54 protein-coding genes (2 of these 54 only partly in view) are annotated in these 57,671 nt (G+C 32.3%); 22 read left to right on the forward strand and 32 right to left on the reverse strand.

Annotated features, from left to right (window positions below):
• From C8C83_RS22735 to C8C83_RS22750, 4 genes are all read left to right on the forward strand, one after another.
• On the forward strand, nucleotides 1-656 hold the final stretch of the coding sequence (locus C8C83_RS22735; protein WP_121330830.1) for a DUF885 domain-containing protein. 1,087 nt of this gene lie to the left of the window's left edge; 656 of the gene's 1,743 nt are visible here — the last part of the coding sequence; its start codon lies beyond the left edge, outside the window; it ends in the stop codon at nucleotides 654-656.
• A gap of 544 nt (nucleotides 657-1,200) precedes the next feature.
• The gene (locus C8C83_RS22740; RefSeq protein WP_121330831.1) at nucleotides 1,201-1,845 is read left to right on the forward strand and encodes an NAD-dependent epimerase/dehydratase family protein; all 645 of its coding nucleotides are present in this window, start codon (nucleotides 1,201-1,203) and stop codon (nucleotides 1,843-1,845) included.
• Between the two features lie 6 nt (nucleotides 1,846-1,851).
• On the forward strand, nucleotides 1,852-2,982 hold the full coding sequence (locus tag C8C83_RS22745; RefSeq protein ID WP_121330832.1) for an MBL fold metallo-hydrolase: 1,131 nt from the start codon (nucleotides 1,852-1,854) through the stop codon (nucleotides 2,980-2,982).
• 14 nt (nucleotides 2,983-2,996) lie between these two features.
• Nucleotides 2,997-3,788: an AraC family transcriptional regulator gene (locus C8C83_RS22750; RefSeq protein ID WP_121330833.1), complete on the forward strand. Its 792-nt coding sequence runs from the start codon at nucleotides 2,997-2,999 to the stop codon at nucleotides 3,786-3,788.
• Between the two features lie 101 nt (nucleotides 3,789-3,889).
• Here C8C83_RS22750 and C8C83_RS22755 read toward each other — a convergent pair whose 3' ends face one another.
• The 5 genes from C8C83_RS22755 to C8C83_RS22775 all read right to left on the reverse strand — a co-directional run bounded on the left by C8C83_RS22755 (nucleotide 3,890) and on the right by C8C83_RS22775 (nucleotide 7,304).
• Nucleotides 3,890-4,861 (reverse strand): zinc-binding alcohol dehydrogenase family protein, encoded by a 972-nt coding sequence (locus C8C83_RS22755; RefSeq protein WP_121330834.1) that lies wholly within the window; start codon nucleotides 4,859-4,861, stop codon nucleotides 3,890-3,892.
• A 153-nt stretch (nucleotides 4,862-5,014) separates the two neighbouring features.
• Nucleotides 5,015-5,590 carry a Crp/Fnr family transcriptional regulator gene (locus tag C8C83_RS22760; protein ID WP_132011916.1) on the reverse strand — a complete coding sequence of 192 codons (576 nt, stop codon included), beginning with the start codon at nucleotides 5,588-5,590 and terminating at the stop codon, nucleotides 5,015-5,017.
• 16 nt (nucleotides 5,591-5,606) lie between these two features.
• Nucleotides 5,607-6,383, reverse strand: a complete 777-nt coding sequence (locus C8C83_RS22765; RefSeq protein ID WP_132011917.1) for a hypothetical protein — start codon at nucleotides 6,381-6,383, stop codon at nucleotides 5,607-5,609.
• A 35-nt stretch (nucleotides 6,384-6,418) separates the two neighbouring features.
• Nucleotides 6,419-6,886: a hypothetical protein gene (locus tag C8C83_RS22770; protein WP_121330836.1), complete on the reverse strand. Its 468-nt coding sequence runs from the start codon at nucleotides 6,884-6,886 to the stop codon at nucleotides 6,419-6,421.
• 10 nt (nucleotides 6,887-6,896) lie between these two features.
• Nucleotides 6,897-7,304, reverse strand: a complete 408-nt coding sequence (locus tag C8C83_RS22775; protein WP_121330837.1) for a glyoxalase — start codon at nucleotides 7,302-7,304, stop codon at nucleotides 6,897-6,899.
• A 59-nt stretch (nucleotides 7,305-7,363) separates the two neighbouring features.
• Here C8C83_RS22775 and C8C83_RS22780 point away from each other — a divergent pair, with 59 nt between their 5' ends.
• Entirely contained in the window at nucleotides 7,364-7,747 is a 384-nt protein-coding gene (locus tag C8C83_RS22780) for a hotdog domain-containing protein (protein WP_121330838.1), read from the forward strand.
• 88 nt (nucleotides 7,748-7,835) lie between these two features.
• Entirely contained in the window at nucleotides 7,836-8,264 is a 429-nt protein-coding gene (locus tag C8C83_RS22785) for a hypothetical protein (RefSeq protein ID WP_121330839.1), read from the forward strand.
• Between the two features lie 51 nt (nucleotides 8,265-8,315).
• Here the strand turns inward: C8C83_RS22785 and C8C83_RS22790 are convergent, their stop codons facing one another.
• Both C8C83_RS22790 and C8C83_RS22795 read right to left on the reverse strand, forming a co-directional pair.
• Entirely contained in the window at nucleotides 8,316-9,572 is a 1,257-nt protein-coding gene (locus C8C83_RS22790) for a mechanosensitive ion channel domain-containing protein (RefSeq protein ID WP_121330840.1), read from the reverse strand.
• Nucleotides 9,565-9,852, reverse strand: coding sequence for a DUF3817 domain-containing protein (locus C8C83_RS22795; RefSeq protein WP_132011918.1), 288 nt, complete (start codon nucleotides 9,850-9,852; stop codon nucleotides 9,565-9,567). Before C8C83_RS22795 ends, C8C83_RS22790 begins: the two co-directional genes overlap by 8 nt.
• Nucleotides 9,853-9,956: 104 nt before the next feature.
• On the opposite strand from C8C83_RS22795, the gene C8C83_RS22800 reads away from it, so the two are divergent.
• The 5 genes from C8C83_RS22800 to C8C83_RS22820 all read left to right on the forward strand — a co-directional run bounded on the left by C8C83_RS22800 (nucleotide 9,957) and on the right by C8C83_RS22820 (nucleotide 15,832).
• The gene (locus tag C8C83_RS22800) at nucleotides 9,957-10,487 is read left to right on the forward strand and encodes a DUF6155 family protein (protein WP_121330841.1); all 531 of its coding nucleotides are present in this window, start codon (nucleotides 9,957-9,959) and stop codon (nucleotides 10,485-10,487) included.
• Nucleotides 10,488-10,598: 111 nt separating this feature from the next.
• The gene (locus C8C83_RS22805) at nucleotides 10,599-12,140 is read left to right on the forward strand and encodes a DEAD/DEAH box helicase (protein WP_121330842.1); all 1,542 of its coding nucleotides are present in this window, start codon (nucleotides 10,599-10,601) and stop codon (nucleotides 12,138-12,140) included.
• 355 nt (nucleotides 12,141-12,495) lie between these two features.
• Nucleotides 12,496-13,830, forward strand: a complete 1,335-nt coding sequence (locus C8C83_RS22810) for a DEAD/DEAH box helicase (protein ID WP_121330843.1) — start codon at nucleotides 12,496-12,498, stop codon at nucleotides 13,828-13,830.
• Nucleotides 13,831-13,913: 83 nt separating this feature from the next.
• Nucleotides 13,914-14,438, forward strand: coding sequence for a GNAT family N-acetyltransferase (locus C8C83_RS22815; protein WP_121330844.1), 525 nt, complete (start codon nucleotides 13,914-13,916; stop codon nucleotides 14,436-14,438).
• A 122-nt stretch (nucleotides 14,439-14,560) separates the two neighbouring features.
• Nucleotides 14,561-15,832, forward strand: coding sequence for an NAD(P)/FAD-dependent oxidoreductase (locus C8C83_RS22820; RefSeq protein ID WP_121330845.1), 1,272 nt, complete (start codon nucleotides 14,561-14,563; stop codon nucleotides 15,830-15,832).
• Nucleotides 15,833-16,059: 227 nt separating this feature from the next.
• Here C8C83_RS22820 and C8C83_RS22825 read toward each other — a convergent pair whose 3' ends face one another.
• On the reverse strand, nucleotides 16,060-17,289 hold the full coding sequence (locus C8C83_RS22825) for a multidrug effflux MFS transporter (protein WP_121330846.1): 1,230 nt from the start codon (nucleotides 17,287-17,289) through the stop codon (nucleotides 16,060-16,062).
• Nucleotides 17,290-17,440: 151 nt separating this feature from the next.
• Here C8C83_RS22825 and C8C83_RS22830 point away from each other — a divergent pair, with 151 nt between their 5' ends.
• The 4 genes from C8C83_RS22830 to C8C83_RS22845 all read left to right on the forward strand — a co-directional run bounded on the left by C8C83_RS22830 (nucleotide 17,441) and on the right by C8C83_RS22845 (nucleotide 21,149).
• Complete coding sequence (locus C8C83_RS22830) at nucleotides 17,441-17,860, forward strand: hypothetical protein (protein WP_121330847.1); 420 nt, start codon at nucleotides 17,441-17,443, stop codon at nucleotides 17,858-17,860.
• Nucleotides 17,861-17,957: 97 nt separating this feature from the next.
• Nucleotides 17,958-18,338, forward strand: coding sequence for a hypothetical protein (locus C8C83_RS22835; RefSeq protein WP_121330848.1), 381 nt, complete (start codon nucleotides 17,958-17,960; stop codon nucleotides 18,336-18,338).
• A gap of 294 nt (nucleotides 18,339-18,632) precedes the next feature.
• The gene (locus C8C83_RS22840) at nucleotides 18,633-20,549 is read left to right on the forward strand and encodes a DUF294 nucleotidyltransferase-like domain-containing protein (protein WP_132011919.1); all 1,917 of its coding nucleotides are present in this window, start codon (nucleotides 18,633-18,635) and stop codon (nucleotides 20,547-20,549) included.
• Between the two features lie 3 nt (nucleotides 20,550-20,552).
• Nucleotides 20,553-21,149, forward strand: a complete 597-nt coding sequence (locus C8C83_RS22845; RefSeq protein ID WP_121330849.1) for a 3'-5' exonuclease — start codon at nucleotides 20,553-20,555, stop codon at nucleotides 21,147-21,149.
• Nucleotides 21,150-21,241: 92 nt separating this feature from the next.
• On the opposite strand, the gene C8C83_RS22850 is transcribed toward C8C83_RS22845, so the two are convergent.
• A complete protein-coding gene (locus tag C8C83_RS22850; protein WP_121330850.1) occupies nucleotides 21,242-22,237 on the reverse strand; it encodes a helix-turn-helix domain-containing protein in 996 nt (331 codons plus the stop codon).
• A gap of 149 nt (nucleotides 22,238-22,386) precedes the next feature.
• On the opposite strand from C8C83_RS22850, the gene C8C83_RS22855 reads away from it, so the two are divergent.
• Together C8C83_RS22855 and C8C83_RS22860 are read left to right on the forward strand one after the other, a co-directional pair.
• Entirely contained in the window at nucleotides 22,387-22,809 is a 423-nt protein-coding gene (locus C8C83_RS22855) for a glyoxalase/bleomycin resistance/extradiol dioxygenase family protein (protein ID WP_121330851.1), read from the forward strand.
• Nucleotides 22,810-22,849: 40 nt separating this feature from the next.
• A complete protein-coding gene (locus C8C83_RS22860) occupies nucleotides 22,850-23,068 on the forward strand; it encodes a DUF4287 domain-containing protein (RefSeq protein ID WP_121330852.1) in 219 nt (72 codons plus the stop codon).
• A gap of 86 nt (nucleotides 23,069-23,154) precedes the next feature.
• On the opposite strand, the gene acs is transcribed toward C8C83_RS22860, so the two are convergent.
• The 7 genes from acs to C8C83_RS22895 form a co-directional block, all read right to left on the reverse strand.
• Entirely contained in the window at nucleotides 23,155-25,062 is a 1,908-nt protein-coding gene (gene acs, locus C8C83_RS22865; RefSeq protein WP_121330853.1) for an acetate--CoA ligase, read from the reverse strand.
• 501 nt (nucleotides 25,063-25,563) lie between these two features.
• Nucleotides 25,564-27,033: a ketol-acid reductoisomerase gene (ilvC, locus tag C8C83_RS22870; protein ID WP_121330854.1), complete on the reverse strand. Its 1,470-nt coding sequence runs from the start codon at nucleotides 27,031-27,033 to the stop codon at nucleotides 25,564-25,566.
• 60 nt (nucleotides 27,034-27,093) lie between these two features.
• Nucleotides 27,094-27,615 (reverse strand): acetolactate synthase small subunit, encoded by a 522-nt coding sequence (gene ilvN, locus C8C83_RS22875; RefSeq protein WP_121330855.1) that lies wholly within the window; start codon nucleotides 27,613-27,615, stop codon nucleotides 27,094-27,096.
• Between the two features lie 67 nt (nucleotides 27,616-27,682).
• Complete coding sequence (ilvB, locus tag C8C83_RS22880) at nucleotides 27,683-29,371, reverse strand: biosynthetic-type acetolactate synthase large subunit (RefSeq protein WP_121330856.1); 1,689 nt, start codon at nucleotides 29,369-29,371, stop codon at nucleotides 27,683-27,685.
• Nucleotides 29,372-29,438: 67 nt separating this feature from the next.
• Nucleotides 29,439-31,112 (reverse strand): dihydroxy-acid dehydratase, encoded by a 1,674-nt coding sequence (ilvD, locus tag C8C83_RS22885; RefSeq protein ID WP_121330857.1) that lies wholly within the window; start codon nucleotides 31,110-31,112, stop codon nucleotides 29,439-29,441.
• A gap of 267 nt (nucleotides 31,113-31,379) precedes the next feature.
• On the reverse strand, nucleotides 31,380-32,498 hold the full coding sequence (gene leuB, locus C8C83_RS22890) for a 3-isopropylmalate dehydrogenase (protein ID WP_121330858.1): 1,119 nt from the start codon (nucleotides 32,496-32,498) through the stop codon (nucleotides 31,380-31,382).
• Between the two features lie 134 nt (nucleotides 32,499-32,632).
• On the reverse strand, nucleotides 32,633-33,808 hold the full coding sequence (locus C8C83_RS22895; protein WP_121331433.1) for a 2-isopropylmalate synthase: 1,176 nt from the start codon (nucleotides 33,806-33,808) through the stop codon (nucleotides 32,633-32,635).
• A 155-nt stretch (nucleotides 33,809-33,963) separates the two neighbouring features.
• Here C8C83_RS22895 and C8C83_RS22900 point away from each other — a divergent pair, with 155 nt between their 5' ends.
• Nucleotides 33,964-35,508, forward strand: a complete 1,545-nt coding sequence (locus C8C83_RS22900) for a hypothetical protein (protein ID WP_121330859.1) — start codon at nucleotides 33,964-33,966, stop codon at nucleotides 35,506-35,508.
• 351 nt (nucleotides 35,509-35,859) lie between these two features.
• Nucleotides 35,860-37,254, forward strand: a complete 1,395-nt coding sequence (locus tag C8C83_RS22905) for a DUF1399 domain-containing protein (protein ID WP_121330860.1) — start codon at nucleotides 35,860-35,862, stop codon at nucleotides 37,252-37,254.
• 146 nt (nucleotides 37,255-37,400) lie between these two features.
• Here the strand turns inward: C8C83_RS22905 and C8C83_RS22910 are convergent, their stop codons facing one another.
• Complete coding sequence (locus tag C8C83_RS22910; RefSeq protein ID WP_132011920.1) at nucleotides 37,401-37,607, reverse strand: hypothetical protein; 207 nt, start codon at nucleotides 37,605-37,607, stop codon at nucleotides 37,401-37,403.
• Nucleotides 37,608-37,908: 301 nt separating this feature from the next.
• Nucleotides 37,909-39,564 carry a M1 family metallopeptidase gene (locus C8C83_RS22915; protein WP_121330862.1) on the reverse strand — a complete coding sequence of 552 codons (1,656 nt, stop codon included), beginning with the start codon at nucleotides 39,562-39,564 and terminating at the stop codon, nucleotides 37,909-37,911.
• Between the two features lie 168 nt (nucleotides 39,565-39,732).
• Between C8C83_RS22915 and C8C83_RS22920 the strand changes: the two genes are divergently transcribed.
• Nucleotides 39,733-40,431, forward strand: coding sequence for a carbohydrate-binding family 9-like protein (locus C8C83_RS22920; protein WP_121330863.1), 699 nt, complete (start codon nucleotides 39,733-39,735; stop codon nucleotides 40,429-40,431).
• Nucleotides 40,432-40,609: 178 nt separating this feature from the next.
• On the opposite strand, the gene C8C83_RS22925 is transcribed toward C8C83_RS22920, so the two are convergent.
• From C8C83_RS22925 to C8C83_RS22980, 12 genes are all read right to left on the reverse strand, one after another.
• Entirely contained in the window at nucleotides 40,610-41,215 is a 606-nt protein-coding gene (locus C8C83_RS22925; protein WP_132011921.1) for a hypothetical protein, read from the reverse strand.
• Nucleotides 41,216-41,343: 128 nt separating this feature from the next.
• Nucleotides 41,344-41,940 carry a bifunctional phosphoribosyl-AMP cyclohydrolase/phosphoribosyl-ATP diphosphatase HisIE gene (gene hisIE, locus C8C83_RS22930; protein WP_121330865.1) on the reverse strand — a complete coding sequence of 199 codons (597 nt, stop codon included), beginning with the start codon at nucleotides 41,938-41,940 and terminating at the stop codon, nucleotides 41,344-41,346.
• A 179-nt stretch (nucleotides 41,941-42,119) separates the two neighbouring features.
• Nucleotides 42,120-42,875, reverse strand: a complete 756-nt coding sequence (gene hisF / locus C8C83_RS22935; protein WP_121330866.1) for an imidazole glycerol phosphate synthase subunit HisF — start codon at nucleotides 42,873-42,875, stop codon at nucleotides 42,120-42,122.
• 79 nt (nucleotides 42,876-42,954) lie between these two features.
• A complete protein-coding gene (hisA, locus tag C8C83_RS22940; RefSeq protein WP_121330867.1) occupies nucleotides 42,955-43,683 on the reverse strand; it encodes a 1-(5-phosphoribosyl)-5-[(5-phosphoribosylamino)methylideneamino]imidazole-4-carboxamide isomerase in 729 nt (242 codons plus the stop codon).
• A gap of 80 nt (nucleotides 43,684-43,763) precedes the next feature.
• Nucleotides 43,764-44,345 carry an imidazole glycerol phosphate synthase subunit HisH gene (gene hisH, locus C8C83_RS22945; RefSeq protein ID WP_121330868.1) on the reverse strand — a complete coding sequence of 194 codons (582 nt, stop codon included), beginning with the start codon at nucleotides 44,343-44,345 and terminating at the stop codon, nucleotides 43,764-43,766.
• 101 nt (nucleotides 44,346-44,446) lie between these two features.
• A complete protein-coding gene (hisB, locus tag C8C83_RS22950; RefSeq protein ID WP_121330869.1) occupies nucleotides 44,447-45,583 on the reverse strand; it encodes a bifunctional histidinol-phosphatase/imidazoleglycerol-phosphate dehydratase HisB in 1,137 nt (378 codons plus the stop codon).
• Nucleotides 45,584-45,740: 157 nt separating this feature from the next.
• Nucleotides 45,741-46,220, reverse strand: coding sequence for a hypothetical protein (locus tag C8C83_RS22955; protein WP_121330870.1), 480 nt, complete (start codon nucleotides 46,218-46,220; stop codon nucleotides 45,741-45,743).
• Nucleotides 46,221-46,294: 74 nt separating this feature from the next.
• Nucleotides 46,295-47,341 (reverse strand): histidinol-phosphate transaminase, encoded by a 1,047-nt coding sequence (hisC, locus tag C8C83_RS22960; protein WP_121330871.1) that lies wholly within the window; start codon nucleotides 47,339-47,341, stop codon nucleotides 46,295-46,297.
• Between the two features lie 121 nt (nucleotides 47,342-47,462).
• Entirely contained in the window at nucleotides 47,463-48,746 is a 1,284-nt protein-coding gene (gene hisD / locus C8C83_RS22965; protein ID WP_121330872.1) for a histidinol dehydrogenase, read from the reverse strand.
• A 106-nt stretch (nucleotides 48,747-48,852) separates the two neighbouring features.
• Nucleotides 48,853-49,710 (reverse strand): ATP phosphoribosyltransferase, encoded by an 858-nt coding sequence (gene hisG / locus C8C83_RS22970; RefSeq protein ID WP_099712396.1) that lies wholly within the window; start codon nucleotides 49,708-49,710, stop codon nucleotides 48,853-48,855.
• Nucleotides 49,711-50,020: 310 nt separating this feature from the next.
• Nucleotides 50,021-51,421, reverse strand: coding sequence for a HAMP domain-containing sensor histidine kinase (locus C8C83_RS22975; protein ID WP_121330873.1), 1,401 nt, complete (start codon nucleotides 51,419-51,421; stop codon nucleotides 50,021-50,023).
• Nucleotides 51,422-52,087 carry a response regulator transcription factor gene (locus tag C8C83_RS22980; protein ID WP_121330874.1) on the reverse strand — a complete coding sequence of 222 codons (666 nt, stop codon included), beginning with the start codon at nucleotides 52,085-52,087 and terminating at the stop codon, nucleotides 51,422-51,424.
• A 199-nt stretch (nucleotides 52,088-52,286) separates the two neighbouring features.
• Here C8C83_RS22980 and C8C83_RS22985 point away from each other — a divergent pair, with 199 nt between their 5' ends.
• The gene (locus C8C83_RS22985) at nucleotides 52,287-54,377 is read left to right on the forward strand and encodes an alkaline phosphatase family protein (protein WP_121330875.1); all 2,091 of its coding nucleotides are present in this window, start codon (nucleotides 52,287-52,289) and stop codon (nucleotides 54,375-54,377) included.
• Nucleotides 54,378-54,747: 370 nt separating this feature from the next.
• On the opposite strand, the gene C8C83_RS22990 is transcribed toward C8C83_RS22985, so the two are convergent.
• Both C8C83_RS22990 and C8C83_RS22995 read right to left on the reverse strand, forming a co-directional pair.
• Nucleotides 54,748-55,746 (reverse strand): zinc dependent phospholipase C family protein, encoded by a 999-nt coding sequence (locus C8C83_RS22990; protein WP_121330877.1) that lies wholly within the window; start codon nucleotides 55,744-55,746, stop codon nucleotides 54,748-54,750.
• Between the two features lie 160 nt (nucleotides 55,747-55,906).
• On the reverse strand, nucleotides 55,907-56,926 hold the full coding sequence (locus C8C83_RS22995) for a glycoside hydrolase (protein WP_121330878.1): 1,020 nt from the start codon (nucleotides 56,924-56,926) through the stop codon (nucleotides 55,907-55,909).
• A gap of 342 nt (nucleotides 56,927-57,268) precedes the next feature.
• Here C8C83_RS22995 and C8C83_RS23000 point away from each other — a divergent pair, with 342 nt between their 5' ends.
• Nucleotides 57,269-57,671, forward strand: the 5' portion of a protein-coding gene (locus C8C83_RS23000) for a hypothetical protein (protein WP_121330879.1). It continues 548 nt past the right edge of the window; the window shows 403 of its 951 coding nt (coding positions 1-403); its start codon is at nucleotides 57,269-57,271; its stop codon lies beyond the right edge, outside the window.

The raw sequence follows: 57,671 nt of genomic DNA on the forward strand, positions 1-57,671 counted from the left end.
CAGGAGTTGCCGGCGCGTCTATTTCGGCTCCGGGACCTTATGACAAAAATGCAAATACGTATTACAATGTAGGAAGTATGTCTGGTTGGACTCCGGAAAATGCAGAAAGTTATTTGCGTGAATACAACAATTACATCCTTCAGATTCTTAATATTCACGAAGCAATTCCCGGACATTATACACAGCTCGTTTATAGCAATCAATCTCCAAGTATCATCAAATCGATATTATCAAATGGCGCTATGGTTGAAGGTTGGGCGGTTTATGCAGAAAGAATGATGCTTGAAAGTGGTTATAAAAATTCTGACGAAATGTGGTTGATGTACTATAAATGGAATTTAAGAGCAACTTGCAATACGATTCTAGACATTAGTGTTCACACCAAAAATATGTCTAAAGAAGATGCATTGAAATTATTGACCAAAGAAGCTTTTCAGCAACAAGCTGAAGCCGATGGAAAATGGAAACGCGTCACTTTATCCCAAGTGCAATTATGTTCTTACTTTACAGGATATACTGAAATTTATAACCTTAGAGAAGAACTTAAAAAACAAGAAGGAGACAAATTTAATCTGAAAAAATTTCATGAAAAATTCCTGAGTTTTGGAAGCGCTCCAGTAAAATACATAAAAGAATTAATGCTTTCTAAAGAATAAATTCAAAAGCCTATCAAGTGATCAACTGATAGGCTTTTTTTTTGTTTTTTTTGTCATTTCGAGCGAAGGGAGAAATCACACAACAAACTCTACAATCTAAATCGCAAATCTTTGCCGAATCCCGCGTATGATTTACTTCGCTCGAAATGACAAAAATGCGAATAAAACCCGTGTGAATCCGCGTTTTCGCGATAGCGAATCAGTGTCATCCGCGTACCATATACGCGTGTGATTTACTTCGGTCGAAATGACAAAAAAGCAAATAAAACCCGTGTGAATCTGCGTTTTCGCGATAGCGAATCAGTGTCATCCGCGTGCCATATATGCGTACGATTTACTTCATCTGTTCGCTATCGCTCGGGTCTGCTCGCGTCGAAATAACAAATTCTAGAATTGAACTTTTAAACAAACTAAGTTTGGACTTCTAAACAAAGTTGGCAATTCTTTTTATAATGAAATTTGCATTACTAATTCTTGATAAATTGACAAATTCTAATAATGATAAATTTCAATTTGGAGGAATAAAAATTTAATTTAAAAAAATATGAAAGTTATTATAACTGGTGCCACAGGAATGGTTGGTGAAGGTGTTTTGTTTGAATGCCTTGAGAACGACACAGTAAAAAAGGTTTTAATGGTAAATAGAAAACCATCGCCTGTAAAACACCCAAAATTGACGGAGTTAATTGTTCCAAATTTTATGGATTTAACAGCTTTTGAAGCTCAACTTACAGGTTATGACGCTTGTTTTTATTGTGCCGGAATAAGTTCTGTTGGTATGGATGAAGCAAAATTTACGCAAATAACGTATGACACGACAATAAGTTTTGCGAGTAAACTAGCTTCTTTAAATCCGAATATGGTTTTTACTTATGTTTCCGGAAGTCATACTGATACTTCAGAAAAAGGCAGAGTAATGTGGGCGAGAGTAAAAGGAAAAACTGAAAATGATTTATTGAAATTACCATTTAAAAAAGCGTACAACTTTAGACCGGGTTTCATGAAACCATTCAAAGGGCAAAAAAATGTAAAAGCCTTTTTTAAACCGTTGATTTTCTTGTTTCCGATTTTACTTCCTACAAAGTCATTAACGTTAAAACAAGTAGGACAAGCAATGATAAACTGCGTAGTTCGTGGATATTCGAAAAATATACTCGAAATCGATGATATAAAAATCGCTGCAAAATAACTCTAAATGAAGAAATCCATCCAAAGATTTAAGAAAATTATGATCACTTTTTTTATTATTATATTTCTGCTTGCAACTATTACATTTTTGTATTTGCAACTGCCACAATTTGGCAAAAATCCCTCAGGAAAACGACTTGTTGAAATTGAAAAATCGGCTCATTTTAAAAATGACAGATTCAATAATTTAGTCGAAAGACCAACATTATCAGAAGGATATACGATGTTGGGAGAAATGTACAATGTCGTTTTTAAAGAATATCCAAGAAGAGAACCCAAAGATTCATTGCCATCTGTAAAAACAGATTTAAAAAATATTCCCCCTGATTCAAATGCACTGGTTTGGTTTGGACATTCGTCGGTTTTTATGCAGCTCGAAGGTAAAAAAATCCTGATTGATCCTGTTTTTAGTGGCAAAGCATCGCCATTGCCCTGGGGAGTTCGTGCCTACAATGGAAGCGATATTTATAGCGTTGCCGATATGCCTGAAATTGATTATTTATTCATTTCTCACGATCATTACGATCATTTAGATTATGAAACTATTATTGGATTAAAAGACAAAGTAAAACATGTTGTTTGCGGACTTGGAGTAGGAGCACATTTTGAACGTTGGGGCTATAAACCAGAGCAAATAATAGAGAAAGACTGGAATCAAAAAATCGAATTAGATCATAACTTTACTATTTTTACAGAATCATCTCATCATGAATCGGGTAGGGGATTTGTGCGTGGTAAAACCTTATGGATGTCTTATTTGATTCAAACTCCAAGCTTAAAAATTTACATTAGCGGAGACGGAGGTTTTGATGATCGATTTAAAAAAATAGGCGAGAAATTTGGACCAATTGACTGGGCGATTTTAGAATGTGGTCAATATGATAAAGCATGGCAATCTGTTCATAATTTACCAGAAGAAGTAGCGCAAGCAGCCGTTGATTTAGGTGCAAAAAACATGATTCCCGTTCATAATTCAAAATTCACTTTAGGAAAACACGCCTGGGATGAACCTTTGGAAAAAATTACACAATTGTCTCTAAATAAACCGTATCGATTAGTGACACCAATGATTGGTCAGGAAGTAGATTTAAACAATAATCAGCAGCAATTTAAGCGTTGGTGGGAAAATGTCAATTAATTTAATTGAGAATAATGAAAATTACAGAAATAAAATCATGTTATATCGGACCCGAGATTTCGCCTGAACAATTCATCGCTGAGCATTTCTTTTTGTATCTCGCAAAAGGCACTGTTCATGGTTATGATGGCAATAAAAATTATACGCTAAAATCAGGAGATTATTGCATTATATGCAAAAACTATCTCGCCAGATATAACAAAGAAAAAGAGAATGAAGAATTCGAAAAAGTAGTTGTAATTCTCGATGAACAATTTCTAAAAAAGATTAAAGACAGACATCAAATACAAGTTTCAAATTCTAAACCTACAGAAGCTTTTATAACTTTAGAAAAGAATGATTTAATTCCAAATTTCATTCAGTCGTTGTCACCTTATTACAATCAAACGGGCGATATAGACGATACATTTTCGGATATTAAGAGAGAAGAATTAGTCTTTATTCTACTAAAGCTAAAACCAGAACTGGCAACAATTTTCTTTGATTTTACTATTCCTGAGAAGATTAATCTGGAGAAATTCATGCTTCACAATTACAAATTCAACGTGACTCTGGAACGTTTTGCGTATTTAACCGGCAGAAGTCTATCTTCTTTTAAAAGGGATTTTGTAAAAATATTCAATACAACACCAAGCCATTGGCTAACGCAAAAACGATTGGAAGAAGCTTATTTTCTAATTGAGAAAAAAGACAAAAAACCTTCTGATATTTACCTTGATTTAGGTTTTGAGGATTTGTCGCATTTTTCGTTTGCTTTTAAAAAGTTATTTGGTTTTGCACCAAAAAAACTAATGGAACAGAAGTAATAAAATCAAATTTGAAATAGGTAAAAGTTCGCCACGAATTACACAAATTTTCCCGAATTTGATTTGTGCAAATTTGTGCAATTCGTGGCAAAAAAAATAACCTATATAATAACCACTAATCGTTGACCATCAAGGGCTTCTTTTGCCCACATTTCTTCTATATCAACTATTTTAACTTCCTGAATATTAACTTTTAGTTTGTTTTGAGCTGCTAAAAGAAACATTTCCGGAAGAATTTCTGAGAATAATAATTTCACTTCGGTTTTAGACCAACTTCCTAATCCGGAACCAGATAATTGCAAATCTACACTTCTCAAAATACCCGCTGACAATTGAATAGAATCTCCAGCCATTCCGCCAATATTTACATATCTTACTTTGTTTGTAAAAGAGCCATTTCCTTTTAGTGCTGTAAGAATCAGTTCAGCGGGATGTCCCCACAAATAATCCAGAATTATGTCTATTGGAGTAGTGGAGTGAATTTGTTTAAGTTGTGTGATAATAGCTTCATCATTTTGCTTAAGCGAAATAATCTCGTCAGCGCCTAATTCTAAAAGACTTTGAAGTGTTTTTTCGTTTCTTCCGGTTACGATTATTTTCTTTGCTCCATAATGTCTGGCAAGCTGAATTGCCATTTGCCCGGTAAAACCTGTAGCGCCATTAATTAAAACGGTTTCACCTTCTTTTATTCCGGCTCTAAATTTTAACGCCATTGCAGATCCTGCAACCGCATTGGGCAATGAAGCCGCAACGGCATCGCTAATTCCATCAGGCAAAGGAACCAATATGTTTTTATCAATAATCGCTTTTTCGGCAATTGTACCGTTAATTCCGCGAGCATAAACTCTGGTTCCGTTTTCAAGTAAACCAACGCCATCACTGCCAATTACAAAACCATTCTGATTTTGATTTTCTGACGAATAATGTTTACCGCTGGCTTTTCCTTTATCCAGATTTGTAATCGCTACGGCTTTTACCGAAATTAAAACTTGATTTTCGTTTTGCGGAATAGGTTCTGCAAAATCTACATATTTTGGCATTTCGCCTTTTGTATAAACTACTGCTGCTTTCATAATTATTAAATTTTATGATGCAAAGTTCGGTCGACAATTATGGACAGACGATAACATTTGTTATCAAATGGAATTTTAAACCATATAAGTTATATAAGAAATTATAAGCCAAACTTGAATGAACTTATATAACTTATATGGTTTAAAACCTTGCTATTTATTATGTAGTAATTTGCTTTTTATTCTGCTTAAATGAACCGTAGTGATTCCTAAATAAGACGCAATATAGTGTTGTGGAACTCGCTGAATGATTTGAGGCCTTTCTTCAAGTAGATTAAGATAACGCTGAGTAGGGGAGTCTTTTATAAACGAAACAAAGTATTTCATATAGTCGAATGTACGCTGAAAAAGCATATCAATAAATCGATCTCTAAGCGTTGGAATTTCTTTTATTTCTTCCAGAATTTTATCCAGATCATTTTTAGAAATCCACCAAAGAACAGACGCTTCAATAGTTTCGACAACGACTGGACTTGGCAATTTTTTCATAAAACTTTCGATTGAAGCCACGCTTTGATTTTCGAAAAAAAACTGAGTTGTCAAATCTTTTCCGTTATTATTAAACCAAACTCTGATGCAGCCTTTTTCGATAATAAAAAGTCTTTTTGAAATTTCGCCTTCTTCTAAAAGAACTGATTTAGCAGGAACTTCAAGACGCTTGAAATAGTTCGTGTATTCTATCCATTTTTCATCGGTTAATGGAAATTTATTTCGGAATTGGCTGAACATTTTTTTTATAATTAAGTTATTCCATTGTTACTGTGCGCCATTCTTTAACCATTTCTCCATTTCCTCGCATATCAGATATTTCTAGAAATTTAAATTTATTCTTTGAAATTTTCTTGTACAATTTGTCAAAATCTTTGAAGACTTCATACTTTCCATTATTATAAAAGAATCCAAATTGTTCTATAAACTTCCATTTATTATCTTTTAAGGTCCAAATTCTAAAAGATTTAAAATTGCTTGTACACGAAGAATAATATTCTGCTATTTCATTCCCGCCATCTTCATCTATATCGCCAATACTAAATATACTTTCCGGATGACAGCAATAAGATTCCGTCTGTATTCGCGGAATGTTATTGTCGGTAAAATAATAAGAATCACCCTCTTCACAGGAATTTAAATTTTGCAGCACAAAAACTGAATCCTCTTTTTTATCTCCATTCAGATCACCTAAGTTTTTAAATCCTTCATTATGAAACTCCAAAATAATCTTCTTGCTAAATCTAATTGGATAACATTTGTTTTTTTTATTGTCGTGCTGGTATTTAGAAATATCTAGTTTAAATTTTCCTCTTAAGATAGAATCATTAATGTATGAGATATCATTTGAAGTTATAGAATCTTCTGGAGTATTATTTTTTATACTTCTAACTTGTTCTTCAAATGACATGCTTTCCCAAACATTTCTTTTTTGAGTCTTATGGTTTTGTTTTATTTCTATTCCGGTTTCTTTTGAATCTTTTTTACAAGACAAAAAACTTAAAATTATGAGCAGAAGGACAAATTTCTTCATTAATTACATTAAACTTAATAGTTTTATATTCTTTATTACTCCGAATTATTTCCTGCTCTAATTGCCAAAATATGAAAGATTACCGGATTTAGAAACTCTAGATTTTCATCATTTATATTTAATGACATCTTCGGTTTAGAAACCCAAACTTTCTGCTTTAATTGAGCAATTTTAACTTCTTTCAAATAATAAGAAAAATTTCCCTGAAGCGAAATAAAATAATCTTCTTTAGTATATAATCTTTTATCGCAACCAAAGATTATTCTTGTCTCTGTTATTTCAGATATATTCTCTATAAGTAATTCACTATGGAATAAAATCTTATAAGAATTATTTAAAAAACTTATTTTATACTTCACTTCTAAAAGTAAAGTATCATTCTGATCATAAATTGATATAATTCTGTTATTCCAGTTGAATTTTACATTAGAATAAAATAAAAGCTCATCATTTTTATAAACATATAAACTTTGCTTTTTATCTTGAACAATTTCTATCTCCATTAAACAAAAACTAATTCGAATTCGATTCTAATTCAAACAATTGAACCTGACTTTTCAATCGTTCAATTAATAAATTCATCATTCTTTTGTTTAAGCTTGAAGAGTTTAGAATATAATTTTCATATTCTTCAATTGTAAAAAGCGCCATGACAATTCCTTTAAGGGAATTTCTGAACTTAATGTCTTTTTGTATGGAATTTTCGATAACCTGAAGTTTCTTTTCTACAGTATAAGAATAGAAATCGGCCTTGTTTTTATTTACATAATTAATAAAAACGGCAATAAACAAATCATTTTGAAGTTTTAAAATTGGTCTAATCGTCTGATTTTGAAACAACTCATCTGGTGAAGATTGAGCGCTTACAGTTCCTAAAGTTTCTCCTCTGAATTCTCTTAAAAAAGCATCTCTATCTTCCATGTTTTTTCTTTAAATTTAGAAAAAATTCCAATACAAAAACTTTTATTTAAACTAAAATTATGCGATTTCATACCAGAAAATGGGTTAAACCCGAAGATTTAAATCCAAACGGAACTTTATTTGGCGGAAAATTATTAGCGTGGATTGACGAAGAACTGGCACTGTACACGATTATTCAATTAGAAAACACCAGAATAGTTACCAAATACATGTCTGAAATTAATTTTAAGAGTTCTGCCAGACAAGGAGATATTGTCGAAATTGGAATTGATGTTGTAAAATTCGGGAATACTTCTTTGGTTTTAACTTGTGCCGTTCGAAATATGATGACTCGCGAAATCATTATTACAATCGATCAAACGACAATGGTAAATCTTGACGAAAACGGAAAACCAAAAGCGCACGGAAAAACCCAAATCGAATTCGTAAAAGATCGTTTATAATTTATTCACCATATAAGTCATTTAAGTTAATTTAAGCTAAACTTATAATTCCTTACATAACTTAAATGGTTAAAAATCCTTCTCACAAATGACTAAAAAAATCATACTGGTTTCTTTATCGATTATATTTCTGATTTCCTGCAATAATAAGGAAGATAAAAGTCAATATAATCAGGTTATGTATCGTGCTGTACATAATAAAGACACAGCCATTTTGAACCTAAACATAAACGACAAACGCTTTTACGGACGTTATGAAATTTCGTATTATAAAATTGGGAAAGATTCCGGCGATGTAAGGGGAGATATAAAAGGTGATACGTTACGAGGCGATTATCATTATATCTCGAATGGAGGAAGCTGGAAAAGGACTCCAATTGCGATTTTGAAAAAAGAAAACAAACTTTTTCTGGGAAAAGGAGTAATTGGAACTTATTTTAATCTTCCGCTTTTTATGCCGGACCAGCCTATAGAATATAATAAAGCTGAGTTTGTTTTTGAGGAAGTTAAAAAATAGTTTTCAGTCTCAGTTTTCATTTAAACCGAGACTGAAAACTGAGACCGAAAACTATTCAAAATGCCCAATTTTAGATGGTAATTCGAATATTTCAAGATCGAAATATTCTACAGAAGCCATTACGTGATCAAAAATATCGGCCATGATATATTCGTAGTTTGCCCAACGTTTATCGCTCGAAAAAGCATAGATCTCTAACGGAACTCCGTGCGCAGTCGATTGCAACTGACGACACATCATATGCATTTCTTTATTCAATCCCGGATGTGTGATTAAATATTGCATGATATATTTTCTAAACAATCCCAGATTAGTCATATTTCGGCCATTAAGCGCCAAAGTTTTGTCTACGCCACGAATATCATTGTATTTTATAATTTCGGATTGTCGTGTTTCGATGTAATTACTTAGAAGCTGCACTTTTTTCATCTGTTCGAGATCTTCATCCGTTAAGAAACGAATACTGCTGCTTTTGATCAAAACGTGTCTTTTAATACGTCTTCCGGCAGATTTTTGCATTCCGCGCCAGTTCTGGAACGAATCTGAACTCAAAGCATAAGTTGGAATTGTAGTAATTGTGTTGTCAAAATTTCGAACTTTAACCGTTGTCAGGTTAATTTCGATTACGTCACCATCAGCGCCAAATTTATCCATCGTAATCCAGTCACCAATACGAACCATATCGTTGATCGCAACCTGAACGCTGGATACAAATCCTAAAATAGTATCTCTGAATATCAAGATAATAATTGCCGAAAGTGTTCCTAAAATCGTCAATAATTCGCCTTGTTTAATTCCAAATAAAGTCGAAATAATCATGGCAACACCAAAAATCCAAAGCACGATCATAATAACCTGAACGAAACTATCAATAGGTTTATCGCTGTATTCCGGTTTTTGTTTTAGATAATCACGTAAGGCATTAAAAATCGTTCTAATAATCCATAAACTGATCAGAACGATATATATACCAACGATTTTTCCAAAAAGGGTTTCCCAATACTCATATTTGTCAAGAATAATTGGAACGGCTTTATAAATAAAGAAAAACGGAATTAAATACGCCGTGTATTTTGTGGTTTTATTATGAATTAAATAGTCGTCAAATTTTGTTTTGGTCTTTTGCGCAAAGACTGCTGTAAGCGTTACCAAAACAAATTTTGCCATATAATAAATGGCATACGCCAACACGACCATAATGGCAATATTAAAGACAAGGCTGACATAAGACGCAAAATTGCGGCTCATTCCCCAGTCTCTAAAAAGAGGGTATAAAAAGTTGAATATTTTATTCAAAAGATTAGGCATTATTTTCTAAATATTTTTTCTCGATATAAAAAGTTCCAAAAGGAATAAGAGAAGCTATTTGAATAATTCCGAAAGTTTTTAAATCCCAGTTTTGTGGTTTTTTAAGTAAAAATGCCAAAACTACATATCCTATAAATAATACACCATGTGTCATTCCTAACGGACGTAATAAGGTATGATAAAGTTCAGGATTGTTGGTTTTAATGAAAAGCATATTGGTAAATAACACTAAATAAGAGATTCCCTCTAAAATTGCAGTAACTTTGAAAATCTTGAGCATGTATATAATATTTTGAGTTTATTGAAGCAAAATTAAGTATTATGGTTGGTTTTTGCGACATGAATCAGGAAAGTAATTTATTTTTGTATTCTTAAACTTTGATAATGAGTAAACGCGATTTAAAAAAATATTTGACCGAATTGAGCAAAGAACAACTCGAAGAACAAATAATTGAGTTGTACGAAAAGTTTAGTCCTGTAAAAGTCTATTACGACTTTGTTTTCAATCCAAAAGAAGACAAATTGCTGCAGGAATGTAAAGTCAGAATATCACAGGAATACTTTCCTATTAAAAAGCCCACTTCAAAACGACGTCCAAAAGCAAAAATGCGTCGTTCTGTCGCGCAGAAATACATCAAACATTTTATTTTATTAGGCGTTGATCCTTTTGTAATTGCCGATATTATGCTTTACAACATCGAAATTGCGCAAACTTTTTCGTCGCAAAATTTCGTAAAGCAGGAATTATTCTACAAAAGTATGTTTAACTCATTTGAACAAGCAGTAAATTTTTCAATTTCAAACGGAATTTTATCTGATTTTAGGGAAAGAATTATCGCAATCGAACAAGAGACAATTCAACAAAAATGGAAAAATAAGTACGATTTTGAAGCAATTTTAGACAAAATCGACTAAAAAAAGCACTTCTCATAAAAAATCTTATTTAAAAAAAACATTTATTTTAAGTTAAAATAAGATGAATAACTGTTTTTTCGGTGTATTTTTGCAAAAATCCAAAAATAAACAATGTCTCAAAACACTTTAGAAATAGAAAGAGAAGAGAAAAAAGAACTTTATGCATACCAAAAAGGCGATATCGATGCCATTTTTGAACGTTTAGATAATGCTCCTTCGAAACATCACTTATTGTACCAATTGCCTACAGGTGGCGGAAAAACAGTAATTTTTTCCGAAATCGTGCGCCGTTATTTGGCTAATAATGATAAAAAAGTGGTTGTTCTAACGCACCGTATCGAACTTTGTAAACAAACCTCAAAAATGTTAAAAGGGTTTGGCGTTTCTAATAAAATTATCAATAGTAAAGTAAAAGAATTACCGGATCAGAACGATTTCTCTTGTTTTGTGGCGATGGTAGAAACTTTGAAAAACCGTATCAATGACGAGAAATTACATCTTGACAACATTGGTTTAGTTATTATTGATGAGGCACATTACAATTCATTCAGAAAATTATTAAACTCATTCAAAAACGCTTTTATTCTTGGAGTAACAGCAACACCATTGAGTTCGAATATAAAATTACCAATGCACCAGAGTTACGATGAACTTATTGTGGGAGACACTATTAGTTCATTGATCGACAAAGGTTTCCTTGCACGTGCTACAACTTATAGTTATGATGTGGGATTGACATCACTAAAAGTAGGTATCAACGGAGATTATACCGTAAAATCATCAGATGATTTGTATACCAATACGATCATGCAGGAAAAACTTTTGCATGCCTATACAGAACGTTCGTTAGGTAAGAAAACATTGATTTTCAACAACGGTATTCATACTTCATTATATGTATATGAAACGTTTAGAGAAGCCGGTTACGACATCAGACACCTTGACAATACAAGTAGTTCTGAAGAACGTAAAGACATTTTGCAATGGTTCAAAAAGACTCCGGATGCAATTTTGACATCTGTAGGAATCTTAACAACTGGTTTTGACGAACCTACAGTTGAAACAATTATCCTGAACAGAGCAACAAAATCATTAACTTTATACTACCAAATGATTGGTCGTGGATCTCGTAAATTACCTGGTAAAGACGAGTTTACAGTAATCGATTTAGGAAATAATGCAGCACGTTTTGGTCTTTGGAGCGAGCCTGTAAACTGGCAGCACATTTTTAAATCACCAGAGTTTTATTTGGAGAACTTACGTGATGATACCGAAATTGAGTTGTATTTCAAATACAGCATGCCACCTGAATTAAGAGCAAAATTCGCTAAAACTGCCGATGTGACTTTTGATGTTGATGAAGAACACAAACTAATCATCAAGCAAAATTTACGTTCTAAAGTTGTATTAGACAAATCATTAGAGCAACACGCAGCAATGTGTGTCGACAATACAGAAACATTACAAGAAGCAAAATCACTAGGAAAAGAGCTTGACGACGATATCGAATGCCGTATCAAACGTTATGCAAAATGTTTGAGCCAATGTAGTAAAAACTACCGCGAATGGCTGGTTGACGATTACAAACTAAAACTAGTTTTGTTAATTGGTAAAAAGTATCGTGAAAAAATCATGAACGAACCGGACGAATAGGAAAGATTTGTTTCAAGTTTTGTTGTTTCAGGTTTCAAGTTGTCACGCTGAGCGAAGTCGAAGCGTTTCAATTAAAAGATTACATAATCTTTGTCAAAGTTTAAAACTTTGACAAAGATATTTCAGTTGGAATTAAGAAATAATATTTATAAAGTTATATCATTTCAAAGAAGGAGAAATCACACTAGTATTACACAAAGTTTGTCAAATATTGGTTGTGATTTCTCCTTCTTTGAAATGACAAAAAAATAAAAGAACCAAAGGTTCTAAAAAAAATCATTTTAATCTGAGTAATCTGTGGCAGAAATCAGATCTCTAAATCATCCCGATAGCTATCGGGACTAAAATACAAAGTATGTCTAAACAATTCTCATCATTAGGAATTTCAGCACCAATTTTAAAAGCTTTAAGCGAATTGAATATTGTTGAACCAACAGAAATTCAGCAAAAAACAATTCCGTTACTTTTATCTGAAAGTCATGATGTTGTAGGTTTAGCAAAAACCGGAACCGGTAAAACAGCCGCTTTCGGATTGCCTTTATTGCAATTAATCAATACAGAATCTTCTGTTGTTCAAGCCGTTATTTTGGTTCCAACCAGAGAACTTGGACAACAAATATTCAGAAATTTAGAGGATTTTGGAAAACACATTCCAAATATCTCTATAGCTTCAACTTGTGGTGGAATCCCCATTAAGCCACAAATTGAACGTCTTGCACAACCAACACATATTGTTGTAGCAACACCTGGACGTTTAATCGATTTGATTCAGCGTAAAGCAATTGACTTAAAACAAGCTGAATATTTAGTTTTGGACGAGGCCGATGAAATGGTTTCAATTCTAAAAGAAAGCTTAGACGAAATCGTAGCTGAACTTCCTAAAAAACACCGCACTTTATTGTTCTCTGCAACTTTACCGGGAACAATCAAACAATTGATTCAGAATTACTTAAACAAAAATGTAGTTCAGGTTAGCGCTAACATGGAAACTATTGGTAACCAAGGAATTGATCACGAATATATTGTTGTAGATCCAATCGAGAAATTGGATGTTTTAATGCATTTTCTAAATTCAAAAGATGGCGAACGCGGAATCATTTTCTGTAAAACTAAAGCTGCAGTAAATAAATTAGCTAAAAATCTGGCTATAAATCGCTTTTCTTCCGGAGCGCTTCACGGAAGTTTATCACAAGGAATCAGAGACCGAATCATGGAACAATTTCGTGAAGGACATATTAATATTCTGGTTGCTACAGATTTAGCCGCGAGAGGAATCGACGTAAAAGAGATTTCATATGTGGTAAATTATCATTTGCCTGATACTTATGAAAACTACGTTCACAGAAGTGGAAGAACTGCAAGAGCAGGAGCAAAGGGACTTTCTTTAACTGTTTTGCAAGAGGAAGAAGTTGTTGAAATTCCGGAATTCGAAAAAGAATTAGGAATTAAATTTACTAAATTCCAGAAACCTTCTGTTGCAAGTTTAGAAGAAAATAATACGCTTTTATGGGCGAAACAAATCTTCAAAACAAAACCAAATCACGATATTTCAACAGATTTAAAAACAAAGGTAAAAACTGTTTTTCACCATCTTACTAAAGATGAATTAATTGAAAAATTGATGGCAAATTATGTTTTACAAAACAAAGTTGAAGTAGCCGAAAAACCTGTTAAAAAATTCAAAAAGTAACATTCTGAATTATTAATTTTCGTAGTTTCTGTTGTATTTTTATAGGGTATTCTAAACCTTAAAAAAACAACAGAAAGTTACCTATGGAAACTATTGAAATAAAAAGAATAACAATACAGGAAATTGATCAATTGAAAGAAATTGGCCGAAAAACTTTTCAGGAAACATTTTCAGAATCAAATGATGATGAAAATATGACAAAGTATCTTGACGAAAAATTCTCCAACGACAAATTAACCGAAGAACTTAACAATAAAGATTCTGAATTTTATTTTGCTACGCTTGAGAATAATGTTATTGGTTATTTAAAAGTAAATTTTGGCGAATCTCAAACCGAGTTACAAGATGATAAGGCATTGGAAATAGAGAGAATCTACGTTTCGAAAGATTTCCATGGTAAAAAAGTCGGACAATTGCTTTACGAAAAAGCGATTCAAATAGCCCAAAACAAAAATGTTGACTACGTTTGGTTAGGTGTCTGGGAAGAAAATCATCGAGCTTTAAGTTTTTATAAAAAGAATGGTTTTGTTGAATTTGACAAACACATTTTTAGACTTGGAAATGATGAACAGACCGATATTATGATGAAAATCAAACTAATAAATTAATTTTTCTAAGTATCAAAAGAAAATCTTAAATGGATTTTTTATTTGAAATTATAATGTTAAATTTATAGAACTGCAAAGTAAAAATAGTTTTACTCATAAATCCTACTTAATAAACAACATATATGAAAATAGTCATCATAGGAGGTGGTTTTGCAGGAATCAATCTCGCAAAAGAGCTTGTAAACCATCCTCAAATACAAGTAACGCTTGTAGACAAAAACAATTACAATTTTTTCCCACCATTAATATATCAGGTTGCAACCGCATTTTTAGAACCCTCAAGCATTAGTTATCCCTTTAGAAAATTCTTTGCCGGCAAAAAAAATCTACAATTTCGTTTAGGCGAATTACTTTCTGTAGTTCCTGCTGAGAATAAAATAATCCTCAGCAATGGAGAATTAACCTACGATTACTTGGTTTTTGCTACGGGAGCCGAAACAAGCTATTTTGGTATGGAAAACGTAATGAAAAACGCCATTCCGATGAAAACCTTAAATGATGCCATTGAAATGCGTAATGCATTGCTAAAAAACCTTGAAAAAGCTGCTATTACAAAAGATATGCGCAAACGCCGTAAACTATTGACGATCGTAGTTGCCGGAGGTGGACCAACAGGAGTAGAAGTTTCAGGAATGTTTGCCGAAATGCGAAAAAACATTCTATTGAAAGAATATCCAGAATTAGAAACTTCAGCCAGTAATGTTTATTTGGTCGATGGGGGAGACGCACTACTCTCTCCTATGAGTGAAGCTTCTCAAAAAGATACTCTGGAAGCATTAACAAAATTGGGAGTTGTAGTTAAGCTACATACCAGGGTAACTGATTATGTTGATGATACAGTATTTTTTGCAAACGGAGAAACGATCAAAACTAAAAATTTAATTTGGGCAGCTGGAGTTTCTGCCAAACTTTTTGACGGAATTCCACAAGAAAGTTATGGTCGCGGACGACGCATGGCAACAGATCAATATAATAAAGTAAATGGTTTTGAAAACATTTATGCAATTGGCGATACCGCAATTTTAGCCGGAGATAAAAATTTCCCGGACGGACATCCGCAAGTTGCTCAGGTCGCAATTCAACAAGGATTAAATTTAGCCAAAAACTTTAAAGCTTTAGCTCAAAACAAACCTCTTAAACCATTTGCATACAATGACAAAGGATCTATGGCAATTATTGGAAAAAATAAAGCCGTAGTTGATTTACCAAGTCCAAAATGGCATTTTAAAGGTTTCTTTGCGTGGGTTATTTGGTTATTCATTCACTTAATTTCTTTAATAACATACAGAAACAGATTAAATACTTTCTGGAATTGGATGGTTGCTTATTTTGCAAGAGATCAATCTCTGAGAATGATTATCAGACCAGAGAAAAGATCTTTAGAAGATAAATAAAATTTAAATCTTTGTAAATACCAGATTCCAATTGTATTGTGAATTTTATAAAAAAGCCAAAATCTAGTAAGATTTTGGCTTTTTTTATATCCAGTTTGTCATTTCGACGAAGGAGAAATCACACTAGAAATTCCATCTCTAAAGTCGCCAATCTTTGTCGAATTCCGCGTGTGATTTCTCCTCCGTCGAAATGACAAGATTGTGTGAAAATTTTTAATTTACTTTTTCTAATGCCCAACTACAACATCGTCAGTTTCAGAAATTTCTACTTTTTCTTTAATAAAACGTTTACCAATATTCAAAACTATAAAAGCTATAACTGTAGTAACTGTCATGATTAAAATCATCGGCACTACAGAATCTTTTACAAAAATCCCCACTGCAAACGAAGCCAATGCTCCTAAACCTAGTTGAATAGCTCCCATCAAAGCTGAAGCACTTCCTGCATTTTTAGCAAATGGAGCCATCGTAAGTCCGGCTGTATTTGGGTTTGAAATTCCCAAACAACCCAGGAATAAAAACAACATTGCGATAGTTTGATACAATCCCAACAAATTATTAAATGCTAATATTAAGAACACAATTGTAATAAAAGATTGTAAAATTAATGCGGCGAAAATCATTTGTTCACTTGAAAATTTCTTTAGTAAAATTGAATTTAACTGACTTGAACCTATAAAACTTACAGACATAAAGGCAAAAATCCATCCGTAAGTTTTAGCATCAACATGATAAATATCCATAAAAATGATCGGAGAGGCCGCTACGTATGTAAATAAGCCCGAAAAAGCAATTGAACCTGTAAATGCGTAAGTATAAAATTGCGGTTCTTTAAGTACTTTTAAAAAGTTAAGAATAATAGGTTTTGGTTTTAAAGAAATAGATGTATCCGGTTTATAACTATTTGGCAAACCAATTTGAGATGCGATTAAAATTGCGATTCCCATAAACATTAAGATCAAAAATACCGTATGCCAGCCATAATCTTCAGTTACATATCCACCAATTGTTGGTGCTAACATTGGCGAAAGCCCCAAAACAAGCATTAAAAGCGAAAATACTTTTGGAATATCCTTTACCGGAAATAAATCCCGAACCATTGCTACAGAAGCGACTGTTGCAGCACAACTACCAATTGCCTGAATGAAACGTAAAAAGATAAAACTATCAATATCTGCAATATAAACACAACCTAATGAGGCTAATATATAAACCATTAATCCAATAAAAAGAGGTTTTTTGCGTCCAAAACGATCTAATAAAGGTCCATAAAGCAATTGTCCAGCCGAAATTCCGATAAAATAACTGGATAAACTCATAGAAACTTTGGCAACAGTAGTATGTAAATCTTTGGCAATACCAGAGAATCCGGGTAAATACATATCAATTGAAAAAGGACCAAGTGCGGTTAAAGAACCTAAAATAAGGATTAGCTGAATGTATTTTTTTGTTGTCATTTTCTTAAAAAAGTGCTTATAATTTTTTACAAAGGTAAAGATTTCATACCTTGTAGTATAATCAAAAACTTTTTTAGTCAAAGTTTGATTTTATTACGCATTAGTTAGATTACTAAAAATCATTTAAACACTAATCTTAAATCTAAAAATTATGAAAAATTACATTTTACTATTCACACTTATTTTTACAACAATTTCATTCGCACAAACAATCGTATCTAAAAAAGAAGATGCAAATCCGGAGCAGTATGCGTTATTGCAAAAAGTTAATCAATATTATCCCGACATTACATTAAACAAAACGGTTACAAACTTTTATGCTGATGGTAATATTATTGATACACATCAGGAATTTGATTTAGCAACTTCAAAATTTTCAACTTACAAAATTGGACTTGAGCCGGATAATAAAAAATTATTATTCGAATATTCGTCTGATGAAACCGGAAAAGTTTACGGAGACGTTACAATTTTTAAAGGAAATGCTTTGAGAACAACTTTTTCAGAAAAAAACAATGAAATAAACGTTTCTTTAAATGGAAAATCAGTTTATACAAAAAAACTAAAATAAAACAATAAAAGTTACAGTTATAGAAAAAGCATACGCCACAACAGCGTGTGCTTTTTTTAATTTATATTTGACGCATATTTATTAGAAAATTTATTTAATGAAAAAGTTTATTCTATTATTGACATTGATTTCATTTACAGCGTATTCTCAAAATCGTTTTACAGGAACCTGGAGCACTGAAAATTGCAAGGATTGCAGCAAAAAATATATTTTAAAAATAAATATAGCACAATCTGTGAGTCAAATATATGGAACCGCCGAAATTGTAAGCGACGACAAAGAGCTAAATTCGGGAATTATGGAAATTACCGGATATGTTTATGTTTTAGGCGACAGAGCTCAGATTAGGATTAAAAGCAAAGATGGTTTATCAGCAAGTGCAGTTCTTGTTGCAAATGATGGCGCAATGCAATTCAATAAAAGAGGCGGATCTGATTTAATCCCAAAAGAAACGATTCTGACTAAGTTATACGATTAATAAGCGCTTTTAAAAGCGTATACATTTTGAACTATAATTTATATTATGTAAAATAGAATGTTTTAGAATTTGCCCTTGTTCAGTTTCCTTGCTGTATTCCTTAAACAAATTTTATTTCTTCCAAATATCTGCTCTTTTTAAGGCTTTCAAAATATTTAAATGAATTTTAAGCCTTAGAATTAAATATTTTTTTGTAATTTTTTAAAATATTTAGATTCTCACAAAGATGCTTTCGTTGTAAGAGTTTATTTTATTATTTTTACATTCGATACTTTAAAAAAATTATCAAAATATATGAATACAATAGCTGAGCATATTGCAGATTTTTTAAAAGAATACCCGCCATTTGATAATTTAACTTTTCAGGAATTATCTGATATTGCAACCAATATTCGTGTTATAAATTTAGAAAAACATGCGGTATTATTTCAAAACAATGATTTACTTCACGACAGTTTTTATGTTGTAGCTTCTGGTATCATAAATTTAACAACAATTGCCGACGCCGAAGAAACGATTATTAACAAATGTCATGAAGGTGATATTTTTGGATTACGTCCGTTTTTTGCTAAGAATAACTACATGATGACCGCGAAAGCTCGTGAAGAAAGTATTATTTACGCAATTCCTATCGCTGTTTTCAGGCCTTTTGTTGCTAATAATTCAGATGTTTTGAACTTTTTATTAGAAAGTTTCGCTACAAATTCAAGACATACAAAAGATAGCGTTAGTTCTAATGGAAAAATGATTTCTGATACCTCATTTTATGTAGATCAGCAATCAGAAATGCAATATATTCAGTCTCTTAACTATAATAATTCACCTTTAACAACTGACGCAAGCCATATTGTTAAAGATGTTGCTATATTAATGACCGATGCAATGATGGATAATGTCATTGTATGCGAAAAAAATCGCCCAATTGGTATTGTTACAGCTACAGATCTAGCGTCTAAGATAGCGACAGGACGTTACCCGATTACAGAAACAATTGACAAAATAATGTCGTCGCCTGTAGTTACCGTAATTGAAAATGTTTCTCTTGCCGAAGCACAATTACTAATGCTAAAACATAATGTAACGCACTTGTGTGTTACAAAAGACGGTACAAGTAAATCTGCTGTAAAAGGAATAATTTCTGAACACGATCTAATTGTGGCTCAAGCAAGTAACCCTGGTGTTTTAATCAAAGAGATTAAACGTTCGCAACTTCCAAAAGACTTAAAACAAATACGTGATCGTTTATCTGATTTGATTCAGAATTCGATTCAAAAGAATATTCCGATTTCGCATATTAGTAATATTGTAAGCGAAATTAATTTAGCGATAATCAAACGTGCTGTTGAGTTGTCTATATTAGATTTAGGCTCCCCTCCTGCTCGTTTTGCATGGTTAAGCATTGGTAGTCAAGGGCGTAAGGAACAACTTTTATTAACAGATCAGGATAGTATTTTGATTTTTGAAGATGTTGCTCCGGAAAAATACAGAGAAGTAAAAGATTATTTCCTTAGATTAGCAAAAAGAGCTACATCAATACTGGAAAAAGTTGGTTATGAATTTTGTCCAAATGGGCATATGGGAAGCAATATGCTTTGGTGTAAGTCATTGACTGACTGGACAAAACAATACAACAGTTGGATGAATACTCCAGGTGAAAACAGTAATGATTTAAGCAGTATTTTCTTTGATTATGAGATCGTTTTTGGAGAACCTAAAATTGAAGAAGTTATTGAAAATGTCATTTTTAAAAATGCCGTTAACAATACTTTATTCTTTGACTTTTTAGGAAATGATGCTTTGAAAAAGAATTCTCCTTTGAGTTTTTTCAAAAAATTCATTGTTGAGGAAGAAGGTCCGGAAAAAGGAAAATTTGATATCAAAACACGTGCATTAATGCCTTTGATTGATGGCGCGCGTTTATTAATTTTAAATTCGAATATTAAAGGAATCAAGAATACCTATTTAAGATTCAAACAATTAGCAATAACAGATTCTAAAAATGCTGAGATATACCTGAGCTGTGCCGAAGCTTTTTTAACTTTGTCAAAATTTAGAACTGTGGAAGGATTAAAAAATGACGATTCTGGTCAATATATAAATTTGAGAGAAATGTCTAAAACAGACAAAGAGAAGTTAAAAAATGCTTTGACTCCAATGAAAGATCTTGAGGAATTAATTAAAAGTAAATTTCAATTGACCCAATTCTCATAAAATATGCTAGACTGGATTAAAAATATCAATAAGGAGTATCCGGATTTCTGGAAAGATTACCTGACTAAATTCGAAACAAAACCTAATAGATTTGTGGTCTTATCGACTGAAACTTCGGGACTAAACCCAAATAAAGATGTTATTTTGTCTTTGGGTGCTTTTTCTGTAGTGGATGATAGTATTATAATAAAGGATAATTTTGAAGCTGTTTTGTTACAGTACAAATTTTTGCAGGATAATGGTCTTTCGAATGAGTTTATCATAGAAAGTAAAATGCTCAAAATGCCTGAACCTGATGCTATTGAATCTTTGGTGAATTTTATCGGTAATTCAATTCTGGTTGGTCATCATATTAATTTTGACATCGAAATGCTAAATGCTGCATTAGAGCGTCTTGATTGCGGAAGATTAAAAAACGAAGCCTTAGATGTTGATATGATGTACAGAAAATTAACTGATATCAATGACAAACAGTTTTCGCTTGACGATTTAACCGAAATATTTAAAATTCCGAAAAGTGATCGAAATTCATCTGCTGAAGATGCATATAAAATTGCTTTATTGTTTTTGAAACTTAAATCCAGATTAGGAATTAAATAGTTTTTTTTAACCATATAAGCGATATAAGAAAATATAATTTTTAACACAAAGAAAAGCCTCTTAAAGATATTAAGAGGCTTTTTTATTTTTCTTTAATAGTTTTCGGAAACCAACGCAACAGCCATTTTATTGTATTTATTGCGATATTCAATTGGAGTAAGACCGGTTATTTTTTTAAAAATTGTCCTAAATGCTTTTGTATCTGTATAACCTACATCGTACATCACTTCATTTATATTTTTTCGACTTGTTTCGAAACTACGTTTGGCAAATTCTACTTTAACCCGGTTTATATACACTAATACCGAATTATTAGTAGCAACTTTAAAACGTCTTTCAAAACTTCTTCTTCCCAACGACACTAAATCAGACAACTCTTCAATTGTTATTTTTTCCTGAACATTGTTTTCAATAAAATCTTGTGTCTTTTTTATAATATCATCATTATGATTTTTTTGACCCTGAAACATTGCAAATGCCAACTGGCTTTCTCGATCGATATCAATTGCAAAATATTTTGAAGCTAAAATTGCAGTTTCCCTATCTGTATATTTTTCTACCAAATGCAGTAATAAATTCCAATATGATTTTGCACCGCCACTTGAATAAATTCTATTTTCTTCGGTTATAATACTTCCGTCTACTACTTCAACATCTGGAAACATTTCGCGAAATTCATTTTGGAAACCCCAATGTGTTGAACATTTTTTACCATTAAGCAAACCTGTAGAAGCTAATAAAAATGCTCCAACACATAGTGAAGCAATTTCTGCACCTTTATTATATTGTTCATTTATCCAAGGTAATAATTCCTGATTTTGATCGATCGCACTTTTCATATCACCAAATAAAGCGGGTACTACAACCAAATCCGTTTTTTCAATGTCTTTTAAAAGTTGAGAAGTATTTACAGAATACAAACCATCATTGAGTTTTATCTCTTTTTTTAATCCTACTAATTGCACATCAAACAATGCTTTTCTACCTGATGCAACCATAAATTGATTAACTGCCGAAAATAAATACTGAGGATCAGCAATTGCTTGCAAAACAGAACTTTCTGGAACTAGAATACTTACTTTTTTCATCTTTAGCACTTTTAATTTTCAATAAAGATATAAAAAATGACGCAAACACCCTCTTAGTTGTCATTTACGTACAGTGTTTTTTCTTACAACTAATCGCAACTTTGTCTTGTTGGTTTAATTAAGAACCAACATAAAAAAAATAAGGCAAAATGACAACAATAAATTCTTATTTGACTTTCAACGGCAATTGTCGTGAAGCAATGACATTCTATAAAGAATGTTTAGGAGGTGAACTTGTTATACAAACAGTTGATGAATCGCCAGTATCAGAACAACTGCCTTCGCAAATGAAAAAATGCATTTTACATTCAATGCTTAAAAGTGACAATCTTATAATTATGGGTTCAGATATGTCACCTCAAAATTTAATTAAAGGAAATGCGGTTTCGTTAATGCTTAATTTTTCAAGCGAAGAAGAAACACGAAAAACTTATGCAAGTTTATCCAGATATGGCAACGCTTCGCAACCATTGGAGATAATGTTTTGGGGAGCTTTATTCGGACACTTAACAGACAAATTTGGAAATCAATGGATGTTTAATTACGATCCTAACCAAAATCAAAACAACTAATTATCAAAATATTTAATTAAACAATTAAATCTATAACATTATGTCATTTCAAGCATACTTAACAAATATTAAAGCAAAAACAGGAATGGAATCTGATGATTTTAAAAAACTTTCAGATGAAAAAGGATTTTCAGTCAATGGAGAATTAAAACCAGAAATAAAAGCAGGTGAAATTGTTACTTGGTTAAAATCTCATTTTGATTTAGGTCACGGACACGCAATGGCAATATACGCACTTCTAAAAGGGATTAGAAAGTAAACCTATTAAAAATAAAAACACAAACTCTCACTAAACAAAAAAGCTGCCTCGATTGGAGACAGCTTTTTATTTTTATTAAAAAAGTATTAGATTTTATCTTTCATAATCTCTTCTACAATTTCAGGATTCAATAATGTTGAAGTATCTCCAAAATTAGAAAAATCTCCTTCTGCTATTTTACGCAAAATTCTACGCATGATTTTTCCTGAGCGTGTTTTTGGTAAACCAGACACAAACTGAATTTTATCTAATTTTGCGATTGGTCCAATATGGTCAGAAATATATTGATTGATCTCTTTTGTTAAGTTAGTTCTATCTCTAACTTCCCCAGTTTCTTTCAGGATTACAAAACCGTATAATGCATTTCCTTTAATATCGTGTGGAAATCCAACAATTGCAGATTCTGCAACTGCTGGATGCTCGTTGATCGCATCTTCAATTGGAGCTGTTCCTAAATTATGTCCTGAAACAATTACAACATCATCTACTCTACCGGTGATTCTGTAATATCCAACTTCATCTCTCAATGCACCGTCTCCTGTGAAATATTTTCCAGGGAAAGCAGAGAAATAAGTGTCTTTGTAACGTTGGTGATCTCCCCAGATAGTTCTGGCGATTCCAGGCCACGGAAATTTAATACATAAACTTCCAACAACTTGGTTTCCTTCGATTTCATTGCGTTTTTCATCCATTAAAACAGGCTGAATTCCCGGTAATGGCAAAGTTGCGTATGTTGGTTTTGTTGGCGTTACAAAAGCAATTGGAGAAATCATGATTCCGCCAGTTTCTGTTTGCCACCAAGTATCAACCACCGGACATCTTTTATCTCCAACGTGGTCATTGAACCAGTGCCAAGCTTCTTCGTTGATTGGTTCTCCAACAGATCCAATAACTTTTAATGATTTAAGTGGGTATTTTTGAATGTAATCTAAACTTTCTTTTGCTAACGAACGAATTGCCGTTGGCGCTGTATAGAATTGTGTGATTTTATGTTTTTCGATAATATCCCAAAAACGGCTAAAATCAGGATAAGACGGAACTCCTTCGAAAATTACGGTTGTTCCTCCATTCAATAATGGTCCGTATAATATATAAGAGTGACCTGTAATCCAACCAATATCTGCTGTACACCAGAAAATATCATTTTCTTCGTGGCTGAAAACATTTTTAAAAGTATATGCTGTATAAACCATATATCCAGCTGTAGTATGCACCATTCCTTTTGGTTTTCCTGTAGAACCAGAAGTATACAAGATAAACAAAGGATCTTCGGCATCCATAATTTCAGCTACACTATTGTCTAAAGCTGTATCCAATAGAGGTTGTAACCATTGGTCACGTCCTTCTTTCATTTTTATATCAGTATTGGTTCTTTTTACAACCAAAACCTGAGAAACAGATGGGCAAGTTTCTAATGCTTCATCAACGATTCCTTTTAGATCAATTGTTTTGTTTCCTCTGTAACCTCCATCAGATGTAATAACCATTTTAGATTCACAGTCATTAATTCTGGCAGAAACTGCTGAAGCTGAGAAACCAGCAAAAACAACAGAGTGAATTGCTCCAATTCTCGCACATGCCAAAACTGAAACCGCCAATTCCGGAATCATTGGTAAATAAATACAAACTCTGTCTCCTTTACGAACACCTTGCTCACGCAAAACATTTGCCATTTTTGAAACGCGCTCGTATAATTCATTATATGTTATATGTAAAGCTTCTTCAGAAGGATCATTCGGTTCAAAAATAATTGCCGTTTTTTCGCCTCTTTTGCTTAAATGTCTATCGATACAGTTTTTAGTAATATTAACTTTAGCTTCAGTAAACCATTTTACTTCGGCATCAGCCATATTAAAATCAACTACTTTATCCCATTGTTGATACCAAGTGAAATTTTCCTCAGCTATTTTTCCCCAAAATTTCCTTGGTTCTCTTATTGACTTATTGTAATGTTTAAAATATTGTTCTAAATTTTCAATTTTATAATAACTCATATGTTTTTGGAATTTTTTTTATAAATGTATTAAATATCAACGTATTCTTAAAATTATTTAATTCATAAATTTCAGCAAAAAAAAACACATATTAAAAAAAATATCCTTTTTTTCTACCTATAATATAATTTTTCCGTTTTTGAAGTAAAATTACATATTGCAAAAAAGGCGCAATAAATAAATACTACGCCTTTTTAATTTTAACAATTTCAATAACAATTAATTTTGTAATTCTGCATTACAATGCTTTACACTATTTTGAAAATAGCAGCAGCTTTATTAATTAAAAATGAAACTTCAGCAAGTATATTTTTCTCAAAACATACTCCCTTATTTAGGGATTAGCTTCACTTAACTTACTTACTCACAGAAGTTAAGTGAATGCAGAATGCATCTATATCCAATTTTTCTTAATAAGTGCTTACTAATTCAAAATATTATATAAAAAGAGATACAGTGCAAAATCCCATCACACCCGAATGTGTGGTAATTCCTAATTTATTATCCAATTTTTTTCATTGCAGTCATAGATTCTCTCAACCATGCTCCTACTTCTTCGATAGGATGTTGACGAATTTCTTTGTTTACTGCTATTAAAACAGCATTATCTACACCGTTTGAAGTCGAAAATGGTTTTCCTATAATATTAGTTTCAACTGTTTTCATAAACTCAGTCAATAATGGTTTACAAGCATGGTCAAATAAATAACAACCATATTCTGCAGTATCCGAAATAACACGGTTCATTTCAAATAATTTCTTTCTTGCAATTGTGTTAGCAATCAAAGGCAATTCGTGTAATGATTCATAATAAGCTGATTCTTCGATAATTCCAGCTTCTGTCATAGTTTCAAAAGCCAGTTCTACACCCGCTTTAACCATAGCAATCATTAAAACTCCATTGTCAAAATATTCCTGCTCAGAAATTGGAGCTTCTTGTGGTGCTGTTTTCTCGAAATTCGTTTCTCCTGTTGCAGCTCTCCATTTTAATAAATTTACATCGTCATTAGCCCAGTCGATCATCATTGTTCTTGAGAATTCTCCAGAAATAATATCATCTTGGTGTTTTTGAAATAACGGACGCATAATGTCTTTTAATTCTTCTGCAATTTCATAAGCTTCGATTTTTGCAGGATTAGAAAGACGATCTAACATATTGGTGATTCCACCATGTTTCAAAGCTTCTGTGATAGTTTCCCATCCGTATTGAATTAATTTTGAAGCATATGCAGGATCGATTCCTTTTTCTACCATTTTATCAAAACATAAAATAGAACCCGTTTGCAATAATCCGCAAAGGATAGTTTGCTCACCCATTAAATCTGATTTTACTTCAGCAACAAATGATGATTTTAAAACTCCTGCTTTATGTCCTCCAGTTGCTACAGCATAAGCTTTTGCCTGATCTAAACCAAAAGCGTTTGGATCATTTTCAGGGTGAACTGCAATTAAAGTTGGTACACCAAATCCTCTTTTGTATTCTTCACGAACCTCAGAACCAGGGCATTTAGGAGCACACATAATAACTGTGATATCTTTACGAATCTGCATTCCTTCTTCAACAATATTAAAACCGTGAGAATATGATAATGTCGATCCTTGTTTCATTAATGGCATAATGGCAGTAACTACAGCAGTGTGTTGTTTATCCGGAGTTAAGTTACAAACTACGTCAGCAGTTGGAATTAATTCTTCATAAGTACCTACTTTAAAACCGTTTTCAGTAGCATTTTTATAAGAAGCTCTTTTTTCAGCGATTGCATCTGCACGCAATGCATACGAAATATCCAAACCAGAATCTCTCATGTTCAAACCTTGATTTAAACCTTGTGCACCACAACCTACGATGACAACTTTTTTTCCTGCAAGTGCAGCAATTCCGTCTGAAAATTCAGATTGCTCCATAAATTCGCAAACTCCTAATTGTTCTAATTGTAATCTAAGTGGTAATGTGTTGAAATAATTTGCCATTCTTTTTTAATATTTAATGATGTTGTAATTTAATAATTGATTAATATGTATAAAATGATACTATTTGAATGTTTCTAATAAAGTCGAAATTTCCATTTTTTCTTTAGAAACTGATATTCTTCCTGAACGTACAAATTGCATAATCCCGTAAGGTTTAAACTTTTCATATAATTCTTCTATTTCAGAACGTCTTCCTGATTTTGAAATCACAAAGAAATCACGAGAAACAGTTACAATTGTTGATTGGCTGTCTTTGATGATATTCTGAATTTGTTTCTCATCGAATAACAAACTTGAAGCAATTTTGAACAATGCATTTTCCAAATAAATCGTCTCTTCATCTGTGTGATAAAAAGCTTTAATCACTTCGATTTGTTTTTCAATTTGTCCTACGATATTCTGAACCCATTTCTCTGTTGTATTTACTACAATGATAAATCTTGAAACATTCTCAATTTCTGATTCTGAAACGTTTAAACTTAATATATTAATGTGACGCTTTAAGAATATTCCTGATATTCTATTCAATAAGCCCACGTTATTTTCTGAATATACCGATATGGTAAATGTTTTATCTTCCATTTTTGTTTTTTAGTTTTATTTGTTTCAATCCCGATAGCTATCGGGATTGAAACATGAAACTTTTTCTTTAGCTTAATCTAATTTCAGAAACACAAGCTCCTGTTGGAATCATTGGAAAAACGTTGTTTTCCTTTTCTACCATAACTTCTAAGAAATAAGAATCTTTTGAAGCCATCATTTCTGCGACAGCTGCATCAAGATCTTCTCTTTGTGTTACTTTTTTAGATTTAATATGATATCCTTCGGCAATAGCGACAAAATTTGGATTAATCATTTTTGTTGAAGCATATCTGTTATCAAAAAATAATTCTTGCCATTGACGCACCATTCCTAAAAACTCATTGTTTAGCACAACAATTTTTACCGGAACTTGCGTTTGGAAAATAGTCCCTAATTCCTGAATTGTCATCTGGAAACCTCCATCACCAATAATCGCAACAACTTCGCGCTCTGGTTTTCCCATTTTGGCTCCAATTGCAGCTGGTAAAGCAAATCCCATTGTTCCTAAACCTCCTGAAGTAATATTACTTTTGGTTGAATTAAATTTAGCATAACGACAAGCAAACATTTGGTGTTGACCAACATCTGAAACAATTATTGCATCACCTTTTGAGTGTTTATTAATCATTTCAAGTGTTTCTCCCATCGAAATTCCTTTACCATTCGTTGGGTTTAATTCTTCATTAATAACCGTTTCAACTTCGATTTTGTATAATTCTTTAAATTCATTATGCCACAAATCATGTGATTTTGCATCAATTAATGGCAATATTGCGTTCAAAGCTTCCTTTACATCCCCTAAAACGGCAACTTCTGTTTTTACGTTTTTATCAACTTCGGCAGGATCAATTTCAAAGTGAATTACTTTTGCCTGTTTGGCATATGTACTTAATTTACCTGTAACGCGGTCGTCAAAACGCATTCCCAACGCAATTAAAACATCACATTCATTGGTTAATAAATTTGGACCGTAATTCCCATGCATTCCAAGCATACCAACGTTTAACGGATGATCTGTTGGCAAAGCCGAAAGTCCTAAAATAGTCCAACCCGCAGGTACTCCTGATTTTTCGATAAAAGCTTTTAATTGTTCTTCGGCCTGACCGAGAATAATTCCCTGACCAAAAACAATAAAAGGTTTTTTAGCACTGTTAATTAAAGCAGCAGCTTCGGCCACTTTATCTAAATTTAGCTTTGGAACCGGAACATAACTTCTAATTCCTGTACATTTTTCATAGCTAAAATCAAACTCATCAAATTGAGCATTTTTTGTAATATCAATCAAAACCGGACCCGGACGTCCAGAACGCGCAATATAGAAGGCTTTTGCAATAATTTCCGGAATTTGAGAAGCTTCAGTAATCTGAAAATTCCATTTGGTTACCGGAGTCGAAATTCCGATAATATCCGTTTCCTGAAAAGCATCAGAACCTAATAAATGTCTGCCTACTTGTCCTGTAATACAAACTAGCGGGGTTGAATCTATCTGAGCATCAGCGATTCCTGTAACTAAATTTGTTGCTCCCGGTCCAGAAGTTGCAATCGCAACTCCTACTTTTCCTGTAGCTCTTGCATAACCTTGAGCTGCATGTGTTGCACCTTGTTCGTGACGTACTAAAACGTGGTGTAACTGATCTTGAAATTTATATAATTCGTCGTAAACCGGCATGATTGCTCCACCTGGATAACCATAAACCAAGTCTACTCCTTCTTCTAACAAACATCTTATAACGGCTTCTGCCCCTGATATTCTCATAGTATATTTTTTTTATCAATTGCAAATTCAATTAAAATTGCAATTGATTTTTGATATGTTTTGTAAATTAATTATCGGTAACGCAACCTGTAGAAGCGCTTGAAACCGATCTCGCATATTTAAGTAAAACTCCTTTTGTAACTTTTAACGGTGGCTGAACCCAAGCCGCTTTTCTTGCTGCAAATTCTTCGTCAGATATTTTCAGGTTGATTGTATTATTTACAGCATCGATTGCGATTAAATCTCCATCTTTTACTAAAGCAATACCACCACCATCATAAGCCTCTGGTGTGATGTGTCCTACGACAAAGCCATGTGAACCTCCAGAGAATCTACCGTCTGTGATAAGAGCACAAGTGCTACCTAATCCGGCTCCGATAATTGCAGATGTAGGCTTCAACATTTCAGGCATCCCCGGACCACCTTTTGGTCCACAATACCTGATGACGACTACATTACCTGGTTTTATTTTTCCGGCCTCAAGACCTGGAATTACTTCAAATTCTCCTTCAAAAACTACAGCAGGTCCTTCAAAATATTCTCCTTCTTTTCCGCTGATTTTTGCTACTGCTCCTTCCGAAGCAAGGTTTCCGTATAAAACCTGAATATTTCCTGTTGGTTTCAACGCTTTTTGAATTTCATGAATTACTTCTTGTCCGTCTTGTAAATCCGGAGTCGAAGCTAGATTTTCAGCAACTGTTTTTCCTGTTACAGTCAAACAATCTCCGTGAATCAATCCTACTTTTAGTAAATATTTCATTACTGAAGGAATTCCTCCTACTTCATGAATATCTTCCATCATATATTTACCACTTGGTTTCATGTCGGCAAGAACCGGAGTTCTGTCATTAATAGCCTGAAAATCATCCAGCGTAATTGTAATACCAACAGAATGTGCCATTGCAATTAAGTGCATAACTGCATTTGTAGAACCTCCTAAAACTGCTACAATTGTAATAGCATTTTCAAAAGCTTTACGAGTCATGATATCTTTTGGCTTAATATCTTTTTCTAATAAAATTTTAATTGCAGCTCCTGCAGCAAGACATTCGTCTCTTTTTGCCTGGCTTAAAGCAGGGTTTGAAGAACTGTATGGCAAACTCATTCCTAATGCTTCAATTGCCGAAGACATTGTATTTGCAGTATACATTCCTCCACAAGCACCAGCTCCGGGACATGCATTTTGGATAACTCCTTTAAAATCTTCCGGAGTAATTTCTCCTTTTACTTTTTTTCCTAAAGCTTCAAAAGCAGAAACAATATTTAGCGTTTCTCCTTTCCATTTTCCAGAGTGAATTGAACCTCCGTAAACCATAAGAGACGGGCGATTTAATCTTCCCATAGCGATTAAAGCTCCGGGCATATTTTTATCACAACCAGGAATCGCAATAATACTATCATACCATTGTGCTCCTGCAACTGTCTCGATAGAATCTGCAATTACATCACGAGAAACTAATGAATAACGCATTCCTTCAGTTCCGTTTGAAATTCCGTCACTGACACCAATGGTATTAAAAATAAGTCCGACCAGATTTACATCCCAAACACCTTTTTTAACATCTTTTGCTAAATCGTTTAAGTGCATATTACAAGTGTTACCATCGTAACCCATGCTCACAATACCAACTTGTGCTTTTTTTAAATCTTCTTCAGTTAAACCAATACCATACAACATCGCTTGCGCCGCAGGTTGTGTTTGATCTTGAGTGATGGTTTTGCTGTACTTATTTAATTCCATTATTGTGTTATTTATTTTAATTTTTATTCAAAAAAAAACCTTCCAATATTTGGAAGGTTTGTAATATAGTTTTTCAATTATATTTATACCATTCCCGATGCAGATGTGCTAAACACATTGACAACAACGACAGAAGTAATAATAATTGAGATTTGCATCTTTATTTTTTTAGTGTCACAAAAGTATGAAAACTTATAGGACTAAAAAAATAAAATCTCAACATTTTACATACTTCTTGTTATTTAATTCATTATTTTAATAAAAAACCTAAACTATTGTAGATTGACCTATGCTTACATTGTCATTATTGAAATAAAGTAGATCATCTTTGCTAAAAATGAAATTAGAAACAAACTCCCCTACTTCATTTGTACCAAATTTTGAATCCGGTTTTAAATCAACCGTAACAACTTTATATTCAATTGCTTTTTCAACAGCTTTATAAATTATGTTTGCTTCTGTAAACAATCCAAAATGCTCTAACAACATTGCTGCTGATAAAATTGAAGCAATTGGATTAGCAATATTTTTTCCTTTTGCTTGTGGATAAGAACCGTGAATTGGCTCAAACAAAGCATTTTTTTCTCCCAAAGAAGCTGAAGCTAATAATCCGATAGAACCTGTAATTACACTTGCTTCATCTGATAAAATATCTCCAAATAAATTCTCTGTCAAAATCACATCAAATTGTTTTGGGTTTAAGATAATCTGCATTGCTGCATTATCTACAAACAAAAAGTCTAAAGCAACATCCGGATAACCTTCGCTTACTTTTTGAACAACTTTTCTCCACAATCTTGAAGTTTCCAAAACATTTGCTTTGTCAACCATTGTTAATTTTTTGCGTCGATTTTGTGCTGATTTAAAAGCTAAATGTGCAATTCTTGTAATTTCTTCTTCTGAATATTCACATAAATCTGAAGCGTGAGTTCCTTCTTCATTTAGAGTTTTTGCTCCAAAATAAGCTCCGCCTGTTAATTCTCTGAAAATAGTAAAATCAGCGCCTTCGATAATTTCTCTTTTTAAAGGAGAAGCATCAAGCAATGATTTATAAGGTTTTATAGGACGAATATTAGCAAACAAGCCCAATTCTTTACGAAGCTTCAATAATCCTTGCTCCGGACGAACTTTTGCATTTGGATTATTATCATATTTAGGATCTCCAATTGCGCCAAACAAAACTGCATCTGTATTCAAACACAAATTCAAAGTTTGCTCCGGCAACGGACTTCCTGTTTTATCGATAGCGATCGCTCCCATAAGCGCCTCTTCAAAAACAAATTCATGATTATACACTTCGCCTATGGCGTATAAAGCTTTCTTGGCTTGTAAAATTACCTCAGGTCCAATTCCGTCTCCAGGTAAAACTGCTATTTTCAAATTCATAACGTCTCGTTCTTTATGTATTTAAATCCTAATATTATCTATTATCTATTATCTATTTTCTTTACTCTTTATTCTTTACTCTTTACTCTTCCTTCTATTCTCTATCCTCTTTATTCTATCTTCTCTCCTCAAAACTAGCTTCTAATCAACTCATCCTGAATTTTAGCAGCCTCGATAATCTGATGAATATCAGCATCAACAACTTCTTTTTTAATATCAGCAAACTTCAAGAACTCAATATATACAATGTCTAATTGTACTTTTGTCAACTCGTAACCTACTTTTTTAGCACGGTAAGCTAATGCTGCTCTACCACTTCTTGCTGTTAGAATAATCGAGGATTCATTTACTCCAACATCCAGCGGATCAATTATTTCGTAAGTCGCTCTGTTTTTAATTATACCGTCCTGGTGAATTCCAGAACTATGTGCAAAAGCATTTGCTCCAACAATAGCTTTATTAGGCTGAACGAACATTCCCATACTTTCAGAAACTAATCGGCTCATTTCATTCAATTCTCTTGTATTAATGTTAGTATCAAGATTTAAGTAAGGATGTTGTTTAAAAACCATTACCACTTCTTCAAGTGCCGTATTTCCAGCTCTTTCACCAATACCATTAATAGTACATTCTATTTGTCTTGCTCCATTTATCGCACCTGCAATAGAGTTTGCAGTTGCCATTCCTAAATCATTATGACAGTGACAAGAAAGAATTACGTTTTCAATACCTTTTACATTTTCTCTTAAATATTTCATTTTTGCTCCGTATTCTTCCGGTAGACAATATCCTGTTGTATCAGGAATATTCAATACAGTAGCTCCGGATTTAATAACTTCTTCGCAAACTTTTGCAAGGAAAGCATTATCAGTTCTACCACCATCTTCTGCATAAAACTCAACGTCTTCTACATAAGATTTTGCGTGAGAAACAGCAAATTTTGCTCTTGCAATAATATCTTCTCTTGTGGTCTTTAATTTGTGGAGTATATGAGACTCAGATGTTCCGATTCCTGTGTGGATTCTAGGTCTTTTAGCATGTTTTAAAGCAGCTGCAGCAACATCAATGTCGTTTTTGACAGCTCTTGTTAGTCCGCAGACCGTCGCATTCTCTACAATTTTACAAATCTCAGAGACCGATAAAAAATCGCCTGGACTTGACACAGGAAAACCTGCTTCGATAACGTCAACTCCCATTTTATCAAGTCGTTCTGCTATAACTAATTTTTGTTTAGTATCTAACTTACATCCTGGAACTTGTTCGCCATCGCGCAAAGTGGTGTCAAAAATTTGAACTTTCTCTCTATTCATATTCATTTATTTAATGTAATTTCACATCTTGATAACAAATATATATTGTACTTCTTCAGTACGAAATTCATTTTAATGAAATTATACTGTTCATAACACAATTTATAACGATTTAATCAACTTAAAATCAATAATTTACATTATTATATTTTACAATGGCTAACCATCAAAAAGATTTCTTATTTGTATTAATAAAATCACTTTCTAAATCCGAAAAAAGACAGTTTAAAATTTTTGCAAGCCGATTAGAAACCAGTTCTAATACGAAATTCATCGAATTGTTTAATATTCTGGACAAGTCTGAAAACTATGATGAAAAGCTCATTTTAAAGAGCGGAATCATCAAAAAAGTTCAGCTATCTAATTTAAAATCATACTTATACAAGCAAATCCTGGTTAGTATTCGATTGAATATTCCTAGTCAAAACATTCGTTATCAATTACGGGAACAAATAGATTTTGCCGTTATTTTATATAATAAAGGACTATACAAACAGAGTTTAAAAATTCTGGACAAAACCAAAATCATCGCGCTTGAAAATGATGAAAAATATATGGCGTATGAAATTGTAGAATTCGAAAAACTTATAGAATCGCAATATATTACCCGAAGTATTCAAGGTCGCGCCGATGAATTGGTTATTCAGGCCAAAGAATTGAATTATAGAAATACGATTTCAAGTAAGTTATCGAATTTATCGCTTCAGCTATACGGAATAATGCTAAAAACCGGTTACGTAAAAAGCGATGAAGAATATAAATATATTGATGATTATTTCAACAAACACATTTCTAAATTAGACGAAAGCAAGTTTGGTTTCCGTGAGAAATACTGGTTTTACAATGCAAATCTATGGCGAAGCTTCCTTGTTCAGGACTTTCTTGCCAGTTATAAATATGCTTATAAATGGGTTCGTTTGTTTTATGATAATCCAAATATGATCATTCAGAATCCTGTATTTTTCTTAAAAGGAAATCATTACTTTTTGGAGTCCTTATATATGTTAAAGTATAAATCGAATTTCAAGAAGTATTTGACGCTTTTAGAAGAAACTATTGAAGATCCTAAATTTCCGGTAAACGATAACATTGCATCGCTATCATTTCTATACGTTTACAATAATAAGCTGAATTTACATATTCTCGAAGGTACTTTTGCCGAAAGCGAATATCTGATTCCTGAAATTCTCGAAAAGATAAAATTACACAGCGAACATCTTGACGAACATCACGAAATGTTATTCTACTATAAGATTGCTTCTATTTACTTTGGAAATGAGAAGTATAATGAATGTATTGCATACTTAGATAAAATCATAAACAACAAAAACCTAAGCATGCGCGAAGATTTAATGTGCTTTGCCAGACTTTTGTCATTGATTGCACATTATGAGTTAGGGAAAGATTATTATTTAGAAAATCACCTTAAAAATACCTATAAGTTTCTAATCAAAATGAACGACTTACACGAAGTTCAAAAGGAAATTATCAAGTTCTTAAGAAACCTAAACAATTTATATCCTGCAGATATTAAGAAAGAATTCATTAAAATGCGCGCTCGTTTTGTAGAACTTGAAAAAAACACTTACGAAAAAAGAGCTTTCTTATATCTAGACATTATTTCGTGGCTCGAAAGCAAAATCGAAAACCGCAAAATTGCTGATATTATAAGAGAAAAAGCGAAGCTTAATAGTCGTTAAATTTAAAATTCCAATAAAAAAAATCCAAATTCCAATAGTTTTCGCGTAGAGATCTTTGTCAAAGTTTAAAACTTTGACAAAGATTACGCATCGATTTGTTATTTCGACGTAAGGAGAAATCACACTAGAAGCTTCGGCTTTATAATCGTCAATCTTTGTCGAGTTTCTTGTGTGATTTCTGCCTTTGGTCGAAATGACAAGATTGCCTACAAACAATAAAACCGATAGGTTTGTTATTCTCGAAAAACCACTAATTTTTCACATAAACATAAAAATAAATTATTTCTTAAAATCAAAAATAAAACTATCTTCACTATAAATTAAAATTCCAACTTAACAAAAGAAATCTTAATGAATACAGTGCTTTGGTCAGAAATTTTAAGATTTGATTTAGATAATCCAAATGAGGAATATGGATTTTCAACAAGATTAGCATTTGAAAATAGTTGGACCATTCATTTTACAAAAACAGCCATTCTTGAGTACAAAAAATTCATGTATTTGGCAGCTACTTCTTTTGAAATGGTTTCGCCTTCCGAAATTGTAGATATCGTTTGGCATCAACACTTAATATTTACCAATTCTTATTCTGATTTATGTACGCTTTTAAAGAAAAGAATCGAACATATTCCGTCGACACATAACAGATCTGAGGCAGAAAAATTTCAAAAAGCAAAAGAAAGAACAAAAGAATTTTACGAGCAAAAATTCGGGAATCAGCCGAAAGAAATTTGGGAACATTACAATTATAGTAATGCATTAAATTTAAATAAAAATGATCTCGATATCACAAGGTTTAAAAACAGATATTTAGTATTGTTTATAGTGTCGCTATTTCCAATATATTATTTGCTGAAACCAATTCTGATTCAAATTAAAAACCCTGATTTTTTAATCTATTATATTTTATTGTTCGGCGTTGCAATTTATATGTTAATGCAATATATAACAAAGGCTTTTACTTCATTTTATGATAATTTAAAAACAAATTTAATTTTTTCGAATCTAAGTCCTTTTGAATTAATTTTTCTTAAAACAAATAAATTAGATTATGTTATTCATGGTGTTGTAAACAATTTAGTCAGGAGTAAAAAGATTAAAATTATAAGCAATAACAGATTGGATTTAATTGATGAAGAGCTAACTGATAATCGATATGAAAATTGTGTTATTGAAATTTTGAAAGAGTTTGATCCGCTTCAATATCACCAATTGAATAAAATAGTACAACAAAAACCAATATTTAAGCAACTGGAAAAAAGCGTTATTAGAATTAGAAAAACTATTAGTGATTCTAAAGAATATATAGCCATAGTAAGAATCGCAATGTTGGTTTTGGGTTTTCTGTTAAGTATTGGTATTACGAGATTTATCTTAGGGATAAACAGACACAAACCTGTCGTATACCTATTTTTTGTAATGATTATTTTGATTCCTGTTGCTAGTTTTTATCTCAGGAAGATTTTAAATTACTTATTTATCGATGCAATTCCATCATTAGTTAAAGACGAAAAACGTAATGAAGAAAGTGAAAAAGATTGGCAATGGAATTATTTTTTCTATGGTGAAGTAGTATTATTGGGCGCTTTTATTCCACTGACATCACATTCAAAAGGATATACCTTTATTTCTTCTGACAGCGGCGGATCAGGCTGTACGAGTTCTTCTGATAGCAGCGGATCGAGCTGTTCAAGTTCTTGTGGCAGCTCATGCGGAAGTTCTTGTGGTGGCTGCGGAGGAGATTAATTTATATAGGGAATTTTATACCAATGAAACTTAAAAGATTAAAGGTAAATCTTAAACCCGACAGGTTTTAATCCCGAGGCTTCGGAACTGTCGGGTTTACTTTTAGCAACGAAATTGTGAGTTTGATTTTCGTTTCTTAGAATATTTTATCTGCAATAACAACAAGTCGAAGTTCCCTCAAGACAAACATCTCCTCTTCCCGGAGTATTTGAAAGAATTCCTCCAGCCGGACCACATAATCTATCACACAAGCCAATTGTTGGGTTTACGTACGGAAGCACACCTCCAAAAATATTCTTTTGTTCGTTTTTACTTAGGATTTCAACATTTTTTAGGTTTTTTAAATTTTTCATAAATAGTTTGATTTTTGATTTGTTTCCTACTCTATTAGCTTTTCGGATTACGCTTTGTTTGTTCATTTTCAAATTAATAGAATCTAAAATAGAAAAATAAAACGTTAATATTCGTACAAAATATGTAATTAACATTCAGAAGAAATTTCAATGAAAAAAATCCAAATGACTTATATCCTAATCTTTGTCAAAGTTCAAAACTTTGACAAAGATCTTTAGACTAAGCTATCGAAATAAAAAAATCCCAAATTCCAAAGAAATTGGAATTTGGGATTTAAAAAAATTGAAATTTTAAAAAACGTTATTCTACAATATTAGAAGTCGTTACATAAAAATCTTTATCAACCTCTAGCTTTCTATCTTCATTTGTAGTTTTCTCAGATTGCCATTCAGTTGTTGGCTTTAACCAAGTTTCAACACCGTTAATTTTTACTCTAACCGGCATATCAAATTTAGCAACACAATTTGTCCAGTGATAACCGAAAGTGCCATTTTTAAACATATATTCAAAAACCGGAATTTGAGTTGTAGCTAAATATTGTGCATAAACTCTATTAAAGTTAATTCCTGATTTTTCATTTATATAATCCTGAATTTGTTTACCTGTAACCGTTTGATGGTAAAAAGTACTGTTTAAACCTCTTAGGATCGATTTCCATTTTGCATCATCATTAATAACCTGACGAATCATGTGCAGCATAGTCGCTCCTTTTGGATACATATCGCCTGATCCTTCGTTATTTACATCATAATGCCCAATAATAGGTTTATCGTTGCTAATTCCTTTTCTACAACCAATTACATATTCAGCTCCGGCATCTTTTCCATAATAATATTCCAAAAATAGACTTTCAGAATAATTGGTAAAACTCTCGTGAACCCACATATCTGCAATATCTTTATACGTAATATTATTAGCAAACCACTCGTGTCCAGACTCGTGAATAATGATAAAATCAAATTTTAATCCCCAGCCTGTTCCGCTTAAATCATGTCCTAAATAACCATTTTTAAAGTCGTTTCCGTACGTCACACTACTTTGGTGCTCCATTCCTAAATAAGGCGCTTCGACCAATTTGTAACTATCTTCATAAAAAGGATAAGGTCCAAACCAGTTTTCAAAAGCTTTCAACATTCTTGGAACGTCCTTAAATTGTTCTTTGGCTACAGCCAAATTATCTCTCAAAACATAATAATTACAATCTAAATCCCCTTTTTCTCCTTTGTATTTCTCAGAGAAATTAACGTAATCACCAATATTAATATTTACGCCATAATTATTAATAGGATTCGAAACAAACCAATTAAAGGTCTTTGTACCGTCTTTTTCTTTTTTAACGCTTTTCAATCTTCCGTTTGAAACATCTGTCAAATCACCCGGAACATTCACGCTGATTAACATATTCTCAACTTCGTCATACATATGATCTTTACAAGGCCACCAAACACTTGCGCCTAAACCTTGGCAAGATGAAGCAATAAAATCTTTTCCGTTTTTATCTTTTTTCCATGTAATTCCGCCATCCCAAGGTGGTTTGATAGCTTCTTTAGGTACTCCTCCAAAAGAGATGATTATTTCTTTTGTTTCACCAACTTTTTGAGCAGCCGTTAATTCAATAAAGAAAGCATTTCCGTCTCTTTCAAACTTCAATTCTTTTCTGTCTTGTGTTACTTTATAGATATTCATTGGCTGCTGCAAATCAATTTGCATTTTGTTATTCTGCGTCAAAACAGTATAACGAACAGTATTTGAACCTGTAATAGTCTTTTCTTGTGGATTTACTTTTACATCTAAATGATAGTATTTCAAATCCCACCAGGCTCTTTCTTTTGTGATGCTTCCGCGTAAAGTATCCTGATGTGTAAAAACCGTTTCAGACTTATTAAGAAGTCCTTGTGCATTGGCTGTAAAACCAACTAAAAAGGCGATAAAAGCGCCACAGAAGTATTTTTTCATTATTTATAAATTTGTAATAAATAAGGTAATTAAACCAGCTTAATCTTCAACAAATGTAAACAATCCTATGAAATTTTGAATGATTTTATAATTTCTATTCCGAAAATTTAATGTTAAAATTCACTTATTCTTTTTTACTTTAGCGAATCAAAATAATTTCTGTTCTATATGAAAATTACTAAAATTGCCGCTGTTGTAAGCTTTGTGTGCTCGATAACAACTTATTCACAGAATATTCATGTTTACAAAAGAAGCGAAAAAATAATCATTGATGGAGATTTATCCGATTGGAAAAAACCTTTTTTAGGTCCATTTGTAGTTCATAATTCAGGCAAAAAAGCAACACAAAATACAATGGTTTCACTTTCGTGGAATGACGAAAATTTATATATTGCTTATCGTTCAACAGATTCTAAAATAGTTGGAACAAACCAGAAAAAAGATTCTCAAATTTTTAATACTGATGATTTAGTCGAAATTTTTATCGATCCTGATGGCGACGGTCAAAATTATATTGAAATTGGAGTAAATGCTTTTTCATCCAATTACGATATGCTACTTAAATGTATTTCGCCTGTTTGTGGTGGCTGGAATACTTCTATGGCATTTAATATTACTGGAATGGAAACGCAAAGCAAAATAACCCGAGAAGGTTTTACTACAGAAATTAAGATTCCGTTTTCGAGTTTAAAAACTATTCCAAATGGCAATTTCAATAAACCAAAAATAGGTACTAAATGGAGAGGAAACACTTTTAGAATTGATTACGGTAACACAACTGAATATCTTACATTACAACCTTATAAGAGCGGAAAATTTGGTTTTCATCAGCCTCAAGAATTTGCTGTTTTTGAGTTTGTGGAATAGTATTGCGAAATGGCACGCGGATGACACGGATTCGCCTTGCGAAAACGCGGATTTATACTGATTTTTTTATATTGTTTTTTCTATATAACTGCATTTTTTGTCAGGCTGAGCGTAGTCGAAGCCCCGTAAAGTAACTATGCAAACCAGGCTTTGTTTTTTAGAGCAGTTTTTTTAATATTTAATTGATAAACTGTGGTGTCAAATTAAATTTAACTTCAGAATAAGGCACATCATTTCCAACTAAAAATTTAAAAACCTTATTATGTTCTTTCATCTTGTAGATTTCAAATATAGACTTATTGGATTGGATATGAATATTTTGCAAAAACCGATCATTTAAATCTCCATAAACTTTATAAGTTTGCAAAAACATTGTAATTCCTTCTTTTAAAACTTTAGGATTAGTAAACTCTTCTGGAAGAAATATATTTATAAAAGAATCATTATCTATATATATTTCTCCAGTGCTACCATTAATTGTGGTAAAATTACCGTAAGGTGATTTTTCTAGAAACAAAATTAATCTCTGACCTGTTTTTAGTTCTTTAATTCTTGGATCACAAATCCATTCCTTCCAGATTGAAACCTTAATTTTTGAAGGTGATTTTCCTTTTACAAATTCGTTAATTGTAAATTCATATTCATTTTTTGAAACTTTAGAAATTATTCCGTCAACAATTAAATCTGCTTTTGCAATAACAATTGAATACGGTAATTCATATTTCTTAAAAGCATAATTGCACCACGTATTAAACAACATCAACAAACAGATATACAATTTCATAAAAGAATATTTAGAGGTATTAAAAATACTTTTTTTTTAAATATTATATACAAAAATTGCATTGTGATTTAAAACTATAATAATTATAAATCGCAATGCAATTTTATTTTTTTCCTTTGAAAGTTATACTACTTCTGACGTTTCTTCAAAACATCAACAACATCATTCAATTGAAAACCTTTTGCCTGAAGCAATATTAAGTAATGAAATAATAAATCAGCGCTTTCGCTTAAGAACAAATCATCATTATCGTCTTTGGCTTCAATAACTACTTCTACTGCTTCTTCACCAACTTTTTGAGCAATTTTATTGATTCCTTTTTCGAATAAAGAAGCTACATAACTTTTCTCTGAATCGGCATTTTCTCTGCGCGTTTTGATTGTATTTTCCAATTGAGAAATAAAACCATAATTTTCTTTGTTTTCTTCCTGCCAGCAAGTATCGGCACCAGTATGACACGTTGGGCCAACAGGTTTTGCCTGAATTAAGAGTGTATCGCCATCGCAATCATTTTTAATACTAACCAGATTCAAAAAGTTACCACTCTCCTCGCCTTTTGTCCAAAGTCTTTGTTTAGATCGGCTAAAGAAAGTTACTTTTTGAGTTTCAATTGTTTTTTGCAGTGATTCTTCGTTCATATACCCAAGCATCAAAACATTTTTTGTTTCAGAATCCTGAATAATTGCCGGAATCAATCCGTGTGCGCTTTTTATATCTATATCCATAATTATTGTAGATTTTAGAGTTCAGATTTTAGATTGCTGAATTCTATATTTTTATTTCATCTTAAATCTTGTTTCTTTCTTCTTGCTTTTATTCCCTAAAGTCCAGATTCTATACTCTATTTTCTATATTCTATTTTCTAAAGTCTAGCTTCTTTCTTCTTGCTTCTATTCTCCATTTCTCAAAGCCTAACTTCAATACCATTATCCCTAAGTTCTTCCTTCAAAGTCTTAATCTCAATCTCTTTAAAGTGAAAAACACTCGCAGCCAAAGCAGCGTCTGCTTTTCCTACCTTAAATGAATCTACAAAATGCTGAATATTTCCCGCACCGCCAGAAGCAATAATCGGGATATTTATTAAAGTCGATAATTTGGCCAAAGCTTCGTTTGCAAAACCATTTTTGGTTCCGTCATTATCCATCGAAGTAAATAGAATTTCTCCTGCGCCGCGTTCAGCAACTTCTATTGCCCAATCGAATAAATTAAGTTCTGTAGGCACTTTTCCACCAACTAAATGTACAATCCATTGCCCGTTAATTTGCTTAGCATCAATTGCAACAACAACACATTGGCTTCCGAATTTCTGAGCCAAATCATTAATCAATTGCGGATTTTTTACTGCCGATGAATTGATCGAAACCTTATCAGCGCCATTATTTAATAGAATTTCAACATCTTCAACAGACGAAATTCCACCGCCAACTGTAAACGGAATATTGATTTTCTCTGCAACGCTTCGCACCATATTGACCAACGTTTTACGACGTTCTTCGGTAGCCGAAATATCCAAAAACACCAATTCATCCGCACCTTCAGCCGAATATATTTCAGCCAGTTCCACCGGATCACCAGCATCACGCAAGTCAACGAAGTTAACACCTTTTACGGTTCTTCCGTTTTTTATATCCAAACAAGGAATGATTCTTTTTGCTAACATTTTTCTTTTGTTAATTGTTGGATGTAAGATGTGAAATGTTATTTGTAAAACGTAAAACTGCCATTTTACAATTCACTTTTTACATTTTACCAATAATATAATTTTCAAGTTGTTTCAAACTAATTCTTCCTTCATAAATTGCTTTTCCAATAATGGTTCCTTCGCAACCTAATTCGGCTAATTTAGGAAGTTCGTCGAATGTCGAAATTCCACCCGAGGCAATCAGTTTTACGTCATTTGCTTCAGCTAAAATTTTCTTGTACAAATCAAAACTTGGGCCTTGTAACATTCCGTCTTTTGCGATATCCGTACAAATAACGTACTGAATTCCTTTAATTTGATAATCCTGAATAAACGGAATCAAATCTTCGTCTGAATCTTCTAACCAACCAGAAACGGCAATTTTTTCATCTTTAGCATCAGCACCAAGAATAATTTTTTCCGAACCATATTCCGAAATCCATTTTTCAAAAATTGCTCTGTTTTTTACAGCAATACTTCCACCCGTAATTTGACTTGCGCCACTTTCGAAAGCGATTCTCAAATCATCATCAGATTTTAAACCTCCGCCAAAATCAATTTGCAGACTAGTTTGCGACGCAATTTGCTCTAATATTTTGTAATTGACAATTTTACTCGATTTTGCGCCATCTAAATCTACTAAATGTAAATATTCGATTCCGTGTGCTTCGAATGATTTTGCTACTTCAAGAGGATTTTCATTGTAAATTATTTTAGTGTCATAATCTCCTTTTGACAAACGAACGCATTTTCCGTCGATGATGTCTATAGCTGGTATTATTCTCATATTTTGATATTTTAGATTTTAGATTCTAAAAATTGAAATTGTTTTTTTGATATTGATTTTAAAAATTGGAATTTAGAATTTTACATTTTTAAGAAATTATCTAAAATCTTCTCCCCAACTGCTCCACTTTTCTCTGGGTGAAATTGAGTTCCGTAAAAATTATCTTTTTGCAAAGCCGATGCGTATTCAAGTTCGTAATCCGTGATAGCAATGGCTTCATCGCAATTTGGGGCGTAAAAACTATGCACCAAATACATAAATTCATTCTCAGAAATTCCTTTAAACAAATCCGATTTTAAATCATAAATCTGATTCCAGCCCATTTGTGGCACTTTTACTTTTGAAGTAAATTTAATCACATCAACATCAAAAATTCCAAGTCCCTTAGTATTTCTTTCTTCAGATGATTTACACATTAATTGCATTCCAAGACAAATTCCCAAAACTGGTTGCTTCAAATTCGGAATCAAACTATCCAAACCGCTTTCCTTCAGTTTTTTCATCGCCGAACTTGCTTCTCCAACTCCGGGAAAAATCACTTTATCTGCCGCCAGAATTTCATCGGGATTATTACTCAAAACAGCCTTAAAACCAAGCCTTTCAATAGCAAACATAATGCTCTGAATATTTCCCGCTCCGTAATTTATAATTACTATTTTCATTTATTTAGTCTTAAAGTCTAAAGTCTAAAGTCTTAAAGTCGCTTCTTGATATCCATAATACAGAAATCTTTCGACTTTATGACTTTCAACTTTTGACTAAATTAAAGCATTCCCTTTGTCGAAGGCAAAATCATTTTCTCTGTATCTCTTTTCACTGCTACTTTTATGGCTTTCGCGAAAGCTTTAAAAATCGCCTCAATTTTGTGGTGTTCGTTTGTTCCTTCGGCTTTTATGTTGATATTAGCTTTTGCGCCATCAGAGAATGATTTAAAGAAATGAAAAAACATTTCTGTTGGCATTTTTCCAACCATTTCGCGTTTAAATTCCGTTTCCCAAACTAACCAGTTTCTTCCGCCAAAATCAATTGCAACTTGCGCTAAACAATCGTCCATTGGCAAACAGAAACCGTAGCGTTCGATTCCTAATTTATTTCCTAAAGCTTTAGCAAAAACTTCACCCAAAGCAATTGCAGTATCTTCAATCGTGTGGTGTTCATCAACTTCAAGATCTCCTTTTACAAGAATTTCCAAATCCATTTGACCGTGACGTGCGATTTGATCCAACATATGATCAAAAAAAGCAATTCCGGTTTCGATTTTACTTTTTCCTGTTCCGTCAAGATTTAAATTAATAAAAATGTCAGTTTCATTGGTTTTACGCATAATCGAAGCCGAACGTGCTTCTAACTTCAAAAACTCATAAATTTCCTTCCAACTCATTGTTTGAAGAATAATCGTTTCGTCAAGTTCTTCACGCTTTGATGAAATTTCATTGCTTCCAATTCCATCATTATCATTGATAAAAATTGCTTTTGCACCAAGATTTTTCGCCAATTCAACATCAGTCAAACGATCTCCTAAAACAAACGAATTTGCCAAATCATATTCTGGATTATCAATATATTTCGTCAACATTCCCGTTCTTGGCTTGCGTGTTGGCGCATTATCTTCCGGAAAAGATCTGTCTATAAATATATCATCAAACAAAACTCCTTCATTTTCAAAGGCTTTTAAAATAAAATTTTGCGTTGGCCAAAACGTATCTTCCGGAAAACTATCCGTTCCTAATCCGTCCTGATTGGTCACCATCGCCAATTCGTAATCTAATTCATTGGCAATTTTAGCCAAATATTGAAAAGCTTTCGGGTAAAATTCTACTTTCTCCAAAGCATCTAATTGATAATTTTCTGGTTCTAACACAATCGTTCCATCACGATCGATAAAAAGTACTTTTTTCATAGTTTATTTATATTTTGGGCGTGTCCCTCCGGGTCGGGCTTTCGGCTATATTCCTGATTAACAAAAACTACGGCTAAAAAGCCTTATTTTTCTAAATCGGGAGATACCGCCTCTATCCCTCACGCAAAAACGGTTTTCGAGATCTTTATAATTACTTTTATGCTATATGATATTTACTTTCAATATCGGTTCCTTTGAATTGTACACTTAACAGCCAATTACCGTACTTTGTGTATTCAATATCGATAACATCATTTAACTTTAATTTTAAAAAAACTTTTTCACTGACATTACAGCTTCTTATTACATTCGAATCAAAAATAATTTTAAATGTTGAAGGATTTTTTCTTCTAAAACCTTCTTCTTTGTCAATGATCTTAAATTCATTAATAATCTTAATTCCTTCCTTCAAATCTTTTCTGGCTCCAAAAATTTGTGTCGAGTAATAATAAATTAGTACAGACAAAATAATAAGACCAGCAAAAACAATAAAAAAAGATCCCGAAAAATAATAACAAGTAATTGTAAAACCAATAATAAATACTGAAAGAAAAGCAATCAAAATACTAACTTGTCTAATCTTGTTTTTTAAGATTTTCATTTCATCATCATTCATTCGTGTTTCAACAGGGATCATAAATCATAATTTTTATTCTAGCAAAAACTTTGTGCACTTAGCGTAATTCTTTGCGAACTTTGCGGTTAAACTTGTTACTTCAACAACTTCAGTTCTTTAATCAAAACTGCATTTTCCTCTGGAATTCCAATCGTAAAACGAAGACAATTTTCGCATAAAGGCTGAGTTGTTCTGTTTCTGATTACAATTCCTTTTGCGATTAATTGATCGTATCTTTTATTAGCATCATCAACTTTTACTAATACAAAATTAGCTTCTGTAGGATATACTTTTTCGACAAAACTCACTTCAAGTAAAACTTTAAGCAATTCTTCTCTTTGCTCAATAATAGAAGTTATTTCTTGTTTTATTTTATTCGAATCGTTCAAACGTGTGATAGCTCTTTGCTGCGTTAATTCGTTTACATTATAAGGGGGTTTTATTTTATTTAAAACTGAAATTACAGCTTCAGAACCATAACAAATTCCTAAACGAATTCCTGCCAAACCGTATGCTTTTGAAAGCGTTTGTGTAATCACCAAATTTGGATATTCATCGATTTCTGTCAACCAGCTTTCTTTGTCCGAAAAATCAATATACGCTTCATCAATTACAACCAAACCTTTAAAATTTTGAAGTAATTTCACCACACTTTCGTCCGAAAAAGAATTCCCGGTTGGGTTATTTGGTGAGCATAAAAAGATGATATTAGTATTCTCATCTACAGCGTCTAAAATTTTCTCTACTTGTGGCTGAAAATCGGTTGAAAGTAAAACTTCTCTGTTTTCTACAGCGTTAATATTTGCCAAAACACTGTACATTCCATAAGTTGGTGGCAACGAAATAATATTATCCATTTTTGGCTCACAAAAAGCTCTGAAAAGTAAATCTAACACTTCATCACTTCCGTTTCCTAGTAGAATCTGACTTGATTTTACGTTATTATTCTTCGCTAAAATCGCTTTAACCGAACTCTGTTGCGGATCCGGATAACGATTCACCCCATTCTGAAACGGATTTTCATTAGCATCCAGAAAAATCATTTCAGCTGTATCAAAATCCTCGAACTCATCTCTGGCAGATGAATAAGGTTTTAATGTTTTTACGTTTTCACGCGTTATTGTATTTATATCGAATTTCATTTTTTTTATTTTTTGAGGAGAGGAAAGAGGCAAGATTGAAGAACCAAGACTAAAATCTAAATCTTTACACTATAAATCTTTCATCTTGCTTCTTGCTTCTTGCTTCTTCATTCTATTTTCTTTACTCTAAACTCTTTAAGCGAAGCGTCACAGCATTTTTATGCGCTTGCAAACCTTCGGCTTCAGCCATAACTTCGATTGCGCGACCAATGTTTTGAATTCCTACTTTGGAAATTTTCTGAAAAGTCATTGATTTCATGAAACTATCCAGATTTACACCGCTGTAATTCTTAGCGTATCCGTTTGTTGGCAAAGTATGATTGGTTCCTGAAGCATAATCTCCGGCACTTTCAGGAGTATAATTTCCAATAAAAACAGAGCCAGCATTTACGATTCCGTTGCAATAGAAATCATCAAATTCTGAACATATAATAAAATGTTCCGGTCCGTATTCATTGATTAATTCTAATGCAATCTGGTCATTTTCAACGTAGATTAATTTTGAATTTTCGATTGCTTTTTGAGCGATTTGCTTTCGCGGAAGCGCTTCAATTTGAGTCTGAATCTCGTTCTCGACAGCATCAATTAATCTTCTTGAAGTCGAAACTAAAATCACTTGACTGTCTGTTCCGTGTTCTGCCTGAGATAACAAATCTGACGCTACAAAAGCCGGAACTGCAGTATCATCAGCAACAACCAACAATTCTGATGGTCCTGCCGGCATATCAATTGCAACTCCAAATTGTGTTGCCAATTGTTTTGCAACCGTTACAAACTGATTTCCAGGCCCAAAGATTTTATAAACTTTTGGAATTGATTTTGTCCCAAATGTCATTCCTGCGATCGCTTGAATTCCCCCAACTTTTAAGATTTTTGTTACGCCGCATAAATTGGCAGCATATAAAATTGCCGGATTTATTTTCCCTGTTTTATCTGGTGGCGAACATAATACAATTTCTTTGCAGCCTGCGATTTCCGCAGGAACTGCCAACATTAAAACGGTTGAAAACAAAGGCGCTGTTCCTCCCGGAATATAAAGTCCAATTTTTTGAATTGGTCTTTTTTCCTGCCAACAATTAACACCTTCTGTAGTTTCAATCGAAATTCTCTCTGTTTTTTGAGCGGTGTGAAATTTTAAAATATTTGCTTTTGCTAATTGAATAGCGTCTTTCAATTCTTCCGAAATCAAACCAATTGCTTCCTGAATTTCTTCAGTTGTAACTTCGTAATTTTCTAAAGCGATTCCGTCAAAAATCGAAGTATATTTTGCAACAGCTTCATCTCCTTTTTTCTGTACTTCTTTAAAAATTTCTTTTACCGTCACTTCGATATCATCGATCGTTTTGGTTGGTCTTTTTAATATTTCTGACCAGGTTTCTGGTTTTGGATTGTCTATTTTATTCATTTTTATTTTTTGCTTTAAGCTTTAAGCTGTAGGCTCTAGGCTAATTAACTTTGTGTTTTTTTTGGCGTAAAGCTTAAAGCTTATTGCCTAAAGCGCGCAAAGCGCATTAAAGAACCATTTTCTCAATTGGGCAAACTAAAATTCCTTCGGCTCCAGCCTCTTTTAGTTTATCTATTACATCCCAAAAAGTGTCTTTATCTATTACCGAGTGAACACTGCTCCAGCCTTCTTGCGCTAATGGTAAAACGGTTAAACTTCTTAAAACCGGTAATATTTTACCAATTTCATCAATTTTATCATTTGGTACATTCATCAAAATATACTTTGAATTTCTTGCTCTTAAAACAGATTGAATTCTGAATTTTAAAGTATCGATGTGTTTCTGAATTTCTGGAGAAACTTTTGGAGAAACCGCTAAAACTGCTTCACTTTTCAGGATTACTTCTACTTCTCTTAAGTTGTTTTTGAATAATGTGCTTCCGCTCGAAACAATATCTACAATGGCATCTGCAAGACCAATATTTGGTGCAATTTCTACAGAACCAGAGATTTGGTGAATATCAACTTTTAATCCAAAAGAATCGAAATATTCATTTACAGTATTCGGGTAAGAAGTTGCAATACGTAAACCTGCCAAATCCTGAATTGAGTTGTAATTGAAGGCTTTAGGAACTGCAACAGAAACCTTGCATTTTGAAAATCCTAATTTTTGAATTACTTCAATGTGTTTTCCTTTTTCTACCAACAAATTATCTCCTACAATAGCAAGATCTACAACTCCATCAATTAAATATTGTGGAATATCTGAATTTCTCAGGTACAAAACTTCTAATGGAAAATTTGAAGCTTCAGCTTTTAATTGGTCGTTTCCGTTGTTGATCGAAATACCACAATCTTTTAAGATTTGAATGCTGTCTTCGTTTAAACGACCAGATTTTTGAATTGCAATTTTTAATGTACTCATTTTTTTTAGTTTTTGCTTGATTAATAGTTTGAGTACAAAGAATTGGTATAAAAAAACCCGTTTGATGTACTCAAACGGGTTTTAAAATATGATGATTTACATGCATACCATTAACACATCGCTTGAGAGCAATAATGAAAATGATGATGATGTAATTGAATAGAAATCATGACTTGGTTTGTTTTTTAATTCTTTGATTCGGTTGCAAATATAATAGTTAATTTAATAAAAAAGCAATTTTTAATTTAACTTAACGACAGTTTATTGTTAAAAAACGTAATCTATGCTGTTTTTATTACATTTTTTTATTTTACGATAACGTTTTCTGATTCTCGTTAAAACTCAAAAAAACTGTTGTTCCAACTCCTATTTCACTCTCGATTTTAAATTTAATATGTAGTAATTCTGTAATTCTTTTTACAATAGACAATCCTAATCCGGTTCCTTTAATTTCAGGATGATCCGTTGAATTTGATCTAAAGAAAGGATTGAAAATTGCTTCAAGATCTTCTTTGGCAATTCCGATTCCGTTATCAGAAATTTTACAGATTATATTTTCATTTTGTTTCAAAAGTAAAACTGAAACTTCTCCATCTTTTTTACTGTATTTAATTGCATTCGAAATAATATTTCTAAGAATTGTAACTACTAAGAAATTATCTGATTTAATATAATAATCTTCTAAAGCATCAAATTTTATATTAAGATTAAGCTTATCTATCTTCTCAGAATTTAGCGTTAAAACATCCAAAATCATTGCATTCAAATAAACCGTTTCCGGACTTATGCCTTTCTTTTGATTCTCAAAACGAGCCATTAATAAGAGTTGATCTACTAACATATTTAAGTGATCTACTTCTTTTATACAATAATTTATTTTTTCTTCATATTCCTTATTATCACGAGGTTTACGAATTAAAACTTCAAGTGTTCCTTTTATAACGGTCAAAGGCGTTCTTAATTCGTGTGAAGCGTCAGAAGTAAACTGTTTTTCCCGTTCCATTGCATCTTCAATTCGGCTTAATAAATTGTTTATGGTTTTGGAAAGTGTATATAATTCGTCTCTAGTTTTTGGGAGCGGAATACGTGTTTTCAGATTATCTTTTGTAATTATTTCTGAGGTATTTATAATCTCATTTATTGGCTTTATGCTTCGGCCTGCAAAAAATCTTGCTATAAAAAACAATAATATTAAGATCACCAAAAATGACAAAGACATTATATCAAACAAATTATTCAATACCATTTTAGAATCTGCCAATGACATTGCGACGATCACATATCCTATTTTTTTATTGTTAATATGAAGCGGAACCTGAATTTGTCGAACGGCATGATCGCCTAATTTAGTATCGAATAGTTTGAAATCTTCGACAGAATCTTTAAATTCAAGTGTTTCTTTTTTTAGATTTGGTGCTTTTTCTATCACTTTTTTATTCAAATCTAAAAACTCTACAAAAACCGGATTTACATCAACCGTATTATGTTCTCGTTCTTTCCATTCTTCAGCATCAATAAAAATCACTTTTCCATTTACAACCTCTAACTCCTCTAAGTGATTTTTGATTTCAACATTGATATTTTCGTCAATATGACTGTAAACGGTATGTTTTACAATGGAATATATAATCGAAAAAACTACCAAAATCAACAAACCTGTCGTGATAATATAGTTTAAGGCAATTCTGTTTTTAAAAGAAAGTTGCAACATTTATAAGTCGTTAGCGATATAACCAATACCGCGAATTGTTTTAATATAATCTTCTTCAATTTTTAAATTGAGTTTTTTTCTGATTGCGTTCATAAAAACATCAATTACGCCGGTGTCGTATTCAAAATTTATCTCCCAAACGTCTTTTAAGATTTGATTTCTCGTACAAACTTTTCCTTTATTCTTAATAAGGTAAGTCAGCAATTCAAACTCTCGCTGTGTAAGTGAAACTTCTTCGGTGTTTTTTAAGACAACATGTTTTGAAAGATCAATCGTGATGGTTCCTAAAGTAAGTATTTCAGAAGTTTTTTGGTTTCTAAAATGAATCTTGATACGTTCTACCAATTCTTCAAAACTAAAAGGTTTTTTGATATAATCGTTTGCTCCGGCTTTTAATCCTTCGATTGTTTCCTGCACCGTATCTTTTGCTGTTAAAAAAATAATTGGCGTTGTTTGATCCTTGATTCTTATAGCTTTACACAAGTCCAAACCATTAATTTTTGGCAACATCCAATCCAGTAAAATTAAGTCATACTTGTTTTCCTGAACCAATTCAAAACCTTTTGAACCATCATTTGCGGTTGTAATTTGATACCCTTCTTCTTGTAGGCCTTGCTGCAAAAACTGAACGATACCTAACTCATCTTCAACTATTAAAATGTGCATTTAATTTTAAATTTTTAGATTAAAAATGTAAATTTATAATCAAAGATAAAGATTTTGAGCTCAGAAACTGCTTCAACACCCAAGAATAGCAGCAACAAATTAATCTTAAGCTAATATTAAGAAAACATTAAGTAAGGTAAAAGTCGAACTTAATCTAGAACTAATGAATTGGAATTAATTTTGCAAAAAAAATAAAAAGATGAATTTTTACAAGAAATTTTCCCCACTTTTCAATCTTGGACTGTTTTATTTTATCGTAAGCTTTATTTTACGAACTGTTTTATTTTTTCATCCTATAACTCAGAGTTCATTTACAGTTCTTGAGAGCTTGAAAATCTTTTCGTTAGGACTTATTTCAGACTTCTTTGTTTTTACAGTTGCAGGTGTTTTTTTATGGTTGTATTTAGTTACGGTTTCTAATACTAAATACAATAAACCTTGGGGTTATATTATTTTAGGTGGTTTTGTAGCGCTATTCATTTATATCGCTTCCGGCAAAAGTATCGTTACAGAATATGGCGGAGCTTTGCCAAATATTGTTTTAATTTTTATTGGAATTAAAATGGCTCTTTTTGCTCTTTTACTTTTTGTTCCTAAACAAAGAGAAAAAATCAGATATTGGTTATTTGCTTTTGTAGTTTTCCTTTATGTTTTATTGATTCTTCAAAACGGTTTAAGTGAATATTTTTTCTGGAACGAATTTGGCGTTAAATACAATTTTATCGCTGTTAATTATCTAATTTACACCAATGAAGTTATTGGAAACATTATGCAGTCTTACCCTGTTATTCCAATATTTTCGGCCCTGTTTTTAGTAACAGGAATTATTACTTATTTAATTCTGAAGAAATCTAAAAATTTCATCAACGAAATCCCTTCTTTTAGTGAAAAATTAAAAAGCAGTGCCGTTTATGTAGCTTTGTTTATTATTTCTTTGATAGCAATTCCAACTTTGGCTAAGACCGAAAATTCTAAAAATGTCTTTGTTAACGAGCTACAAGCAAACGGAATATATAAATTCTATCTGGCTTTTCAGAATAACAAATTAGATTATTTTAAATTCTATAAGACTTTACCTGATCAGGAAGCTTTTTCGTTATTGAAACAACAATTCCCTGGTATTTCAGGCGAAAATACTTTGCGTAAAATAACAAGTGATTCACTAGAAAATCACAAGAATGTTGTATTAATTACTATCGAAAGTTACAGCGCCGAATTCATGAAAATGTACGGAAATGAGCAAAACATTACTCCTTTCTTAGATAGTTTAGCTCAAAAAAGTTTATTGTTTACCAATTTATACGCTGCCGGAAACAGAACGGTTCGCGGACTTGAAGCAGTAACTTTATGTTTGCCTCCAACTGCTGGAGAAAGTGTTGTAAAAAGAGAAGATAATAAGAATAAATTCTCTACAGGAGCTATCTTTAAACAAAAAGGCTACAACGTAAAATATATGTATGGTGGAGACGCTTTCTTTGATAATATGAAGGATTTCTATTCTGGAAATGGTTATGAAATTGTAGACAAATCAAATTTTTCTCCTGAAGAAATTACGTTTTCTAATGTTTGGGGAGTTTGTGACGAAGATATGTACAACAAAGCGATTAAGGTTATGAATGCTGAAGCAAAGCAAAACAAACCTTTCTTCAACCACATTATGACTGTTAGTAATCACAGGCCTTTTACTTATCCTAATAATAAAATTGATATTCCGGGAGACATTAAATCTCGTGAAGGTGGAGTAAAATACACGGATTATTCATTGAGAAAATTCTTTGAAATGGCGAGTAAACAACCTTGGTTCAAAAATACAGTTTTTGTTATTGTTGCTGACCATTGTGCTTCAAGTGCCGGAAAAACTGAACTTCCGTTAGACAAATACAGAATTCCTGGTTTTATTTATACTCCTGGTGCAAAACCTGAAAAATTCAATAAAACAATGTCCCAAATTGATATTATGCCAACACTTTTTGGTTTATTGAATTTCACTTATGAAAGCAAATTCTTTGGTCAGGATGTTTTAAAATCTGATTACAAACCAAGAGCTTTTATTGCTACTTATCAGGATTTAGGTTTGATTAAAGATAATGTTTTAACTATTTTATCTCCTAAACAACAAGTAAAACAGTTTGATTTAGAAATCAATTCAAAACCTGGTATCGCTCCTGAATTTCAGATAGATTATAATGAAATTCCAACGAATAAAGAAAGAGCTGATTTGATTAATGAAACTATTTCATTTTATCAAACTGCTTCAGATATGTTGAAGAAAAAGAAATATCAGAAGTAGAATTTTTTTTGAAATTCCAATTTTTGAAATTCCAAATTCCAAGTATTCTAGGAACGAAATACAATAATTTTAAACAGTTATTATCGTTTAGTTTGTCATTTCGACGTAGGAGAAATCACACGCGGGATTCAACAAAGATTGATGACATTTATTGTGGAGTTTCTGGTGTGATTTCTCCTTCGTCGAAATGACAAGATTGCGCTATTAAAGCATTAAATACAAGGATTTTTATAAAAAATACATCTCTAATACAAAATAAAATAGCCTCAAATTCAAATGAATTTGAGGCTATTTTATTAATGAGAATTATTAGATTTCGATACTCACATTTCAACATGAAACATGAAACCTGAAACTAAAAAAACTTCTTTTAGTCATTCTGATTCTTCATTCCGAATAAATATCCGTCCTGATATAATTTTTGATCTTGTTTCAAAGCTTCGTTGTTACGTTGAGTAACTTCAAATGAATCTAACTTGCTTAAATCTGGTTTTCCGGCATTTACCCAAGCAGTGTACCAAAAACTTGCAGTTGCAGCAATTGCTTTTCTCATTTGGCTTTCTACCATTCCGTTTAATTCCTGGTGCAATTTAGAAGCATATTTCTCAGAGAATTTAGATGTATTGTATTTTGTTTTAGAGATTTTACCATCAGCATCCATTTCGAAAACCTGATTCTCCGGAGTTGCAGTTCTTAGTTTTTTATCAACTGCCAACAAAGGCTCCACTAAACTGTGTGTATCATTAATCATGTCCCAAGTTGCTTTGTGAACATCTTCGTAATACTGCGCTTGTGGTACATTTAGTTTGTAGTTTTTAGCAAATAACTCAGGCAATCTGCTTTCCCAAAGTGAATGAATTCCTTTTTGATCCGTTAATTGTCCGTCATGATTTGCAGAAGTATGTAATGGCATATGTGCATCACCAATATAATGACCTAAATCTGCTGCAAGGAATAAAATCTCAGCTCTGTTTTTCTCTTTAAAAGCTTTAGTTAATTTTACCATCATATCTTCGATATACCAAGGCAAAATACCGTTTTCATTTAAAAATTTAGCATCGTATTTAGCCTTTGCTTCTTCTAAAGTTTTGGGAAAAGTCTCTGGCGCACCAAAACTTTCCATGTCAAAATAATGTCTTGGATTTTCGTCTTTATAATTTAAAGCATATTTACGAATGTCTGGTACAGAAGCTTCTTGAGTAATAAAATCAATGTGGTTGTAAAAAAACACTTGTATCGATTGAGGCAAAGCCATAACTGCAGCTTTATTGATGCGTTCGTGGCCAACGATTCCCCAAGATAATGTCAAAAATCCAAGTCCTAAAGCAAAAAATGCAATTAGCTTTGGTTTCATTTTAAAGTTTTTCATTTTGTAATTTTGTTTGAGGTGCAAATTTATTTCATTTAAAGCGAATTCGAAACAATACTCACTATTATTGTTATAAATAAATTTTAAAATGGGAAAACTTTATTCTGAGATTTTCAGTCACAGATGTTTAATGTATCCGTGACTGAAAAAAAATCTTTACTTACAGTTTATTGTAAACAATATTGAAATAAGACGATTTATTATATGTTTTTGCGGTTCCGCTTGTATAAGACTGAAACTGAGGCGTAATCATATTCATAGAACCTCCGTCACCGTTCCACGCCCAGCCTAAAATTGTCCAGCCTTTATTTTTGGCATAATCAACAATTGCGGACCAATCTGCACCAGATCCTCCACTATTTCCAAATTCACCAATCATGCATGGTCTTCCTGACGAAGCCAAATCATCGATGTCTGATGTGTTCATATATCGTCCTTTTCCCTGGTTATAAGCTCCGGGATAAATATGTGCCGAAAGAATAATTTTAGTATCATTGATTACAGTTTGTCCGGTTGAGCATCCTTTTACAGCGCAGGCAGCGGTAGCAGTTTCTTGCCCCCAACCCGGAATATCGATAATAATAGTACCACTATAGACTTTGCGAACTTCTGTAATAGCAGTATTATAAGCTGCAGCATATGCCGCTGGCGTAATATTGTGACTTCCCCATTCGTTTATTAAATTTATTATAAAATTACCTCCTAACGAACTGTAGTTATTTTTCCACCAAGTCGCCGCTGCATTTAATTCGGCTATACTATCAGATCCTAATACACTCGATTTATGATAGCTGACAATTACCGTAAATCCGTTTAATTTGGCTTCAGAAATCCATCTTTTAGCATTTGTTTCCTGGCCTGGTTCTACTTCAATACGAACGGTTTTAATTTTGGTATTTTGCTTCATTAGATTCCAACCCAAATCGCAATTTCCATTGTTGTAATAAGAAGGTTGTAAATTAACACCATTGCCAATATCTCCAAAAGTTGAAGTTGTTTTTGCTGTAGAACTGGATTTTAGTAATCCTGAAATTTCGGGAGAAACGGTTTCTGTTTTTGCAGATAGTGAAGTTTCTTCTGTTTCAGATTGTGCACAACTAGCTAAAAATGCCATACTTAAAACTAAAAATAAAACATTTGCTCCTTTAAAGCTTTGTTTAATAAAATGTGGTTTTTTCATAAATTAAGTTTTTAAATAGTTAATAAAGCTTTTACGGCCATAAAAATCTTCTATGCAAATATTTAGTTTTCAGTAGGATAAAACTGATGCTATTTCATCAAACTACAATACGAAAAATGCATTTTTAACTTTCTAAAATAAATTTACAATAGAATTTATGTTAAAAAAATAAAGTAATTACAATTAAGAAAGCTTGATTCAATCGAAAAACACAATAACCTTTCCTGTAAATTATCGAATAAAAACTTATAAGTAGTGACTAATTCTAAAAAGACAAGATTAATGTAAGTTTACTTGATAAAACTATGTAAATTTGATTTTCAAAATAATTCCTCCTACATAATGAATTGGATTACCTCTATTGTTTTTTATTTCCTGATACTATTTTCCTGTAATGCACAAGACGTTGTGCAACTAAAAAATGTTAGCGATACTATTTTAAATACTAAAAGAACATTACAGATTTCTGATCCGTTGGATGCTGTAAAAACAATGCAGAAGTTGTTTCCCGGCAAATTATACAATCTTTCAGATCATAATACTTTTATAAGCTGGAATTGTAAAAAATGCAAACCTACTGCCTTTAAAGATGTTAATGAGATCGACGGAGATCAAATATTTCCTTATACACAAGGCGTTGCGACGAGACTTTTGGAAAACATCGATTATAAAGATTCTAAAGGAAATCAATTCAAACTGTTATTCTTTAATCATTCTGTTTATGATGAAGACGGTTTACAAACCA

It is taken from the genome of Flavobacterium sp. 90 (assembly GCF_004339525.1).
Lineage (GTDB): Bacteria > Bacteroidota > Bacteroidia > Flavobacteriales > Flavobacteriaceae > Flavobacterium.

Excerpts from the sequence above, each read along its gene's own strand:
- hisA (WP_121330867.1), bottom strand. The coding sequence starts at position 43,683 with ATGAGAATAATACCAGCTATAGACATCATCGACGGAAAATGCGTTCGT.
- C8C83_RS22745 (WP_121330832.1), top strand. The coding sequence starts at position 1,852 with ATGAAGAAATCCATCCAAAGATTTAAGAAAATTATGATCACTTTTTTT.
- C8C83_RS22750 (WP_121330833.1), top strand. The coding sequence starts at position 2,997 with ATGAAAATTACAGAAATAAAATCATGTTATATCGGACCCGAGATTTCG.
- C8C83_RS22820 (WP_121330845.1), top strand. The coding sequence starts at position 14,561 with ATGAAAATAGTCATCATAGGAGGTGGTTTTGCAGGAATCAATCTCGCA.
- hisH (WP_121330868.1), bottom strand. The coding sequence starts at position 44,345 with ATGAAAATAGTAATTATAAATTACGGAGCGGGAAATATTCAGAGCATT.
- C8C83_RS22805 (WP_121330842.1), top strand. The coding sequence starts at position 10,599 with ATGTCTCAAAACACTTTAGAAATAGAAAGAGAAGAGAAAAAAGAACTT.
- C8C83_RS22855 (WP_121330851.1), top strand. The coding sequence starts at position 22,387 with ATGACAACAATAAATTCTTATTTGACTTTCAACGGCAATTGTCGTGAA.
- C8C83_RS22785 (WP_121330839.1), top strand. The coding sequence starts at position 7,836 with ATGACTAAAAAAATCATACTGGTTTCTTTATCGATTATATTTCTGATT.
- C8C83_RS22775 (WP_121330837.1), bottom strand. The coding sequence starts at position 7,304 with ATGGAAGATAGAGATGCTTTTTTAAGAGAATTCAGAGGAGAAACTTTA.
- C8C83_RS22765 (WP_132011917.1), bottom strand. The coding sequence starts at position 6,383 with ATGAAGAAATTTGTCCTTCTGCTCATAATTTTAAGTTTTTTGTCTTGT.
- C8C83_RS22760 (WP_132011916.1), bottom strand. The coding sequence starts at position 5,590 with ATGTTCAGCCAATTCCGAAATAAATTTCCATTAACCGATGAAAAATGG.
- ilvN (WP_121330855.1), bottom strand. The coding sequence starts at position 27,615 with ATGGAAGATAAAACATTTACCATATCGGTATATTCAGAAAATAACGTG.
- leuB (WP_121330858.1), bottom strand. The coding sequence starts at position 32,498 with ATGAATTTGAAAATAGCAGTTTTACCTGGAGACGGAATTGGACCTGAG.
- C8C83_RS22755 (WP_121330834.1), bottom strand. The coding sequence starts at position 4,861 with ATGAAAGCAGCAGTAGTTTATACAAAAGGCGAAATGCCAAAATATGTA.
- C8C83_RS22925 (WP_132011921.1), bottom strand. The coding sequence starts at position 41,215 with ATGAAATTGTATATCTGTTTGTTGATGTTGTTTAATACGTGGTGCAAT.
- C8C83_RS22910 (WP_132011920.1), bottom strand. The coding sequence starts at position 37,607 with ATGAAAAATTTAAAAAACCTAAAAAATGTTGAAATCCTAAGTAAAAAC.
- ilvC (WP_121330854.1), bottom strand. The coding sequence starts at position 27,033 with ATGGCAAATTATTTCAACACATTACCACTTAGATTACAATTAGAACAA.
- C8C83_RS22895 (WP_121331433.1), bottom strand. The coding sequence starts at position 33,808 with ATGAATAGAGAGAAAGTTCAAATTTTTGACACCACTTTGCGCGATGGC.
- C8C83_RS22780 (WP_121330838.1), top strand. The coding sequence starts at position 7,364 with ATGCGATTTCATACCAGAAAATGGGTTAAACCCGAAGATTTAAATCCA.
- C8C83_RS22810 (WP_121330843.1), top strand. The coding sequence starts at position 12,496 with ATGTCTAAACAATTCTCATCATTAGGAATTTCAGCACCAATTTTAAAA.
- C8C83_RS22920 (WP_121330863.1), top strand. The coding sequence starts at position 39,733 with ATGAAAATTACTAAAATTGCCGCTGTTGTAAGCTTTGTGTGCTCGATA.
- C8C83_RS22905 (WP_121330860.1), top strand. The coding sequence starts at position 35,860 with ATGAATACAGTGCTTTGGTCAGAAATTTTAAGATTTGATTTAGATAAT.
- C8C83_RS22830 (WP_121330847.1), top strand. The coding sequence starts at position 17,441 with ATGAAAAATTACATTTTACTATTCACACTTATTTTTACAACAATTTCA.
- hisC (WP_121330871.1), bottom strand. The coding sequence starts at position 47,341 with ATGAAATTCGATATAAATACAATAACGCGTGAAAACGTAAAAACATTA.
- C8C83_RS22835 (WP_121330848.1), top strand. The coding sequence starts at position 17,958 with ATGAAAAAGTTTATTCTATTATTGACATTGATTTCATTTACAGCGTAT.
- C8C83_RS22790 (WP_121330840.1), bottom strand. The coding sequence starts at position 9,572 with ATGCCTAATCTTTTGAATAAAATATTCAACTTTTTATACCCTCTTTTT.
- C8C83_RS22770 (WP_121330836.1), bottom strand. The coding sequence starts at position 6,886 with ATGGAGATAGAAATTGTTCAAGATAAAAAGCAAAGTTTATATGTTTAT.
- C8C83_RS22955 (WP_121330870.1), bottom strand. The coding sequence starts at position 46,220 with ATGATCCCTGTTGAAACACGAATGAATGATGATGAAATGAAAATCTTA.
- C8C83_RS22825 (WP_121330846.1), bottom strand. The coding sequence starts at position 17,289 with ATGACAACAAAAAAATACATTCAGCTAATCCTTATTTTAGGTTCTTTA.
- C8C83_RS22995 (WP_121330878.1), bottom strand. The coding sequence starts at position 56,926 with ATGAAAAAACCACATTTTATTAAACAAAGCTTTAAAGGAGCAAATGTT.
- C8C83_RS22845 (WP_121330849.1), top strand. The coding sequence starts at position 20,553 with ATGCTAGACTGGATTAAAAATATCAATAAGGAGTATCCGGATTTCTGG.
- C8C83_RS22915 (WP_121330862.1), bottom strand. The coding sequence starts at position 39,564 with ATGAAAAAATACTTCTGTGGCGCTTTTATCGCCTTTTTAGTTGGTTTT.
- C8C83_RS22800 (WP_121330841.1), top strand. The coding sequence starts at position 9,957 with ATGAGTAAACGCGATTTAAAAAAATATTTGACCGAATTGAGCAAAGAA.
- ilvB (WP_121330856.1), bottom strand. The coding sequence starts at position 29,371 with ATGAGAATATCAGGGGCAGAAGCCGTTATAAGATGTTTGTTAGAAGAA.
- acs (WP_121330853.1), bottom strand. The coding sequence starts at position 25,062 with ATGAGTTATTATAAAATTGAAAATTTAGAACAATATTTTAAACATTAC.
- hisD (WP_121330872.1), bottom strand. The coding sequence starts at position 48,746 with ATGAATAAAATAGACAATCCAAAACCAGAAACCTGGTCAGAAATATTA.
- C8C83_RS22900 (WP_121330859.1), top strand. The coding sequence starts at position 33,964 with ATGGCTAACCATCAAAAAGATTTCTTATTTGTATTAATAAAATCACTT.
- hisB (WP_121330869.1), bottom strand. The coding sequence starts at position 45,583 with ATGAAAAAAGTACTTTTTATCGATCGTGATGGAACGATTGTGTTAGAA.
- hisG (WP_099712396.1), bottom strand. The coding sequence starts at position 49,710 with ATGAGTACATTAAAAATTGCAATTCAAAAATCTGGTCGTTTAAACGAA.
- C8C83_RS22840 (WP_132011919.1), top strand. The coding sequence starts at position 18,633 with ATGAATACAATAGCTGAGCATATTGCAGATTTTTTAAAAGAATACCCG.
- C8C83_RS22990 (WP_121330877.1), bottom strand. The coding sequence starts at position 55,746 with ATGAAAAACTTTAAAATGAAACCAAAGCTAATTGCATTTTTTGCTTTA.
- C8C83_RS22740 (WP_121330831.1), top strand. The coding sequence starts at position 1,201 with ATGAAAGTTATTATAACTGGTGCCACAGGAATGGTTGGTGAAGGTGTT.
- hisIE (WP_121330865.1), bottom strand. The coding sequence starts at position 41,940 with ATGGATATAGATATAAAAAGCGCACACGGATTGATTCCGGCAATTATT.
- C8C83_RS22815 (WP_121330844.1), top strand. The coding sequence starts at position 13,914 with ATGGAAACTATTGAAATAAAAAGAATAACAATACAGGAAATTGATCAA.
- C8C83_RS22860 (WP_121330852.1), top strand. The coding sequence starts at position 22,850 with ATGTCATTTCAAGCATACTTAACAAATATTAAAGCAAAAACAGGAATG.
- ilvD (WP_121330857.1), bottom strand. The coding sequence starts at position 31,112 with ATGGAATTAAATAAGTACAGCAAAACCATCACTCAAGATCAAACACAA.
- C8C83_RS22850 (WP_121330850.1), bottom strand. The coding sequence starts at position 22,237 with ATGAAAAAAGTAAGTATTCTAGTTCCAGAAAGTTCTGTTTTGCAAGCA.
- C8C83_RS22985 (WP_121330875.1), top strand. The coding sequence starts at position 52,287 with ATGAATTTTTACAAGAAATTTTCCCCACTTTTCAATCTTGGACTGTTT.
- C8C83_RS22980 (WP_121330874.1), bottom strand. The coding sequence starts at position 52,087 with ATGCACATTTTAATAGTTGAAGATGAGTTAGGTATCGTTCAGTTTTTG.
- C8C83_RS22795 (WP_132011918.1), bottom strand. The coding sequence starts at position 9,852 with ATGCTCAAGATTTTCAAAGTTACTGCAATTTTAGAGGGAATCTCTTAT.
- hisF (WP_121330866.1), bottom strand. The coding sequence starts at position 42,875 with ATGTTAGCAAAAAGAATCATTCCTTGTTTGGATATAAAAAACGGAAGA.
- C8C83_RS22975 (WP_121330873.1), bottom strand. The coding sequence starts at position 51,421 with ATGTTGCAACTTTCTTTTAAAAACAGAATTGCCTTAAACTATATTATC.